This window comes from Kitasatospora sp. NPDC023176, from assembly GCF_055560495.1.
Map to the genome: position 1 here is coordinate 1 of NZ_JBVHIP010000027.1, position 54,092 is coordinate 54,092.

Annotated in this window: 56 protein-coding genes, 1 pseudogene and 1 riboswitch; of the genes and pseudogenes, 27 read left to right on the forward strand and 30 right to left on the reverse strand. The window is 73.9% G+C overall.

Annotated features, from left to right (window positions below; all coding sequences use genetic code 11):
* Positions 1-169 precede the first annotated feature (169 nt).
* The 5 genes from ACZ3YL_RS29790 to ACZ3YL_RS29810 all read left to right on the forward strand — a co-directional run bounded on the left by ACZ3YL_RS29790 (position 170) and on the right by ACZ3YL_RS29810 (position 3,622).
* Positions 170-679, forward strand: a complete 510-nt coding sequence (locus ACZ3YL_RS29790) for an SRPBCC family protein (RefSeq protein ID WP_188309042.1) — start codon at positions 170-172, stop codon at positions 677-679.
* A 98-nt stretch (positions 680-777) separates the two neighbouring features.
* Positions 778-1,437: a hypothetical protein gene (locus ACZ3YL_RS29795; RefSeq protein WP_465660440.1), complete on the forward strand. Its 660-nt coding sequence runs from the start codon at positions 778-780 to the stop codon at positions 1,435-1,437.
* A 128-nt stretch (positions 1,438-1,565) separates the two neighbouring features.
* On the forward strand, positions 1,566-2,360 hold the full coding sequence (locus ACZ3YL_RS29800; protein ID WP_188309044.1) for a DsbA family protein: 795 nt from the start codon (positions 1,566-1,568) through the stop codon (positions 2,358-2,360).
* Positions 2,357-2,974 (forward strand): vitamin K epoxide reductase family protein, encoded by a 618-nt coding sequence (locus tag ACZ3YL_RS29805; protein WP_465660441.1) that lies wholly within the window; start codon positions 2,357-2,359, stop codon positions 2,972-2,974. Before ACZ3YL_RS29800 ends, ACZ3YL_RS29805 begins: the two co-directional genes overlap by 4 nt.
* A gap of 90 nt (positions 2,975-3,064) precedes the next feature.
* Entirely contained in the window at positions 3,065-3,622 is a 558-nt protein-coding gene (locus tag ACZ3YL_RS29810; RefSeq protein ID WP_465660442.1) for a dihydrofolate reductase family protein, read from the forward strand.
* 17 nt (positions 3,623-3,639) lie between these two features.
* Here ACZ3YL_RS29810 and ACZ3YL_RS29815 read toward each other — a convergent pair whose 3' ends face one another.
* From ACZ3YL_RS29815 to ACZ3YL_RS29825, 3 genes are all read right to left on the reverse strand, one after another.
* Positions 3,640-4,638, reverse strand: coding sequence for an adenosine deaminase (locus tag ACZ3YL_RS29815; protein WP_188309046.1), 999 nt, complete (start codon positions 4,636-4,638; stop codon positions 3,640-3,642).
* A gap of 70 nt (positions 4,639-4,708) precedes the next feature.
* Complete coding sequence (locus ACZ3YL_RS29820) at positions 4,709-6,004, reverse strand: MFS transporter (RefSeq protein WP_465660443.1); 1,296 nt, start codon at positions 6,002-6,004, stop codon at positions 4,709-4,711.
* On the reverse strand, positions 6,001-6,594 hold the full coding sequence (locus ACZ3YL_RS29825) for an ArsR/SmtB family transcription factor (protein ID WP_188309048.1): 594 nt from the start codon (positions 6,592-6,594) through the stop codon (positions 6,001-6,003). The genes ACZ3YL_RS29820 and ACZ3YL_RS29825 overlap by 4 nt, the downstream gene beginning before the upstream one ends.
* Before the next feature lie 128 nt (positions 6,595-6,722).
* Here ACZ3YL_RS29825 and ACZ3YL_RS29830 point away from each other — a divergent pair, with 128 nt between their 5' ends.
* Both ACZ3YL_RS29830 and ACZ3YL_RS29835 read left to right on the forward strand, forming a co-directional pair.
* A complete protein-coding gene (locus ACZ3YL_RS29830; RefSeq protein WP_188309049.1) occupies positions 6,723-7,004 on the forward strand; it encodes a DUF6158 family protein in 282 nt (93 codons plus the stop codon).
* 121 nt (positions 7,005-7,125) lie between these two features.
* Positions 7,126-8,514, forward strand: a complete 1,389-nt coding sequence (locus ACZ3YL_RS29835; RefSeq protein WP_465660444.1) for an NADP-dependent succinic semialdehyde dehydrogenase — start codon at positions 7,126-7,128, stop codon at positions 8,512-8,514.
* 30 nt (positions 8,515-8,544) lie between these two features.
* Here the strand turns inward: ACZ3YL_RS29835 and ACZ3YL_RS29840 are convergent, their stop codons facing one another.
* Positions 8,545-8,829 (reverse strand): hypothetical protein, encoded by a 285-nt coding sequence (locus ACZ3YL_RS29840; protein WP_188309051.1) that lies wholly within the window; start codon positions 8,827-8,829, stop codon positions 8,545-8,547.
* Positions 8,830-8,878: 49 nt separating this feature from the next.
* Positions 8,879-9,820 (reverse strand): non-homologous end joining protein Ku, encoded by a 942-nt coding sequence (gene ku / locus ACZ3YL_RS29845; protein WP_465660445.1) that lies wholly within the window; start codon positions 9,818-9,820, stop codon positions 8,879-8,881.
* A gap of 330 nt (positions 9,821-10,150) precedes the next feature.
* Between ku and ACZ3YL_RS29850 the strand changes: the two genes are divergently transcribed.
* From ACZ3YL_RS29850 to ACZ3YL_RS29875, 6 genes are all read left to right on the forward strand, one after another.
* Positions 10,151-11,593, forward strand: coding sequence for an amino acid permease (locus ACZ3YL_RS29850; protein WP_188309053.1), 1,443 nt, complete (start codon positions 10,151-10,153; stop codon positions 11,591-11,593).
* A 670-nt stretch (positions 11,594-12,263) separates the two neighbouring features.
* Positions 12,264-12,944 carry an aggregation-promoting factor C-terminal-like domain-containing protein gene (locus tag ACZ3YL_RS29855; protein ID WP_465660446.1) on the forward strand — a complete coding sequence of 227 codons (681 nt, stop codon included), beginning with the start codon at positions 12,264-12,266 and terminating at the stop codon, positions 12,942-12,944.
* A 216-nt stretch (positions 12,945-13,160) separates the two neighbouring features.
* The gene (locus tag ACZ3YL_RS29860) at positions 13,161-14,165 is read left to right on the forward strand and encodes a glycosyltransferase family 2 protein (protein ID WP_188306265.1); all 1,005 of its coding nucleotides are present in this window, start codon (positions 13,161-13,163) and stop codon (positions 14,163-14,165) included.
* Between the two features lie 231 nt (positions 14,166-14,396).
* Entirely contained in the window at positions 14,397-17,312 is a 2,916-nt protein-coding gene (locus ACZ3YL_RS29865; protein ID WP_465660447.1) for an FAD-binding and (Fe-S)-binding domain-containing protein, read from the forward strand.
* A 94-nt stretch (positions 17,313-17,406) separates the two neighbouring features.
* Complete coding sequence (locus tag ACZ3YL_RS29870; RefSeq protein ID WP_465660448.1) at positions 17,407-17,736, forward strand: TetR family transcriptional regulator C-terminal domain-containing protein; 330 nt, start codon at positions 17,407-17,409, stop codon at positions 17,734-17,736.
* A gap of 32 nt (positions 17,737-17,768) precedes the next feature.
* A complete protein-coding gene (locus ACZ3YL_RS29875) occupies positions 17,769-18,179 on the forward strand; it encodes a PaaI family thioesterase (protein WP_188306262.1) in 411 nt (136 codons plus the stop codon).
* A 51-nt stretch (positions 18,180-18,230) separates the two neighbouring features.
* Here the strand turns inward: ACZ3YL_RS29875 and ACZ3YL_RS29880 are convergent, their stop codons facing one another.
* Complete coding sequence (locus tag ACZ3YL_RS29880) at positions 18,231-18,683, reverse strand: CBS domain-containing protein (protein WP_188306261.1); 453 nt, start codon at positions 18,681-18,683, stop codon at positions 18,231-18,233.
* Positions 18,684-18,817: 134 nt separating this feature from the next.
* The gene (locus tag ACZ3YL_RS29885) at positions 18,818-19,807 is read right to left on the reverse strand and encodes an SPFH domain-containing protein (protein WP_465660497.1); all 990 of its coding nucleotides are present in this window, start codon (positions 19,805-19,807) and stop codon (positions 18,818-18,820) included.
* Between the two features lie 147 nt (positions 19,808-19,954).
* Between ACZ3YL_RS29885 and ACZ3YL_RS29890 the strand changes: the two genes are divergently transcribed.
* Positions 19,955-20,728 carry a uracil-DNA glycosylase gene (locus tag ACZ3YL_RS29890; RefSeq protein WP_465660449.1) on the forward strand — a complete coding sequence of 258 codons (774 nt, stop codon included), beginning with the start codon at positions 19,955-19,957 and terminating at the stop codon, positions 20,726-20,728.
* 259 nt (positions 20,729-20,987) lie between these two features.
* Here ACZ3YL_RS29890 and ACZ3YL_RS29895 read toward each other — a convergent pair whose 3' ends face one another.
* Positions 20,988-21,866, reverse strand: coding sequence for a CHAD domain-containing protein (locus tag ACZ3YL_RS29895; RefSeq protein WP_465660450.1), 879 nt, complete (start codon positions 21,864-21,866; stop codon positions 20,988-20,990).
* A 161-nt stretch (positions 21,867-22,027) separates the two neighbouring features.
* Between ACZ3YL_RS29895 and ACZ3YL_RS29900 the strand changes: the two genes are divergently transcribed.
* From ACZ3YL_RS29900 to ACZ3YL_RS29910, 3 genes are all read left to right on the forward strand, one after another.
* Complete coding sequence (locus tag ACZ3YL_RS29900) at positions 22,028-22,699, forward strand: hypothetical protein (RefSeq protein WP_465660451.1); 672 nt, start codon at positions 22,028-22,030, stop codon at positions 22,697-22,699.
* Between the two features lie 134 nt (positions 22,700-22,833).
* Entirely contained in the window at positions 22,834-23,640 is an 807-nt protein-coding gene (locus tag ACZ3YL_RS29905) for a DsbA family protein (RefSeq protein WP_188305054.1), read from the forward strand.
* Between the two features lie 91 nt (positions 23,641-23,731).
* Positions 23,732-24,379 (forward strand): vitamin K epoxide reductase family protein, encoded by a 648-nt coding sequence (locus ACZ3YL_RS29910; protein ID WP_188305055.1) that lies wholly within the window; start codon positions 23,732-23,734, stop codon positions 24,377-24,379.
* A 15-nt stretch (positions 24,380-24,394) separates the two neighbouring features.
* Here the strand turns inward: ACZ3YL_RS29910 and ACZ3YL_RS29915 are convergent, their stop codons facing one another.
* The 4 genes from ACZ3YL_RS29915 to ACZ3YL_RS29930 form a co-directional block, all read right to left on the reverse strand.
* The gene (locus ACZ3YL_RS29915) at positions 24,395-24,895 is read right to left on the reverse strand and encodes an NUDIX domain-containing protein (RefSeq protein ID WP_188305056.1); all 501 of its coding nucleotides are present in this window, start codon (positions 24,893-24,895) and stop codon (positions 24,395-24,397) included.
* A gap of 104 nt (positions 24,896-24,999) precedes the next feature.
* Positions 25,000-26,073, reverse strand: coding sequence for a serine hydrolase domain-containing protein (locus ACZ3YL_RS29920; protein ID WP_465660452.1), 1,074 nt, complete (start codon positions 26,071-26,073; stop codon positions 25,000-25,002).
* A gap of 96 nt (positions 26,074-26,169) precedes the next feature.
* Positions 26,170-26,682, reverse strand: coding sequence for a GNAT family N-acetyltransferase (locus ACZ3YL_RS29925; protein ID WP_465660453.1), 513 nt, complete (start codon positions 26,680-26,682; stop codon positions 26,170-26,172).
* 24 nt (positions 26,683-26,706) lie between these two features.
* Positions 26,707-27,099: an ankyrin repeat domain-containing protein gene (locus ACZ3YL_RS29930; protein WP_188305059.1), complete on the reverse strand. Its 393-nt coding sequence runs from the start codon at positions 27,097-27,099 to the stop codon at positions 26,707-26,709.
* 420 nt (positions 27,100-27,519) lie between these two features.
* On the opposite strand from ACZ3YL_RS29930, the gene ACZ3YL_RS29935 reads away from it, so the two are divergent.
* The 3 genes from ACZ3YL_RS29935 (at position 27,520) to ACZ3YL_RS29945 (ending at position 30,087) form a co-directional block, all read left to right on the forward strand.
* On the forward strand, positions 27,520-27,714 hold the full coding sequence (locus ACZ3YL_RS29935) for a hypothetical protein (RefSeq protein ID WP_188305060.1): 195 nt from the start codon (positions 27,520-27,522) through the stop codon (positions 27,712-27,714).
* Positions 27,715-27,824: 110 nt separating this feature from the next.
* Positions 27,825-29,435, forward strand: a complete 1,611-nt coding sequence (locus ACZ3YL_RS29940; protein ID WP_188305061.1) for a hypothetical protein — start codon at positions 27,825-27,827, stop codon at positions 29,433-29,435.
* A 277-nt stretch (positions 29,436-29,712) separates the two neighbouring features.
* On the forward strand, positions 29,713-30,087 hold the full coding sequence (locus tag ACZ3YL_RS29945) for an RNA polymerase-binding protein RbpA (RefSeq protein WP_188305062.1): 375 nt from the start codon (positions 29,713-29,715) through the stop codon (positions 30,085-30,087).
* 208 nt (positions 30,088-30,295) lie between these two features.
* On the opposite strand, the gene fxsA is transcribed toward ACZ3YL_RS29945, so the two are convergent.
* From fxsA to ACZ3YL_RS29970, 5 genes are all read right to left on the reverse strand, one after another.
* Complete coding sequence (fxsA, locus tag ACZ3YL_RS29950) at positions 30,296-30,865, reverse strand: FxsA family membrane protein (RefSeq protein WP_465660454.1); 570 nt, start codon at positions 30,863-30,865, stop codon at positions 30,296-30,298.
* A gap of 55 nt (positions 30,866-30,920) precedes the next feature.
* Entirely contained in the window at positions 30,921-32,573 is a 1,653-nt protein-coding gene (lnt, locus tag ACZ3YL_RS29955; RefSeq protein WP_188305063.1) for an apolipoprotein N-acyltransferase, read from the reverse strand.
* A 152-nt stretch (positions 32,574-32,725) separates the two neighbouring features.
* A complete protein-coding gene (locus tag ACZ3YL_RS29960; protein WP_188305064.1) occupies positions 32,726-33,178 on the reverse strand; it encodes an N-acetyltransferase in 453 nt (150 codons plus the stop codon).
* A 41-nt stretch (positions 33,179-33,219) separates the two neighbouring features.
* A complete protein-coding gene (locus ACZ3YL_RS29965) occupies positions 33,220-34,827 on the reverse strand; it encodes an amidohydrolase (protein WP_465660455.1) in 1,608 nt (535 codons plus the stop codon).
* A gap of 50 nt (positions 34,828-34,877) precedes the next feature.
* On the reverse strand, positions 34,878-35,318 hold the full coding sequence (locus tag ACZ3YL_RS29970) for an Lrp/AsnC family transcriptional regulator (RefSeq protein ID WP_030058365.1): 441 nt from the start codon (positions 35,316-35,318) through the stop codon (positions 34,878-34,880).
* A gap of 230 nt (positions 35,319-35,548) precedes the next feature.
* On the opposite strand from ACZ3YL_RS29970, the gene ACZ3YL_RS29975 reads away from it, so the two are divergent.
* Positions 35,549-36,049, forward strand: a complete 501-nt coding sequence (locus ACZ3YL_RS29975) for a hypothetical protein (RefSeq protein ID WP_188305066.1) — start codon at positions 35,549-35,551, stop codon at positions 36,047-36,049.
* Between the two features lie 124 nt (positions 36,050-36,173).
* On the opposite strand, the gene ACZ3YL_RS29980 is transcribed toward ACZ3YL_RS29975, so the two are convergent.
* Complete coding sequence (locus ACZ3YL_RS29980; RefSeq protein ID WP_188305067.1) at positions 36,174-37,337, reverse strand: acyl-CoA dehydrogenase family protein; 1,164 nt, start codon at positions 37,335-37,337, stop codon at positions 36,174-36,176.
* A gap of 346 nt (positions 37,338-37,683) precedes the next feature.
* On the opposite strand from ACZ3YL_RS29980, the gene ACZ3YL_RS29985 reads away from it, so the two are divergent.
* Both ACZ3YL_RS29985 and ACZ3YL_RS29990 read left to right on the forward strand, forming a co-directional pair.
* The gene (locus ACZ3YL_RS29985; RefSeq protein WP_465660498.1) at positions 37,684-38,313 is read left to right on the forward strand and encodes a uridine kinase family protein; all 630 of its coding nucleotides are present in this window, start codon (positions 37,684-37,686) and stop codon (positions 38,311-38,313) included.
* 389 nt (positions 38,314-38,702) lie between these two features.
* Positions 38,703-40,742, forward strand: coding sequence for an AAA family ATPase (locus tag ACZ3YL_RS29990; protein WP_465660499.1), 2,040 nt, complete (start codon positions 38,703-38,705; stop codon positions 40,740-40,742).
* 66 nt (positions 40,743-40,808) lie between these two features.
* On the opposite strand, the gene ACZ3YL_RS29995 is transcribed toward ACZ3YL_RS29990, so the two are convergent.
* The 10 genes from ACZ3YL_RS29995 to ACZ3YL_RS30040 all read right to left on the reverse strand — a co-directional run bounded on the left by ACZ3YL_RS29995 (position 40,809) and on the right by ACZ3YL_RS30040 (position 49,813).
* Positions 40,809-41,795 carry a Rossmann-fold NAD(P)-binding domain-containing protein gene (locus ACZ3YL_RS29995; RefSeq protein WP_465660456.1) on the reverse strand — a complete coding sequence of 329 codons (987 nt, stop codon included), beginning with the start codon at positions 41,793-41,795 and terminating at the stop codon, positions 40,809-40,811.
* Positions 41,796-41,969: 174 nt separating this feature from the next.
* Positions 41,970-43,016: a hemolysin family protein gene (locus tag ACZ3YL_RS30000; protein WP_188302751.1), complete on the reverse strand. Its 1,047-nt coding sequence runs from the start codon at positions 43,014-43,016 to the stop codon at positions 41,970-41,972.
* Positions 43,013-44,356 (reverse strand): hemolysin family protein, encoded by a 1,344-nt coding sequence (locus tag ACZ3YL_RS30005; protein ID WP_465660457.1) that lies wholly within the window; start codon positions 44,354-44,356, stop codon positions 43,013-43,015. Before ACZ3YL_RS30005 ends, ACZ3YL_RS30000 begins: the two co-directional genes overlap by 4 nt.
* Positions 44,357-44,685: 329 nt before the next feature.
* A complete protein-coding gene (locus ACZ3YL_RS30010; protein WP_317620895.1) occupies positions 44,686-45,126 on the reverse strand; it encodes a PH domain-containing protein in 441 nt (146 codons plus the stop codon).
* A gap of 142 nt (positions 45,127-45,268) precedes the next feature.
* Positions 45,269-46,117, reverse strand: a complete 849-nt coding sequence (gene hisG, locus ACZ3YL_RS30015; protein ID WP_188302749.1) for an ATP phosphoribosyltransferase — start codon at positions 46,115-46,117, stop codon at positions 45,269-45,271.
* Between the two features lie 69 nt (positions 46,118-46,186).
* Complete coding sequence (locus ACZ3YL_RS30020) at positions 46,187-46,459, reverse strand: phosphoribosyl-ATP diphosphatase (RefSeq protein WP_188302748.1); 273 nt, start codon at positions 46,457-46,459, stop codon at positions 46,187-46,189.
* 102 nt (positions 46,460-46,561) lie between these two features.
* The gene (ribH, locus tag ACZ3YL_RS30025; protein ID WP_188302747.1) at positions 46,562-47,035 is read right to left on the reverse strand and encodes a 6,7-dimethyl-8-ribityllumazine synthase; all 474 of its coding nucleotides are present in this window, start codon (positions 47,033-47,035) and stop codon (positions 46,562-46,564) included.
* A 122-nt stretch (positions 47,036-47,157) separates the two neighbouring features.
* Complete coding sequence (locus ACZ3YL_RS30030) at positions 47,158-48,447, reverse strand: bifunctional 3,4-dihydroxy-2-butanone-4-phosphate synthase/GTP cyclohydrolase II (RefSeq protein ID WP_465660458.1); 1,290 nt, start codon at positions 48,445-48,447, stop codon at positions 47,158-47,160.
* On the reverse strand, positions 48,444-49,091 hold the full coding sequence (locus tag ACZ3YL_RS30035) for a nicotinamide mononucleotide transporter family protein (protein WP_317620894.1): 648 nt from the start codon (positions 49,089-49,091) through the stop codon (positions 48,444-48,446). Before ACZ3YL_RS30035 ends, ACZ3YL_RS30030 begins: the two co-directional genes overlap by 4 nt.
* Entirely contained in the window at positions 49,088-49,813 is a 726-nt protein-coding gene (locus ACZ3YL_RS30040) for a riboflavin synthase (RefSeq protein ID WP_188302755.1), read from the reverse strand. The genes ACZ3YL_RS30035 and ACZ3YL_RS30040 overlap by 4 nt, the downstream gene beginning before the upstream one ends.
* A 218-nt stretch (positions 49,814-50,031) precedes the next feature.
* Positions 50,032-50,159, reverse strand: a riboswitch (FMN riboswitch).
* A gap of 238 nt (positions 50,160-50,397) precedes the next feature.
* On the opposite strand from ACZ3YL_RS30040, the gene ACZ3YL_RS30045 reads away from it, so the two are divergent.
* Complete coding sequence (locus ACZ3YL_RS30045; RefSeq protein ID WP_188302744.1) at positions 50,398-50,643, forward strand: SCO4226 family nickel-binding protein; 246 nt, start codon at positions 50,398-50,400, stop codon at positions 50,641-50,643.
* 54 nt (positions 50,644-50,697) lie between these two features.
* On the opposite strand, the gene ACZ3YL_RS30050 is transcribed toward ACZ3YL_RS30045, so the two are convergent.
* Positions 50,698-51,012 carry an antibiotic biosynthesis monooxygenase family protein gene (locus ACZ3YL_RS30050; protein ID WP_188302743.1) on the reverse strand — a complete coding sequence of 105 codons (315 nt, stop codon included), beginning with the start codon at positions 51,010-51,012 and terminating at the stop codon, positions 50,698-50,700.
* A gap of 147 nt (positions 51,013-51,159) precedes the next feature.
* On the opposite strand from ACZ3YL_RS30050, the pseudogene ACZ3YL_RS30055 reads away from it, so the two are divergent.
* Positions 51,160-51,854, forward strand: a pseudogene (locus ACZ3YL_RS30055) (MSMEG_1061 family FMN-dependent PPOX-type flavoprotein).
* 100 nt (positions 51,855-51,954) lie between these two features.
* Here ACZ3YL_RS30055 and ACZ3YL_RS30060 read toward each other — a convergent pair.
* On the reverse strand, positions 51,955-52,143 hold the full coding sequence (locus tag ACZ3YL_RS30060; RefSeq protein WP_465660459.1) for a YegP family protein: 189 nt from the start codon (positions 52,141-52,143) through the stop codon (positions 51,955-51,957).
* Positions 52,144-52,321: 178 nt separating this feature from the next.
* Between ACZ3YL_RS30060 and ACZ3YL_RS30065 the strand changes: the two genes are divergently transcribed.
* Together ACZ3YL_RS30065 and ACZ3YL_RS30070 are read left to right on the forward strand one after the other, a co-directional pair.
* On the forward strand, positions 52,322-52,738 hold the full coding sequence (locus tag ACZ3YL_RS30065) for an HIT family protein (protein ID WP_465660460.1): 417 nt from the start codon (positions 52,322-52,324) through the stop codon (positions 52,736-52,738).
* A gap of 214 nt (positions 52,739-52,952) precedes the next feature.
* Positions 52,953-54,008, forward strand: coding sequence for a serine hydrolase domain-containing protein (locus ACZ3YL_RS30070; protein ID WP_188302739.1), 1,056 nt, complete (start codon positions 52,953-52,955; stop codon positions 54,006-54,008).
* The last annotated feature ends 84 nt before the right edge of the window (positions 54,009-54,092 follow it).

Below are 54,092 nucleotides of genomic sequence, written 5' to 3' on the forward strand. Positions count from 1 at the left end.
CCACCCCCCCCCCCCCCACCCCCCCCCCCCCCCCCACCCCCCCCCCCCCCCCCCCCCCCCCCCCCCCCCCCCCCCCGGCACCCACCCACCCTCCCGAGAGCCCACCGAAAACAGCACCCCCCTTTGCCCCCCACCCCCCAGAAGCGCAGGCTGGTCCGAAGGAGGCGCCATGACCACCCTTGAGGAACAGATCGACATCGCCGCCCCCGTCCTCGCCGCCTGGGAGCAACTGCACCGGGTGCACGAGTACCCGCAGTTCGTCGACGGAGTCCGCACCGCCCACCCCCACGGCCGCAACCTCGCCCACCTCGCACTGCAGGTCAGCGGGGCGGAGCGGTCGGTGGACACCGAGATCACCGACCGCGGCCGGGGCCGGGTGATGGCCTGGCGGACCCTGGACTCCGTCCACCTGAGCGGCGCGTTCGCCCTACTGCCGCTCGACCCCCGGCACACCCGGCTGCAGATCCGGGTGGAGTACGACCCGGAGGCGGTGCACCGGGAGTTCGGCGGGCCGCGCGGCTTCGCCCAGGCCGGGGCGATCGAGCGGGCGGTGCGCGGGGACCTGGAGCACTTCCGGGAGCTGGTGGAGGCCCGGGTGACCGCCGCCGACGACCACCCGACCACCCCTCCCGACCATCCAGTCGACAGCCACCCGACCACCCCTCCCGACCATCCATAAGAACCACATAAGCCCAGCTCAGCACAGGTGGTGAGGCTGTTCACAGCCCGCCACCGACCAGGCCGTTCCACTTTCAACCTGTGGCAGACTCGGATGCCATGGACATCGGCCCGGTCACCAGGACGCTCCGCGCGGCGGTCTTCGCCGCGCTGGTCGTGCTGCTCGCCGGCCTCGGCCAGGTGCTGGTCACCGGCCGGACGCTCCCGGTCGGGACGATGGGCCTGGCCGCACTCGGCGTCTTCGCGCTCGCCCTCGCCCTGGCCGGCCGCGAACGCGGCTACCTGGCGATCGCCGCGGCGTTCCTGCCGCTCCAGTTGGGCGTCAGCGCCCTGTTCGACCTGGCGCAGCGCTCCTGTCCGTCCCTGCCGCCCGAGGCCGGGCACGGTCTCCGGCCGCTGCTGTGCGGTGGCGGCTCGCTCGGCGGCTTCCTGCTCGGTCACGGTGTGTCCCAGCAGGCCGGCGTCCTGCTGCTCCTGCTGCTGCACACGGTGATCGCGCTGGCCGGGGCGTTCTGGCTGCGCCGCGCGGACGCCGCGCTGGCCGGTCTCGCCCGGGCGGTCCGGATGCTGGGCGAGTTCCTGCACCGGCACCTGCCGGCCGCCGCCCGCTGGCTGCGGCTGCTGGCCGCGCCCGTCCCGGCCCGCCCGGTGGTCCGGGTGCCGTTCCCCCGGGCCAGCCGCGCACTGGTCCCGGCCGAGGACGTGGTGGTGCGTCCGGCCGTCCGGCGTGGTCCGCCGGTGTTCGCCCTGGCCGTCTGAGCGACTCCAGGCAAGTCCCCCCTCAGTCGGCCCTCTCGCCCCTCACCGCGCCCCAGCGCCCCCGCCCCGGCGCCCCCGCGCCAGCGCCCGCGCGCCCCCGCACGCCAGAGAGCACAGGACGACACCCCATGAGCAACACCCGTAAGACGCACCAGAAGACCAACGCCACCGACCGCATGCGCGAGGCCCGCGCCCAGGCCGAGCGCTCCGACCGGATCCGCCGCCGGGTGGTGGTCGGCGCCGCCTCCGCCGCCGTACTCGCCCTCGCGGCGGGTGTCGCCTTCGCCGTCGGCGGCCCCTCCGGCTCCTCCTCGGACACGGCCGCGAACGGCCCGCTGGTCGTCCCCGCCAACGCGGGCGGCACCAACGGCACGGTGATCACCTACGGCAAGGCCGACGCGCCGCACACCCTGGAGATCTACGAGGACTTCCGCTGCCCGTTCTGCGAGCAGTTGGAGACCACCACCGGCACGACCATCCAGCAGCTCGCCGACAACGGCACGTACAAGATCGAGTACCACCTGGCGACGTTCCTGGACAAGAACCTGGGCGGCAAGGGCTCGCGCACCGCGCTGGCCGCCGCCGGGGCCGCGCTGAACGAGGGCGCGGACAAGTTCAAGGCCTTCCACGACGTGCTGTACGCCAACCAGCCGGACGAGCGCAGCGACGCCTTCGGCGACGTGAACCACCTGCTGGACCTGGCCGGCCAGGTGCCCGGTCTGAAGACGGACGCCTTCGTCAAGGCCGTCCAGGACGGCAGCTACGCGCCGTGGGCGGCCAAGGTGAACGAGGAGTTCAACAACAGCGACGTCACCGGCACCCCGACCGTCAAGCTCGACGGCAAGAAGCTGGACGTGCTGACCAACGGCAAGGCCGCCTCGCCCGAGCAGTTCACCGCGATGGTCAAGCAGGTGACCGGGTGACGGCGCCCGCCCCCGCCGCGCGGACCTTCGGCGCGAGCCGCCCGTTCGCCTGGCTGCTGCTGATCGGCGGCGCGGTCGGCCTGTTCGCCTCGACGGTCCTGACCCTGGACAAGATCCGGCTGCTGAAGGACCCGTCGTACGTCCCGAGCTGCAACATCAATCCGATCATCAGCTGCGGCTCGATCATGCGCAGCGAGCAGGCGGAGGCCTTCGGCTGCCCCAACTCGCTGATCGGCCTGGTCGGTTTCGGGGTGGTGATCGCGATCGGCGCCGGGCTGCTCGCCGGGGCGGCGTACCGGCGCTGGTTCTGGCTCGGGCTGCAGGCCGGGACGGTCTTCGGGGTCGGCTTCGTGACCTGGCTGATGTACCAGGCGCTGTACCGGATCGGCGCGCTGTGCCCGTACTGCATGGTGGTGTGGGCCGCGATGATCCCGCTGTTCTGGTACACCACCCTGCGCAATCTGCGCTCCGGCGTGATCCCGGTCGGGCCGCGCGCGCGGACGGTGGTGCGGGAGGCCGCGCGCTACCACTGGGTCGTCCCGGCGCTCTGGTACGCGGTGATCGCGCTGCTGGTGCTCAACCGGTTCTGGTACTACTGGAGCACCCTGCTCTGATCCCCGTCCGCCGCCCCCGCCGCGCCACGGCCGGGGCGGCGGACCCTCCCCTCCGTGAGGTCGCCGATGCGCCGCAGGATCGTCCTCTTCATGAACGTGTCCCTGGACGGCTACTTCGAGGGCCCGGGCCACGACCTCGGCTGGCAGCACGTCGACGACGAGCTGCACACCCATTTCAACCGGGTCCTCGCCCGCATGGGTGGTTTCGTGTCCGGCCGGCGCACCCACGAACTGATGGCCTCGGTCTGGCCCACCGCCGACCAGGACCCGGCCGTCGACGGCCCGATGAAGGAGTTCGCGGGCATCTGGCGCGCGATGCCGAAGACCGTCTTCTCCCGCACCCTCGACCACGCCGACTGGAACACCACCGTCGTCCGCGAGGTCACCCCCGAGACGGTCGCGGCCCTCGCCGCCCGCCCCGAGGGGGACCTCTGCCTCGGCGGCGCCGAGCTGGCCCAGGCCTTCCTGGCCCAGGACCTGATCGACGAGTTCCGGATCTACGTCCAGCCCGTCGTCCTCGGCCGGGGCACCCTGCTGTTCCGCCCCGCCGAGCACCCCCTCCCGCTCACCCTGCTGGAGACCCACCGCTTCACCAGCGGCGTCACCCTGCTGCACTACGCCCGCAGCGGGCCGTCACCGCTCGGCTAGCGGGCGGCGGCGGGCCGTCAGCCCTCGACCGGTTCGAAGGTGAACCGCTCGACCTCGGCCAGGAGTTCGGCCCGGCGCCGGTCGTCGATGAAGGAGGCCCGGAAGGAGTTGGCGGCCAGTCGGCGCAGGGTCTCCTGGTCGAGGGCCAGGGCCTGTCGGACGGCGCGGAAGTTGTCCTCGACGTAGCCGCCGAAGTAGGCCGGGTCGTCGGAGTTGACGGTGACCAGCAGGCCAGCGTCCAGCATCTCGCGCAGCGGGTGGTCGGCGAGGGTGTCGATGCAGCGCAGCCGGACGTTGGAGAGCGGGCAGAGGGTGAGCGGGATCTGCTCGCGGACCAGCCGGGCGACGAGTTCGCCGTCCTCCAGGCAGCGCAGCCCGTGGTCGATCCGCTCGACGCCGAGGACGTCCAGCGCCTCGGTGACGTACGAGGCGGGGCCCTCCTCGCCCGCGTGGGCGACCCGGCGCAGCCCGGCCTCGGCGGCGCGGCGGTAGACCTCGCGGAACTTCGCCGGCGGGTTGCCGACCTCGGCGGAGTCCAGGCCGATGCCGGCGATCCGGTCGAAGTACGGGCGGGCGGCCTCGAAGGTGTCCAGCGCGGACTCGGCGGACTCGTCGCGCAGGAAGCACATGATCAGCTGGGTGCTGATGCCGTACCGCTCCTCGCTGCGGGACAGCGCCCGGGTCAGCCCGTCCACCACCACGCCGAGCGGCACGCCGCGCGCGGTGTGCGCCTGGGGGTCGAAGAAGATCTCCGCGTGCCGCACGCCCTGTTCGGCGGCCCGGGCCAGGTAGGCGTCCGCGAGGTCGGCGAAGTCCTGCTCGGTGCGCAGCACGGCCATCAGCGCGTAGTAGAGGTCGAGGAAGGACTGCAGGTCGCTGAAGGAGTACGCCTTGCGCAGTGCCTCGGTGTCGGCGTACGGCAGCGCGACGGAGTTGCGGGCGGCGAGGGCGAAGGCGAGTTCGGGTTCGAGGGTGCCTTCGATGTGCAGGTGGAGTTCGGCCTTGGGAAGCGGCATGGGCGATCTGTCCGAGCTGTCGGGGGTGGACCGGGGGTGCACCGGGGCGGACCTCACAATGCGGAGAAATTCATCCTACGATCTCCCCGATCTGCGGGGGCGCCGTGGGCAGTTCCCGCAGGCGGCGCAGCGGCGAGAACAGCGGCAGCGTCCCGGCCGCCACCAGCAGAGCGGTCATCACCCACATGGTGGGCCGCAGTCCGATCGCCGCGCCCAGCGCGCCGCCGGTCAGGGCGCCGAGCGGGATGGTGGCGTGCACGGCGAACATCGAGCCGGCCGCGACCCGGGTGAGCAGCGCGGGCGGGGTGTAGGACTGCCGGAAGCTGCCGAGCACCACGTTGCAGAGCACCACCGCCGCGACGACACCGAGTGCGCCGAGCACGTACAGCGCCGTCCGGTAGCCCGGGGCGGCCAGCGGCATCAGCAGCCCGAGCGGTACCGCGGTGAGCAGGACGATCCGTACCGCGCGGGCCGTCCCCAGCCGGCGGCACAGCGGTCGGGCCGCGAGCGCGCCGAGCACGCCGCCGACCGCGGCGGCGGAGGCGAGGGCGCCGACCCAGCCGGGGGCGATCCGGGCCTCCCTGACCAGGAACAGCACCAGGATCGACTGGTAGCCCATGAGCGCGAAGTTCGCGGCCGCGCCGAAGCACAGGAAGGCCCGCAGGTAGGGGTCGCGCAGCAGGAAGGACAGCCCCTCGCGGACCTGTCCGAGCAGGCCCGCCCGCTCGGGGGCCACCGGCTCCGGCCGGGCGCGGATCCGCAGCAGGGCGGCGGCCGCGACCAGGAAGCTCACCGCGTCGATGAGCAGTCCGGCTGCCGCGCCCAGCAGTTGGACGGTCAGCCCGGCGAGCCCCCGCCCGGCGACCTCGGCCGCCGAGCCGCTGCCCTCCAGTTTGGCGTTGCCCTCGATCAGGTCCTCCGGCGCCACCAGTTCGGGCAGGTAGGCCTGTTCGGCGGCGCCGAAGAACACCGCCGAGACCCCGCTGAGGAAGGCCACGGCCAGCAGCTGCGCCAGGGTGAGCACGCCGAACCAGCCCGCCACCGGCACGCTCGCGAACAGCGCGGCGGAGCCGAGGTTGCAGCCGATCATCACGGCCCGCCGGGGCGCCCGGCCGACCCACACCCCGGCGGGCAGGCCGAACAGCAGCCACGGCAGCCAGACCGCGCTGGTCAGCAGGCCGGTGGCGAGCGGTCCGGCGTCCAGGGTGAGCACCGCGACCATGGGCAGCGCGACGGTGGTGACGCTGCTGCCCAGCCGGCTGACGGTCTGGCCGGCCCACAGCAGCCGAAAGTCGTGCTGGGCGAACAGGCCCCAGCGGGAGCGGAGTTCAGGTCCCGCGGGCGACGGCGCGAGGGTGGCGGTCACGGCCTGGCCGGGACGCTGTGGGCGAAGGCCAGGACGGTTTCGCGCTGCTGCCCGTCCTGGGGCACTGGGCGCTGCGCCCACTTCTGGATCACCTCGTGCAGGTCGGCCGCCAGTTCCCGGGCCTCTTCCGGGGTGAGCCGCAGCCAGGCCTGGGTGGCCACCGAGCAGCCGTCCCGCCAGTCGGGCCGATAGCCGCCGCGCCGCACCGCCCATTCGCGGACCAGCTCGGCCTGGCGTTCCAGCAGGATCGATCCGGCCGCGTCGGCGACCGCCTCGGCGACCGGGTCGCCGTCGAAGTCGGCCCTGGTCCAGCTGAGTTCGCGGTCGGCCAGCCGCCACCACCGCTCCCGCCGGTCCCGGGCGAACTCGGGCGCCTCCTCGATCAGTCCGCTCTCGGCCAGCACCTTCAGGTGGTGGCTGACGTTGCCGACCGCCTGCCCCGTGCGCTCGGCCAGCTTCCCGACGGTGGCCGGGCCGTCGACCTTGAGCAGGTCGATCAGCCGGCGGCGCAGCGGATGGGTGAGGGCGGCGAGCACCCGGGAGTCCTGGATCTCCCGGGCGCCGCGCGGTTGGTCCGTGGTGTCGTCCATGCCCGGAGAATACCTACGAGAGCTCTTGTACGACAGCTCTTTCACAACACCCCTTGTGCACTGCGAACGGGTGCGCCGGCGCCGGGCACCCGACACTGGAGGAGGGGCCCGCGCCGAGGAGGTACGAGATGCGGCACGCCAACGACCCGCACGTCCGGCCCGGGGGCGTCTCCCCGCACGCCCTGGGCAACGACGTCCTGCTGCACGAGCTGGAGCAGCTGCACCGCACCCGCCACGAGACCTTCCTGTACGGCTCGGAGGAGGCGCTGAATCGGCACACGCTGCGCACCGGGGAGCTGGAGGCCGAGTACCTGCACCGCTTCCCCCACCGGCAGGTGACCGCCGCCCGGACCAGGGCCGGCGCCCGGGCCCGGGAGGCGGCGGCCCGGGTGGAGTCGCTGCCGGAGTGAGGGCCGGCACCGTTGCCCGGCGGGACACGCCGGGCAGCGGTGGCGCGCCCGGGGGCGGGCCGTCGGGGAGGGTGTGAGGGCGCAGACGCACCGGACCCTCACCCGCCACTGGGAGCCCCTCATGCCCATCGCCAGCGTCAACCCCGCGACCGGCGAGATCATCCAGACCTTCGAACCGCTCGACGCGGCCGGCGTCGAGCGGCGGCTGGCCCGCGCCGAGGCCGCCTTCCACGGCTACCGCAGCACCCCCTTCGCCGCCCGCGCCGAACTGATGCACCGCGCCGCCGACCTGCTGGACCGGGACCAGGAGCCGCTGGCCCGCACCATGACCGCGGAGATGGGCAAGCCGCTCGCCGCCGCCCGGGCCGAGGCCGCCAAGTGCGCCAAGGCGATGCGCTGGTACGCCGACCACGCCGAGGCGCTGCTCGCCGACGAGCACCCGGCCCCGGCCGACGTGGCCGACAGCGGGGCCGCCCGCGCGTACGTCCGCTACCGCCCGCTCGGCCCGGTGCTCGCCGTGATGCCGTGGAACTTCCCGTTCTGGCAGGTGATCCGCTTCGCCGCCCCGGCCCTGATGGCGGGCAACGTGGGCCTGCTCAAGCACGCCTCCAACGTGCCGCGCACCGCGCTCGCGATCGAGGAGCTGTTCCGGCGGGCCGGCTTCCCCGAGGGCTGCTTCCAGACCCTGCTGATCGGCTCGGGCGCGGTCGAGGGCGTGGTCCGGGACCGCCGGGTCGCCGCCGTCACCCTCACCGGGAGCGAGCCGGCCGGGCGGGCGGTCGCGGCCGCCGCCGCGGACGAGGTGAAGAAGGCGGTGCTGGAACTGGGCGGCAGCGACCCGTACGTGGTGCTGCCGAGCGCCGACCTGGACGCCGCGGTGGGCACCGCCGTCCGGGCCCGGGTGCAGAACAACGGCCAGTCCTGCATCGCCGCCAAGCGCTTCATCGTGCACACCGACGTCTACGACCGCTTCACCGCCGCCTTCACCGAGGCGATGCGCGCGCTGCGGATCGGTGACCCGATGGACGAGGCCACCGACGTCGGCCCGCTGGCCAGCCGCCAGGGCCGGGACGACCTGGAGGAGCTGGTCGAGGACGCCCGCACCCACGGCGCCCGGGTCGAGTGCGGCGGCAACCGCCCGATGGGCTGGGACACCGGCTGGTTCTACGAGCCGACCGTCCTGACCGGCGTCACCCCGGCGATGCGGATCCACCAGGAGGAGACCTTCGGCCCGGTCGCCACCGTCTACCGGGTCGCCGACCTGGACGAGGCGGTGGCGCTCGCCAACGACACCCCGTTCGGGCTCAGCTCCAACGTCTGGACCACCGACCAGGACGAGCAGGAGCGCTTCGTCCGCGACATCCAGGCCGGCGGGGTGTTCTTCAACGGCATGACCGCCTCCCACCCGGCGCTGCCCTTCGGCGGGGTCAAGCGCTCGGGCTTCGGGCGGGAGCTGTCCGGGCACGGCATCCGGGAGTTCTGCAACGTCACCACGGTGTGGATCGGCTGAGCCCTCCCGGACGCCTGCCCCCCGGTCGGGTCAGGAGGCCGTTGTCCGGTGCCTGCCCCGGCCGGGCGTCGCCCAGCGGGCGACCACGCCGACCAGCGCGATGAAGGTCAGGAACCAGAAGAAGGCCATCAGCCCGATCATCGGATCCCACTCGGTCTGGACCTCGACCATGAGCAGACCGATCGAGAGCGCGACCATGAAGGTCACGACGGTGGGGCTGAGGCTGAGCAGCCAGTGCCAGGCCCGGTAGCCCAGGCTCGGGTTCCGCGGGGCGTCGGGGCCGGTGTCGAGTTCCTTGTAGGTGAGCAGGTCCATCGGGACCGCCTCCGGTGGTCGGGGGGAGGGGACTTCCCGGTCCGCGCGGTCAGGAGGCCTTGCGCGGAGCCGTGGACTTACGGGTGGAGGCCTTCTTCGCCGGGGCGGCCTTCTTCGCGGCCCCGGCCGTGGCCGTCGTGGTCTTCTTCGCCGCGGCGCGCTTGCGCGGTGCGGGCTTCTCGTCCTCCCGCGGCGCCTCGGCGGCCGGCGCGCGCCCGCCCTTGGCCTGCTTGAGGCTGCTGCGCAGCGCCTCCATCAGGTCGATCACGTTGTCCGGCGCCTCTCCGGGCTCCTCCTCGTGCGGCAGCTCGACGCCCTCCAGCCGGGCGGTGATCACCTGCTGGAGCGCCTGCTGGTAGTCGTCGTGCAACTGGGAGAGGTCGAAGTCCTCGGAGAGGGTGTCCATCAGCGAGCGCGCCATCTTGAGCTCCTGCGGCCGCACCGTGACGTCCTCCTCGGGCGCGATGCCGGCCGCCGGGCGGACCTCGTCGGGCCAGATGCAGGTCTGCAGGACGAGCGTCCCGGCGTGCACCCGCAGCACCGCGGGAGACTCCCGGGTGCGCAGCGCGATCTTGGTGACGGCGATCTGCCCGGACTCTGTCAGCGCGTCGCGCAGCAGGGCGTACGGCTTGGCGGCCGCCTTGTCGGCGACGCCCACGTAGTAGGCCTTGGAGAACATCAGCGGGTCGATCTCGGTCGCGTCCACGAAGGCCAGCACGTCGATGATCTTCTTGCTGGGCAGCGGCAGGTCGGCGAGGTCCTCGTCGCTGAGCGTGACCGTGCGGCCGTCGGGCGACTCGTAGCCCTTGGCGATCTCCGCGTACGGGACTTCCTTCTCCTCCTGCTCGCAGTACCGCTTCATCCGCACCCGGCCGCCGTCCTTGGCGTGCACCTGGTGCAGCGGGACGTCGTGCTCCTGGGTCGCGGAGTAGAGGTGGACGGGGATGCTGACCAGCCCGAAGCTGATCGTCCCCTTCCAGGTGGTCTGCATGGTTCCCACTGTGCGCGCGTTCCGCCGGATCGGCCACAGCGCGCTTCGCCGGGCCCGGGGTCGCCGGCTCCCAGCGGGGGATCCGGGCCGCCGCGGCGCCTGGCGGGTTCCCGCCAGGGTGACGATGAGTCAGATTTGAGGCTTTCCCGCCACTTTTCCACCCGCTCTGACCTGGCCTTTTGTGTTCGGTAAGCGAACAGTTATCAAACAGCTGTTCCGATACCCGGGCGTAGAAAGTAGGTTGCACCGCAATGCGCGGGTCTGTCCCCCACCCTCCGGCGCGACGAGCCGAGGGTCATGCCGCGCTGGAAAGAGCAGAGGACACCCTCCATGAGTGCGGACACCACCAAGCAGGCGGCGGACACCACCCAGGTCCCCCACCAGCTGGGCCCGGTCGGACACGGCGGCGACGGCCACCTGAAGGCCGGGCTCAAGAACCGGCACCTGTCGATGATCGCGATCGGCGGCGTGATCGGCGCCGGCCTGTTCGTCGGCTCCGGTGCGGGCATCGCCACCACCGGCCCCGGCATCCTGCTCTCCTACACCCTGGCCGGCGTGCTGGTGGTGCTGGTGATGCGGATGCTCGGCGAGATGGCGGCGGCCGACCCGCAGAGCGGCTCGTTCTCGGCGTACGCGGACCGCGCGCTGGGCCGCTGGGCCGGGTTCACCATCGGCTGGCTGTACTGGTTCTTCTGGGTCGTGGTGCTCGCGGTCGAGGCGACCGCCGGCGCCAAGATCCTCAACCAGTGGGTGCCGGGCGTGCCCCAGTGGGGCTGGGCACTGATCGTGATGGCCGTGCTGACCTCCACCAACCTGTTCTCGGTCGCCTCCTACGGCGAGTTCGAGTTCTGGTTCGCCGGGATCAAGGTGGTCGCGATCGCCGCGTTCCTGGTGATCGGCACGCTCGCCGCCTTCGGCGTGCTGCCGGGCACCCACGCGGTCGGCACCAGCAACCTGACCGGCCACGGCGGCTTCCTGCCGCACGGTGTGGGTGCGGTGTTCACCGGCATGCTCACCGTCGTCTTCGCCTTCATGGGCAGCGAGATCGTCACCCTGGCGGCCGGCGAGTCGGAGGACCCGGAGAAGGCGGTCAGCAAGGCCACCAACAGCGTGATCTGGCGCATCGGGATCTTCTACCTGGGCTCGATCCTGCTCGTGGTGACCCTGCTGCCCTGGGACTCCGCCGCGATCAAGGACAGCCCGTACGTGGCGGTGCTGGACCACGTGGGCATCTCGCACGCGGGCCAGGTGATGGACGTGATCGTGCTGACGGCGGTGCTCTCCTGCCTCAACTCCGGGATGTACACCGCCTCCCGGATGGCCTTCTCGCTCGGCCAGCGCGGCGACGCCCCGAAGGCCTTCGCGACCGTGAACAAGCGCGGCGTGCCGATGGTGGCCATCCTCTCCTCGGTGGTCTTCGGCTTCATCGCGGTCTTCTTCAACTACACCTCGCCGAAGACCGTGTTCTCCTTCCTGCTGAACTCCTCGGGAGCGATCGCGCTGTTCGTCTGGCTGGTCATCTGCGCCACCCAGCTGCGGATGCGGAAGATCATCGAGCGCGAGATGCCCGAGCGGCACACCGTCCGGATGTGGCTGTACCCGTACCTGACCTGGGTCGCCATCGGCATGATCAGCTTCGTGATGGTCTACATGTTCACCGACGCCGACGGCCGCAAGCAGATGTACCTGTCGCTGGTCGCCGCGGCGATCGTGCTCGGCGCCTCGGCCGTGGTGGGCCGACGGCGGCGGGCCGCGGTGGCGGCGGGCTCCTGACCCGTCCGCGCCGCGCTTGAACGCCGGGCCCGGGAGCCGTTGCGGAGGCTCCCGGGCCCGGTGCCGTTCGCACCCGGCCCCGGCCCGGCATCCGGGCCGGGGCCGGGCCGGCTCCCGAGCCGCCGTCGGGCCGCCATCAGCCGGTCACACTGCGTCGATGTCGGTGCCACCCCCGTGTGAGCCCGCCCACAGGGGGTTTCGCATCTACGGCCCTGGATAGTTGTCACGGTCGGCGCGCCCGGCATCGAGCACCGCCCGCGGCCCGCCGGACGCCCACCCCGCCGCCCGGGCCGGCCTGAAGAACCCAGGCCATCGAGCCTCCCGGCCTCCGCTTCCGTCGGCGCAGCCCGCCCGCGACCCTCGGGCGCCAAAACCGGACAAACCTCCCCAAAGCCATCGGCGTGTCCGGCCGCGCCCGCCCCTCGGCCACTACCCGGCGTAGTAGCGAGCGCCTTTGCCACCCGTCCCCGGCCCTGCCAAGAATGGCCCGTCGCCAGGCAGCGCCGGCCGGCCCCGTCCGCCGCGCGCAGCCCGCCCGCCCCGCCGTTCTCCGCCGGGGCGCCACGGCCGTCCCGGACGGCCGCGCGGGCCCCGCTCACCCGGAGCCCGTGCGATGCCCCGCGCCCGGCGCCCCCGGCACGGCCCCCGACGGAAAAGGATCGACCGCTCCATGCAGCTCAGCCATGCCCGCCGCAACTCCCTGATCACCGGCATCGCCACCCTCGTGGTCGCGAGCGCCGCCACCGCCGCGCTCGCCCTCCCGCAGGCCGGGACCTCCACCGAGGCCGCCGCCCCCACGGCCGCCGTCACGGTGGACGGCAAGCCGGTGGCCGACCAGGTGCAGGCCGACACCGCTGCCGCTGCCCAGAAGGCCGCCCAGGACGCCCAGGACGCCCAGGCGGCCCAGGCGAAGGCCGAGGCGGACGCCTCCGCGCAGGCCCAGGCCCAGGCCGCCGCCCAGGCGCAGGCCGAGGCCGACGCGAAGGCCCAGGCGGACGCCAAGGCCCAGGCCGACGCCGCCGCCTCCCGCTCCCAGCAGCGCCAGGCCCTCCCCGCCGCCCCCTCCGGCACCCCGCAGCAGATCGCCGCGCAGATCGTGCCGGCCGGCCAGCTGCAGTGCTTCAGCAACATCGTGTCCCGCGAGAGCACGTGGAACCCGCTGGCCGTCAACGCCTCCTCCGGCGCCTACGGCCTGGTCCAGGCGCTGCCGGGCTCCAAGATGGCCTCCGCCGGTTCGGACTGGAAGACCAACCCGGCCACCCAGATCAAGTGGGGCCTGGACTACATGAACTCCCGCTACGGCAGCCCCTGCGCCGCCTGGGCGTTCTGGCAGACCCACCACTGGTACTAAGGGCGCCGGCCCCGGCCCGGCCGTCCCTGCGCATACGCCCCAGGCCCGCGACGCACTCCGCGTCGCGGGCCTGGGGCGTCGCCGTCTGGCGTGGACGCGTCCGGAAGGCGGCGTGAAGATATGGCGTACGCTCATACGGTTTGGCAGTGATTGTTCGTAATTACGCACCGTCAGCCCTTTGCCACCGTTCGCGCCGCCCTCTTACGCTCCGGCGTCATGCCCTCACCCCTGATCAGCGTCGTGCTCCCCGCCTACGACCAGCACGGACAGCTCGCCGACTGCCTGGACTCGCTGCTCGCCCAGACCCTGGCGAACGTCGAGGTGATCGTGGTCGCCGACCGCTCCCCCGAGACCGCGGGCGAGCTCGCCGACGCGTACGCGGCCCGACACCCGCGGGTGTCGGCCCTGCACCTGAACGCGGCCGTCGGGGTCGGGGTGAGCCGCAACGCGGGCGCGGCGCGGGCCACCGGCGAGCACCTGCTGTTCCTGGACGCCGACCACCTGCTCCCCCGGGACGCCCTCCAGACCCTCGCCGACCGGCTCCAGCAGACCGGCCCGGTCGACGTCCTGCTGTTCGGCCACTCCCGCCGCCACAACGACCGCGACTGGCCGGGCGGCGCCGAGGCCCTGCTCGCCGAGGCCGGCCCCGAGCCCTTCGCCCCCTTCGACCGGCCCGAACTGTTCGGCGCGCCGCCGCTGATCTGGGACCGGCTGATCCGCCGCGGCCACTGGGAGGAGCTCGGGCTCGCCTTCCCCGACGGCCGCTACGAGGAGATCCCGGTCGCGCACGCGGCCCTGCTCGGCGCCCGAAAGGCCGCCGTCCTGCCGCGCGAGTGCGTCCAGCTGCGCCGCCGGGAGACCGTCCACCCGGCCGGCGGCCCCGGCAGCAGCGTCTTCGACCTCTTCGACCAGTACGAGCGCAGCTTCGCCCTGCTGGAGGACCAGCCCCACCTCTACGCAGTGCGCGACGCCCTGTTCGTCCGGATGGTCCGGCACTACCTGTTCGTCTTCGACCTCGCCGGCTGCGTCACCCGCGCCGAGCGCCCCCAGTTCTTCCACCGCGCCGCCGAGCACCACCGCCGCTTCCTGCCCCCGGGCCACCGCAAGCCCACCGGTCGCGAGGGCATCAAGTTCTCCCTCCTGGCCGGCGGCGCCTACCCGGCCTTCGAGGTCGCCAAGCTCTCCCACATCGCCCGCGGCACCCTCACCGGCCGCAAGTAGCTCAGCGGGCGTGCGCGGTGCCGCCCTCGGCGGCCGGCGCGGCGCCAGCACCTCCATCCACAGCGGCAGGGTGGACCCGCGGAGCCGCATCACGCGGAGCGGTCGATCACGGCTGCCGGGCGTCCCGCATGACACCCCGTCGGCGGAACCCTCGTCGTGCCCGGCTTCCGGACGACGCCCCGGCTGCGATCATCGGCGGAGCCGTTGCCGCAGCCGTTCGGGAGGTCCCCGGTGAGCCGTCCGTCCGCCGTTCCCGGGGCCGCACTGGCCCGCGAGCTGGCCGCCGTGCTGCGCGGGGAGGTGCGGTTCGGCGCCGCCGAGCGCACGGTGTACAGCCACGACGCCTCCAACTACCGGCAGTTGCCGCTCGGCGTGGTCAAACCCGCCGACCCGGACGACGTGCGCACCGCGCTGGCGCTGTGCCGGCAGTACGGCGTGCCGGTGGTGGCGCGCGGGGCCGGGACGAGCATCGGCGGGCAGGCGATCGGGCCGGGCGCGGTGGTGCTGGACTTCCGCCGCCACCTCGGCGCGGTGCCGGCCGTCGACCCCGAGGCCCGCACCGCGCGCGTCCAGCCCGGCACCGTGCTGGACGACCTCCAGCGCGCCGCCGCGCCGTACGGGCTGCGCTTCGGCCCCGACCCGTCCACCCACAGCCGCTGCACCCTCGGCGGAATGATCGGCAACGACTCCTGCGGCTCCCACTCGCTCGCCTGGGGGCGCACCTCCGACAACGTGGAGCGGCTGGAGCTGCTGCTCGCCGACGGCACCGAGCTCACCGTCGGCGGGCCGCTCGACCCCCAGGGGCGCGCGGCGCTGCGCGCACAACCCGGGCGGATCGGCCGACTCCACACCCAGCTCCAGGAGTTCACCGACCGCAACCTCGCCACCATCCGGCAGGGCATGCCGCGACTGCCCCGCCGCACCTCCGGCTACCCGCTGGACGCCCTGCTGCCCGAACGCGGCCACGACCTCGCCCGGGCCCTGACCGGCTCCGAGGGCACCTGCGCGCTGCTGCTGGGCGCCACCGTCCGCCTGGTCGAGGCCCCCGCGGCCCACGCCCTGGTGGTGGCCGGCTACCCCGACGAGGGCGCCGCCGCCGACGCCGTCCCGGCGCTGCTGCCGTACGGTCCGCTGACCGCCGAGGGCATGGCCGCCGACCTGGTCGCCGCGCTGCTCGCCGCCGGTCCGCGCCCGCCCGCCCTGAACCGGCTGCCCGCGGGCGAGTGCTGGCTGTTCCTGGAGACCGGCGGCGCCACCGCGCTGGAGGCCTACCAGTCCGCCCGTCGGCTCGCCGACGCGGTGCGCCGCGAGCGCTCGGCCACCGTCGCCCTGGTCACCGACCCGGCCGAGCAGCGCCAGCTGTGGGCCGTCCGGGAGGCGGGCGCCGGGATCGTCACCCGGCTGCCCGGGGGTGGCGAGGCCTGGCCCGGCTGGGAGGACTCCGCCGTCCCGCCCGAGCGGCTCGGCGACTACCTGCGCGGGCTGCGCGCCCTGCTGCGCCGACACGGCCTGCACGGCGTCCCGTACGGGCACTTCGGCGACGGCTGCGTGCACCTGCGGATCGACTTCCCGCTGGACGACCCCCGACGGCGCCCGCTCTTCCGGGCGTTCCTGGAGCAGGCGGCCGATCTGGCGGTCTCGTACGGCGGTTCGCTCTCCGGCGAGCACGGCGACGGGCAGGCCCGCGGCGAACTGCTGCCGCGCATGTACCCACCCGAAGTCCTCGCCCTGTTCGGCGAGTTCAAGCGGATCTGGGATCCGGAGCAGCTGCTCAACCCGGGCGTGCTGGTCGACCCGCGCCCGCTCGACGCCGACCTGCGCTTCGTCACCGCCCCGCGCCGCCCGCTGCCACTGGCCCTGCCGTACGAGCAGGACGGCGGCAGCCTCGCCAAGGCGGTGCACCGCTGCGTGGGCGTCGCCAAGTGCGTGGACCCGACCACCGGGGTGATGTGCCCGAGCTACATGGCCACCGGCGAGGAACGGCACTCCACCCGGGGCCGGGCCCGGCTGCTCGCCGAGATGCTGCGCGGCATGGAGGCACCTCCCGGCCGCCCGGCTGGGGGAGCGATCCCGGACGGCTGGCGCTCGGCCGAGGTACGGGAGGCGCTCGACCTCTGCCTGAGCTGCAAGGGCTGCGCGAGCGACTGCCCGGTGCACGTCGACATGGCGACCTACAAGACCGAGTTCCTGTACCAGCACTACCGGCACCGGCCGCGCCCGCTCGCCCACTACTCGATGGGCTGGCTGCCGCTGTGGCTGCGGGCGGTCGCGCTGGCGCCCGCGGCGGCCAACACCCTGATCCGCTCGCCGGCCGGCCCCCTGCTCAAGCGGCTCGGCGGGATCGACCGGCGGCGGGTGCTGCCGGTCTTCCCGCCCGAGACCTTCACCCGCTGGTACCAGCGCCGCCGGGCCACGCACCCGGCCCCGGCGGGCGCCCGGCCGGTGCTGCTGTGGCCGGACACCTTCTCGAACCACCTCCAGCCGAACGTGCCGCGCTCGGCCGTCGAGGTGCTGGAACACCTCGGCTTCGACGTCCGACTGCCGGAGGGCCCGGTGTGCTGCGGCCTCACCTGGTACTCCACCGGCCAACTCGACACGGCACGACGGGTGTTGCGACGCAGCGTGGGCGCACTGGCGGCCGCCGGGCTCCAGGCCGACACCCCCGTGGTCGGCCTGGACCCCAGCTGCACCGCCACCCTGCGCGAGGACCTCCCCCGACTGCTCGGCGAGGACGGCCGCCCGCTCTCCGAACGGACCCGCACCTTCGCCGAGTTCATCGACCAGTACGCCCCGGACGCCCCGCTCCCCCGCGTCCGGCTGGACGCCGTCACCCAGACCCACTGCCACCAGCACGCGGTACTCGGCAGCGCCGCCGACCGCCGGATCGAGGCCCGGCTCGGCCTGCACAACCGGGTGCTGGACTCCGGCTGCTGCGGACTCGCGGGCAACTTCGGCTTCGAGCAGGGCCACTTCGAGGTGTCCGAGGCGATCGCCGAGCGGGTGCTGCTCCCCGAGGTCCGGGCGGCCGGCCCCGACACCGTGGTGCTGGCGGACGGCTTCAGCTGCCGCACCCAGATCGCCCAACTCGCGGACGGGCGAAGGGCCCTGCACCTGGCGGAGCTGATCGCCCGGGAACTGCGCGGCTGACGCCTGTCTTTCGGATCCTGCCGGAAGGGCCGGGACGTGCGCCGCGAGGAAGGCCCCGGCATACCCCGCGGCCTCCTCCCGGCCCGGGTGGCCGGTGGCCGCCTCCCCCGGCGGTGCCGTCGGCACCGACCGGCGCGAACGGACCGTCCGGCTGCTCGCCGAGACCCTCCCGCTGGACGCCGAGCGCCGGCAGGAGCGCGCACTCTGGCTCAGCTTCGTCACCGCCGCCCGCACCCGCCCCGAACTACGTCCCCGCGCCGCCGAGTTGCAGACCGGCCTGGACGCGCCGGTCCGACGCGTCCTGGTCGAGATGGAGCGCTCCGGCGCCCTCACGCCCGGCCTCGACCTCGACCTCGACCTGGTCGGACCGGACGAAATGCGCACGGTGCCCAGCCGCCACCTCGACACCCTGGCAACCGCCTGACAACGCGCCAACGCGCCCGCCACAATGGCGCGATGACCCTCACCCCCGCCGAGGCGGACAAGATCCTGGCCGAGAACTTCGCCCCCTGGGTGCAGGACCTCGGGCTCACCACGACCGAGACCGGCGAGCGCCACGCCGTGCTGCGGCTGCCCTGGTCCGACCGGCTCGCCCGCGAGGGCGGCGGACTGTCCGGCCAGGCGCTGCTGGCCGCCGCCGACACCGCCTGCGTGATCGCCCTCTCGGCGGCCCGGGGCGGCTTCGCGCCGATGACCACCGTCCAGCAGTCCAGCAGCTTCCAGCGCGCCGTGGCCGGTCAGGACGTCCTGGTCCACGCCCGGGTGACCAAGCTCGGGCGCCGGATCGCCTTCCTCGACGTCACGCTCACGGCCGAGGGCGCGGAGGAGCCCGCCGCCCAGGCCGCCTCGGTGTACGCCCTCGGGTGACCCCTGGCCGGGCCGCTCGCGTGCGGCCCGGCCCGGCCCGGCTCGGCCCGGTCAGCCCTGCAGGGCCTCCTTCTTCGGTGCCTCCTCCGCGCAGACCGCCGACACGAACTCCGCGAGCCGGGCCTGCGGCAGCCCGCGCGCGATGTCGGCCTCGCTGATCATGCCGACCAGCTTGTGCTCCGGGTGGTTGATCACCGGCAGCCGGCGCACCTGGTACTGCTCCATCACCCGCAGCACCTGCTCGCAGTCCTCGTCCGCCTCCACCGTCATCGGCCGCCCCTGGGCCAGTTCGCCCGCCGTCACCGCGGCCGGGTCGCGCCCCTCCGCGACGCAGCGCAGCACGATGTCGCGGTCGGTCACGATGCCCAGCAGCCGGTCGTTCTCTCCGCAGATGGGCAGCGCGCCCACGTGTCGTTCCCGCATGATCCGGGCGGCGGCGGCGAGCGTCTCGTGCTCGCGGATGCACTCCGCCCCCGGGTGCATGATGTCGCTGGCGATGGTCATGGTCCGCCTCCTGACCTGGCTTCCAGCCCCCCGTCCATCCTGGTCCGACCGGGTGACGCACGCCACCGGGCACCGCCGCCGGCACCACTCCCGGCACCACTACCGGCACCGCCCGGCACCGGGTCGCGCCCCGCTCAGGCCGTCGTCTTCGGCTCACTGCGCTCCCCGCTCTGCTGCTGCCCGTCCGGCTCCGCCCCCTCCAACGGCGAGCTGGTCAACACCTCGTCCAGTGACGGGAGTTCGTGCTTGGGCAGCTCGCGGCCGACCTCGGGCTCCGGCACCTCGCCGCTCGCCACCGCCCGCTCCGCCGCCTTCCCGGCGGCGGCCACGGCGGCGGCCGCCAGCAGGTCCCGCTGCTGGGACTCCGTCGCGCTGTCCAGGAACCGCAGCAGCTCCACCGGGAACGGCAGCACCAGTGTCGAGTTCTTCTCCGCCGCGACCTCCACCACGGTCTGCAGCAACCGCAGTTGGAGCGCCGCCGGGGTCGCGCTCATCACCGCCGCCGCCTCCGACAGCCGCTCCGAGGCCTGGCACTCACCGTCCGCCGTGATGATCCGCGCCCGCCGCTCCCGCTCGGCCTCCGCCTGGCGCGCGATCGAGCGCTTCATCGACTCCGGCAGGGCGACGTCCTTGATCTCCACCCGGTCGATCTGGATGCCCCAGCCCAGCGCCGGACTGTCGATCATCAACTCCAGCCCCTGGTTGATCGGTTCGCGGTTGGCCAGCAGGTCGTCCAGCTCGCTCTTGCCGATGATCGACCGCAGTGAGGTCTGCGCGACCTGGGAGATCGCGAAGTTGTAGTCCTGCACGTTGACGGTCGCCTTCACCGGGTCCTGGACCTGGAAGTAGACCACCGCGTCGACCCGTACGGTCACGTTGTCCCGGGTGATGCCCTCCTGCGCCGGGATCGGCATCGTCACGATCTGCACGTTCACCCGGCGCAGCCGGTCCGCGATCGGCATCAGCGCGACCAGCCCCGGCTGACGGATCTCCTCACGCACCCGGCCGAAGCGGAACACCACGCCCTTCTGGAACTGCTGGACCACCCGGATGCTCAGCCCCGCCCAGACCGCCCCCAGCCCGACCAGCCCCCCGAGGGCACCCAGCACCGCATCGACGATCATCGCGGCCTCCTCGCGGCCTCCGCACACACCGGCGCGTCCGGCCACCGCCGACCCGGCCGGGCCGAGGGCCACCGGAGCAACTCCTTCCACGCTACGCCTGCCCGGACACCGCCGGAGCGATCGCCCGGGGCCCCTAGGATCAGGGCCATGCAACCGGCCCCCGCCGATGACCCGAACCACCCCCGCCACCCCGCCGAGGCCGCCGCCCGTGCCACCGGGCTCACCGGCCTCGACCGGGTCGTCACCCACTGCCGGGCCTGCCCCCGGCTGGTCGCCTGGCGCGAGGAGACCGCCCGCACCAAGCGCCGCGCCTACCAGGACTGGGACTACTGGGCCCGCCCCATCCCCGGCTTCGGCCCACCCGACGCCCCGCTCGTCCTGGTCGGCCTCGCCCCCGCCGCCCACGGCGCCAACCGCACCGGCCGGATCTTCACCGGCGACCCCTCCGGCGACCTCCTCTACGCCGCCCTCCACGACCTCGGGCTCACCAACCGCCCCGAATCCGTCCGCCACGGCGACGGCCTGGAGCTGTACGGCGTCCGGATCACCGACCCGGTCCGCTGCGCCCCGCCCGACAACAAGCCCAGCACCGCCGAACGCGATACCTGCCGCCCCTGGATCACCCGTGAACTCCAGTTGCTGCGCCCCACCGTACGGACGGTCGTCGCCCTCGGCGGCTTCGCCTGGCAGGCGATGCTGCCGGTGATCGCCGACGCCGGCTGGATCGTCCCGCGCCCCCGCCCCACCTTCGGCCACGCCGCCCGGGTCACCCTGCCCGCCCGCGACGGCGGCCCCGACCTGCGGCTCTACGGCTGCTACCACGTGAGCCCGCGCAACACGAACACCGGCCGGCTGACCACCACGATGCTCCGCGACCTGCTGCGCGAGGCGGCCACCTCGGCGGGGCTCAGCCCCCGGTAGGGCCGTGCTCCCCCTCCCCGAGGAGGGCCGGCACGTCTTCGCCTTCCCCGCCCCACCGGACAGCCCCACCGGACAGCCCCACCCGCCGCGCCTTCGCGGCCGCCGCCCACACGGAAACCCGGCTCCGCGCCGGCTCCGACGCGCCCCCGGGCACCCCGCGCGGTCGCACCGACGGATCGCCCGGGTACGGACCGCTACCAGGAGGAGCTGTCGGCACGCTCGGCCGCGGGCTGATCCGACGGGCCCCGAAGGAGCGCCGCTAACCGAACCGGGCCAGCTTCCGCCCCGAGGCCGCCGCCCACACCTCCGGCAGCCGCCCCCGTGCCCGTGCCGCCTCCGCCAGCTGGCCCGCGTACAGCACGCCGTAGGCGAAGGGCTCACCGTCCGCGGCCGCCTGGCCGACCAGGGCCGCCGCGGCGACCACCGCGTCCTGGTGCTCCCCCAGCACCTCCTGGACGGCCTTCATCCGCTCGGCGAACCGCTCCGCCGCCGCGCCGACCGCGGGGGCCGCCGTCTCGCCGGCGTAGCGGGCGCGCTTGGCGGCCTTGCGGGCCTCGTGCAGGGCGCCGTCGCGCTCCGCAGGGCCGGCGGCGAGGGCGGTGTGCACCCGGGCGGCCGTGCGGCGCTGTTCGCGGGCCGCGATCCGGGACAGTTCGGGGGCGGCGGCGCGGGCGGCGCGCGGGCGCAGCGGCGGGTCGGCGAGCAGGAGGGTCAGGGCGTCGCCGATGGCCCGGCGGCGCGGGCTGTCGAGGGCGGCGACCACTTCGGGCCACACCCGGCGGTACTCGGCGGCGCCGGACTGCTCCAGCACGCCCGCGACCCGTTCCGGCCCACAGGCGGCGGGCAGCTCCCGGGCCCGGGCGGTCAGGCGTTCGGCGAGCACCTCGCGGTCCCTGGCCCGGCCCAGCGCGGCGCCCAGCCAGCGCAGGTCGGCGGCCAGGGCGTCGGTGGCGCCGGGCTCGAGGAGCCGCCGGAAGGTCCGCAGGGCGCTGCGCAGCCGCCGGCAGGCGACCCGCATCCGGTGGACCGCGTCGGGTTCGTCCGCCCGGACGGCGTCCTCCAGCCCGGCCAGTACCACCGCCTGGGCCTCGATGCGGTCGAGCAGTGCCCGTCCCGCCGTGGTTTCGGGCTTGGCCATCTACGTGCACCCCCTCGTCGGGGCCACCGGGAACGTCTTCCAGGCTAGTCGCGGCGCGGCGGCTGTCGACTCCGCGACCGGCTGAGGGGGCGTCACCCGGAGGGAGTACCCGTACGCGCCCTCGTGCCCGGTGTAAGGGCCATGGCATACTCCGGAGCGTGATGACGTCCACCCATGCGACCAGGGCCCTGCGGGCCGCGGTGTTCACCGCGCTCGCCGTGCCGATGGCCGCGTTGGGCCAGGTGGTCATCACCGGTCGCCCGCTGCCGTTGTCGCTGGTGGCCACGGCGAGCAGCATCGTCTTCCTGGTCGCGGCCGTGCTGGCCGGCGGGGAGCGGCGGATGCTGCACATCTCCGCCGTGATGGTGCCGGTCGAGCTGCTGCTGAACACCACCTTCAACCTGGGCCAGACCGGCTGTGGGCCGGTGCTGTCCGAGCACGTGTCCGCGCGCGGGGTGAACCTGCTGGTCTGCGGCGGCGGTTCGATGGACGGCTCGCTGCTGAGCGGCCCGCTGGGCCATGCCGGGCAGTTGGCGCCCGCCGCGACCCAGCTGCTGCTCCTGACGGTGCACCTGGCGATCGCCCTGGCGGCCTCGGCCTGGCTGCGGCTGGGCGACGCGGCGCTGTCGGGCCTGGCCCGGGCGCTGCGCGCGCTGCGCCAGTCGCCGGCCCGCGCGCTGCGGGCGCTGCTCCTCCTGCTGCTCCCCGCTCCGGTGCGCCCGGTGCTGCGGGTGCCGCTGCCGGTGGCGGACCACGAGCGGCCGCGCCGCGAGGACGTGGTGCTGAGCCCGGCTCCCCGGCGGGGTCCGCCGGTCTTCGCGCCTGCCTGCTGAGCGCGTACCCCGCTTCGTCAAGCACGGTTCCGTACGCCCCAGGCAGTGCGCACGACTCCCGCGTCACTTGCCCCGCCGCACCCGGTGCGGCCACTCGCGCGCACCCGCGCGCCGCGTACAGGAGTTGACTCCCCATGGCTCAGGACAAGAACAAGAAGCGCATCAGCGCCCGCGAGCGCATCCAGGAGGCGCAGCGCCGCGAGCAGCAGACCGCCAAGCGCCGTCAGCGGATCGTCGTGGCGGTGTCCGCCGTCGTCGTGCTCGCCCTGGCGGGCGGTGTGGCGCTCGCGGTGAACACGGGCTCGAAGAACGACGACAAGGGGTCCGCGGCCGCGTCCTCGGCCCCGCTGGTCGTCCCGGCCAACGCGACCGGCCCGGACGGCACGGTGATCACCTACGGCAAGGCCGACGCCCCGCACACCATGGAGGTCTACGAGGACTTCCGCTGCCCGGTCTGCAAGCACTTCGAGACGGCGAACGGCCAGACCGTCAAGGAGCTGACCCAGGACGGCCGGATCAAGGTGGAGTTCCACCTGGCCGCCTTCCTGGACAAGAACCTGGGCGGCAAGGGCTCGCGCACCGCGCTGGCCGCGGCCGGGGCCGCGCTGAACGAGGGCGTGGACAAGTTCAAGGCCTTCCATGACGTGCTGTACGCCAACCAGCCGGACGAGCGCAGCGACGCCTTCGGTGACGTCAACCACCTGCTGGACCTGGCCGGCCAGGTGCCCGGTCTGAAGACGGACGCCTTCGTGAAGGCCGTCACCGACAAGACCTACGCGCCGTGGGCGGCGAAGGTGGCCGACGCGTTCAACGACAGCGGGGTGACCGGCACCCCGACGGTCAAGGTGGACGGCAAGACGATCAACCTGTTCGCGGGCAACTCCACCGCGACGCCCGAGCAGTTCACCGCCCAGGTCAAGCAGGCCGCCGGCCTGCAGTAGGCCGCACCCCACCGCACCGCACGGCACCACCGGCCCGGCCGAACTCCCGGCCGGGCCGGCTCCTCCCAGCCAGCCACCGGAGTGTGCTGTCATGACCGCGACCACCGTGCACCTCTCCCCTCCCACCCCCGACGCCGCCGGCCGGGCCCCGATCGGCGCGAGCCGGGCCCTCGCCCTGCTGCTGCTCCTCGGCGGACTGGTCGGGCTGGCCGCCTCGGCCGTCCTGACCTTCGACAAGCTCCGCATCCTGGAGAACCCGTCGTACGTCCCCAGCTGCAACATCAATCCGGTGATCAGCTGCGGCTCGGTGATGCGCACCGAGCAGGCGGAGGTCCTCGGCTTCCCCAACCCGCTGCTCGGACTGGCCGCCTTCGGCGCACTGGCGGCGATCGGGGCGGGGCTGCTGGCCGGGGCCGCCTACCGGCGCTGGTTCTGGCTGGGCCTGCACGCCGGGACGGCCCTGGGCGTGGTGTTCGTGCACTGGCTGGTCGACCAGGCGCTGTACGACATCGGCGCGCTCTGCCCCTACTGCATGGTGGTGTGGGCGACGGTGGTGGTGCTGTTCTGGTACACCACCCTGCACAACCTGCGCACGGGCGTGATCCCGGTCGGGCCCAGGATGCGGACGGTCGCCCGGGAGGCGGCGCGCTACCACTGGGCACTGCCGGTGCTGTGGGCGGCGGTGATCGCGCTGCTGGTGCTCAACCGGTTCTGGTACTACTGGAGCACCCTGCTCTGACCAGCCGGAACGGGCTCACCCCAGGTACCCCGCCGAGTGCAGCAGCGTCACGGCGCCGGTCCGCCGGGCCTCCAGGGCCCCGGTGAGCCGGCGCGCCGCGCAGGGGTGCAGCAGGGCGGCCGCCCGGGCGGGGCTGAAGTAGCCGTGGCCGGCGATCTCCTCGGCCTGCAGCCGGACCACCGTGCCCGGTTCGACCGCGCCGCCGTCGAACATGAAGTGCACGGCGGGGTGGGCGTGTTCGCCCTGGTCGGGGATCGCCTCGCGCCACTCCACCACCAGCAGCCGCAGTTCGCCCGCCAACAGCCCGGTCTCCTCGCGCAGTTCGCGGGCCGCGCACTCGGCGGGCCCCTCCCCCGGGTCCATTCCGCCGCCGGGGAACTGCCACTGGTCGCGGTAACTCGCCTTCAGCAGTAGGACCTTGCCGTCCTCGCCGGTGAGCAGCACGCTGCACCCGACGTAGGCGCGCACTATCCCGGCAAGCCACTCCTGCTCCGAGAGTGCCCAGGTCTCCGTCATCGCGCCTCCTTCGCCGGCCGCTCCCCGTCGCGGCCACTCTGCCGCAATCACCGCCGCATGAAAGGTGGTTCGTACCTAATCCACCCGATCGGGTGCCGGACCTGTCAGCCGAAGACCGCCCGCCGGAAGGCGTTGCGCAGGTCGGTGAGCGACTGGGTGACCCTGCTGTGGTGCACCTGATTGGTGAGCAGCAGGGCCCAGCGGCCGAGCCGGCGGGAGACCCAGATGCCGGTGCCGGTGAAGCCGTAGTGGACGAAGGTGCCCTCGGCCGGCTCGGTGCCGGCGGCGTACAGCCAGGAGAGGCCGCGGGCGGGGGCCAGGCCGCCGGTCTGCTCGCGCAGCGACTCGCCGATCCACGGTTCGCCCCACGGGAGTCGGGGCGGCGGGGCGAGCAGGGCGGTGAGGAAGCGGGCGAGGTCGCGGGCGGTGGAGAAGGCGCCGGCATTGCCGGAGACGCCGCCGAGCAGCCGGGCGGAGGGGTCGTGCACGACGCCGCGCAGGTGGGCGCCGGTCGGCTCGTGGTACTCGGTGGGCGCCGTCCGGGCCGCCTCCGCGGCGCCGAGCGGCCCGTACCGGGTGTCGGTCATGCCGAGCGGCCGCCAGGCCCAGCGGGCGGCGAGTTCGTCCAGCGGCGCGCCGCCGAGGTCCTCGACGAGGTAGGTGAGCAGCACGGCGGCGCGGTCGGTGTACTCGACGGCGACCCCCGGCGCCCGGTGCAGCGGGGCGGCGAGCACCCCGGCCCGGATCGCGGCCGGCTCCCGTCCGTAGAGCTGCTCGAAGCGGGTGTACGGGAGCATCCCGGCGGTGTGGGCGAGGAGTTGACGGACCGTCACGACACCGACCGGATGCCCGTCGGCGGGCTGCCAGCAGCGGCCGAGCGGTTCGTCCAGCGGCAGCCGGCCGGACTGCCAGAGCACCCCGGCACAGGGCCAGAGCGCCACGATCTTGGTGAGGCTGGCGAGGTCGTACCGGGTGTCCGGCCCCGGCGTCAGCCGCGCGTACGGGCCCTGCCCGAGCGTGCCGTGGCTGCCGCCGCCGAGCGTGCCCCCGGCGTCGCCGACGGCCCAGACGGCGCCCGCGCCGACGGTGCGCGCGCCCTCCCGGACCAGCCGGTCCAGCTCCCCGCCCGGCGCGGCCAGGGCGGGGAGGCGTTCGGCTCCGGGCGGTTGGTGGCTCATCGGTCGCTCCCCTCGGTCCGGCGCGGGGAACCTACCCGGCGCGACGGCCGCTCAGACCGGCGCGACGCAAGCCGGCGCCGCTCAGACCGGCACCGCTCAGACCGCCGCGACCTCCTTGCCGAGGCAGATGCTCTGCGGGTGGTCCTTGTACATGCCGTACTTGCGGATCGCGACGTAGCCCTCGGAGCCGTACAGCGCGACGGCCTCGGGCTGCTCGGTGCCGGTCTCCAGGATGAGGCGGGTGCGGCCGGCCTCGACGGCGGCCTCCTCCAGCCGGTGCAGCACCGCCCGGGCCAGGCCCCGGCCGCGGGCGTCGGGGATGACGAACATCCGCTTCAGCTCGGCGTCGCCGTCACGCAGCCCGTCCAGGCCGCCCTGCTTGGCCCGCCAGCCGCCGCAGGCGACCGGGCGGCCGTCCAGGTAGGCGATCAGGAACAGACCGGACGGCGCCTCGAAGTCCTCGGCGCGCATCACCGTGTCGTCCGGGCCGCCGTAGCGGCGGACGTACTCCTGCTGCACCTCCGCCGACAGGGCCTGTGCGTCGGGGTGGGCGTACCCGGTGATGCGGAACTCGACGGTGCCGGTGGCCTCGGTGGTGGTGCTCTCCATGGAGGAAGAGCCTACGGCGTCGGCTCAGCGACCCTCGAACCGGGCGAGCAGCTCGGTCTTGCCGAACATCGCGGCGGCGTCGACGGCGGACGGGACCCCGGCCCGGGGGTCGGCTCCGCCGGCGAGCAGGGCGTCGACGACGTCCGCGCCGCCCTTGAAGACGGCTCCGGCCAGCGGGGTCTGGCCCTTGTCGTTGGCGCGGTTCGGGTCGGCGCCGCGCTGGAGCAGGGCTTCGACGGTGCCGGCGTGGCCGTGGTAGGCGGCCAGCATCACGAGGGTGTCACCGCTGCCGTTGGTGAGGTCCGCGGAGACGCCCGCGTCCAGGGCGGCGGCCAGGGTGGCGGTGTCTCCGGCGCGGGCGGCGTCGAAGAGCTTCCCGGCGAGCGCGATCACCTCGGCGTCGGGGGCATCGGTCATGGCAGGGGTGCCTTTCCTGTGGGCCGCTCCGGTGGGCCGGCGGGGGCCGGTGCGTACCGCACCGTAGCGGCCGGCGCCGGCCCGGGCCAGCGGGCGTCCGGATTCCGGACGGCGGCCACGCCGGTACGGGCGCGGTACGACGTGCGGCCGCGCGGGTCGCGAAGCCATTCGAGCGAACTTCCCGGACCCCCCGGAAACTTCCCACCCACCCCCCGGGAATGCCTCGCGGCACCGATTCCACGCGGCGGCCACCCGGCCCGGGGCCCCACCCCGCCCGGTTCGCATACCGCCGTCCGGCCGCCGGCGCGGCATCGGGCGACAGAACCACCCATTTGCGGCGTTCCGTCATCTATTACTTTTTGTCACGATTAGGGCACTTTAAGTAACACTGTCCCCCGTCCCCCTCCCCGAGGAGCAGAAGTGATCCTCTCGATTTCCGGCATCGTCCTGTTCGGCACCATCGCCTTTCTGTTCTTCCGCAGGGACGGACTGAAGGTTTCCCACGCCATCGTCTGCGCCCTCTTCGGCTTCTACGTCGCCGGCTCCTCGATCGCCCCGAGCATCACCGCCGGCGGCGCCAGCCTGGCGAGCCTGCTCGGCGGCCTCCGCTTCTAGGCGGCGCCTCTCCCCCACCGGCCCGGGCGCGGATCCCACCGCCCCGGGCCCCGTCGTACCACGAGCAGTCCCCTCACCCCACCCGTCCCACTCGCCCGGGGAGTCACGCAATGCCGCTCCACCGCCATCTCAGCAAGGGCCGCGAGATCGCCCGAACCGCCGGGGACCACGCCACCGACATGTTCGCCCCGCTCAGCGTGATCGGCCGCGGGCTGCGCCACCACGCCGGCTGGGCCAGGGACCGCTGGCAGGCCACCCCGAAGGAGCGCCGCGGCCCGACGCTGTTCCTGTCCGCCGCCATGCTGATCGGCATCTACCTGCTGCCGCACGGCCTGCTGTTCGCGCTGGTCGCCCTGATGGCCAGCTCCGCCTGGGCCGGCCGGGCCCCCAAGGCGGCGCCCGCCGCGCCCGCGCCCGACGTCGCCGACATCAAGCTCGGCGCCCTCTACTCGGCACTCACGCCGTACCTGTGCGGGCCCGAGGACGCCAACCCGCTGTACCACTTCGAGGGCGAGTACAAGAACGCCTTCAGCGCCTGGGAGTTCGACGGCGATGGCCGGCTGTCCCGGCTGGAGCTGACCTACCCCGCGTACTTCACCGACACCGAGCCCGCCGCCCGGGCCCGGATCGAGCAGGTCGTCCAGGGCAAGGCCGGGCGGGCCCGGGAGTACCGCTTCGACTGGGACGAGGAGTCCAACCGGCTGCGGATCACCGCACTGGCCCCGCTGCCCACCGACATCGCCGCCCAGCGCTTCGTCGCCGCCCCGGGCGAGATCGTGCTCGGCTTCACCGACGAGGACGGCACCGCCCGCACCATCCCGGTCACCCAGGGCGGCGCCACCGCCCAGCAGCCCCCGGTGATCTGGCGCACCGGCCCGCGCTCCTCCGAACCGCACCTGCTGGCCCTCGGCGTCACCGGCTACGGCACCTCCAGCCTGATCCGCTCGATCGCGCTCCAGGCGCTCCCGTACGGCGACCTGGTGGTGATCGACGGCGCCGGCACGGGCGAGCACGCCTGCCTGGTCAACCGGCCCGGCGTGCACACCGTGGAGACCAGCCTGCACGGCGCGCTGGCCGCGCTGGAGTGGGCCGTCCAGGAGACCGAGCGCCGGCTCGCCGCGCTGAACGCCGCCCGGCACACCGGCAGCGCCCTGCCCGAGGACCTCACCCGGCCGCTGTGGCTGCTGCTGGACCACCCGACCGAGCTGGGCGAACTCGCCCACGCCGAGGGCCGCCCCGACCCCCAGGAACTGCTGGAGCTGCCGCTGCGGCACGGCCGGGCCGCCCGGGTCACCGTGGTGATCGCCGACGACGTCGAGGCCCGGGACCGGATCACCCCGACCGTCCGGGCCACCACCCGGGCCCGGGTGCTGCTCGGCCCCGCCGGGCCCGAGGAGGGCCACGCCGCGCTCGGCGCGCCGCTGGACATCGTGCCCGCCGCGCTCGCCCCGGTCGGCCGCGGCTACGCCCGGATCGGCAACGGCACCCCGCTCCGGCTCCAGGTGCCCGCCACCGTCGACCCGCTGGACGAGGACGCCCCGGCCCAGCTCCGGGACGCGGTGATCGCCCTGCTCCCGCACCGGGACACCCGCACCGAACCGGCCTCCGAGGCCCCGCCGCGCCCGGACCGCCCGCCGGTCGCCCCGGCGGACGCCCCGCCCGCCCGACCGGTCGACCTCGGCAAGACCGAGCCGATGATCCGTTCCCGACCGATCTCCTGACCGCCCGGAAACCGGGGGCGGCGGGCGCCGCGGAATCCCGTCCCGGTACGCTCGTCACAGAAAGCCCCCACGATCACCGGATGTGAAATAGGTGACACCCGGGGTGATATCACCGGCCAGATGTGACAAATCGGGCGGCGGTGGGTACAAACAGGGACGGCACTACAGACGACGCATGTCCCGGGACGGGAATCTTCGTCGGAAGCCGAGCGTTGACCGAACGACGAAGAACAGCGACCACTAGTCCTGTGGGCCATAAGCCCGGGAGGCACGATTCATGAGCGAGCGAGCTCTCCGCGGCACGCGACTCGGGGCCACTAGCTACGAGACCGACCGTGGTATCGATCTGGCTCCCCGCCAGACCGTCGAGTACGCATGTCAGAACGGACACCGATTCGAGGTTCCTTTCTCGGTCGAGGCGGAGATCCCCCAGGCCTGGGAATGCCGCTTCTGCGGCCAGGAGGCGGTACTCCTCGACGGTGAAGAGCCGGAGGAGAAGAAGACCAAGCCCACCCGCACCCATTGGGACATGCTGATGGAGCGCCGGACGCGCGAGGAGCTGGAGGAGGTGCTGGCCGAACGGCTGGCCGTGCTCCGCTCCGGCGGGATGAACCTCGCGGTGCACCCGCGGGACACCCGTAAGAGCGCCTGACACATCTCGCTCCCGCCGTGCGCGGGAGGACGCGAAAAGGGGCCCTGGTCACCAGGGCCCCTTTCGCGTTGTCCGCTCGGCGTCGTTGTGCGCTCGGCGTGCCGTGCGCGCACCTGGGGGCCGTACGCACACCCGTGGGCCGCACGTACGGCTGTGGGCCGCCCGGTCGCCGGGCGGCCCACAGGTGTGTTCGCGGTTCCGTTCGCGGTCAGCCGTCGATCGGCGGGCGGTAGCCGGTGTCCGGGCCCTGCGGGCCGGTCTCCGGGTCCACCACCTTGCCCTGGATGACCTTGCCGTCCGGGCGGTGGATGCGCAGCTGCTCCTGCAGCCGCATCGCGTCCGCGAACGCGTCGGTGCCAGCCGTGGAGGTGCTGCGCATCGCCTTGTCCGCGACCCGGCGGCCGGCCGCCCGCCACAGCGCCCTGGTGGGCGGGAACAGCAGGGTCAGGGCGACCAGGTCGGACAGGAAACCGGGGATGATCAGCAGCAGCCCGGCCAGTACGGTCAGGCTGGTGCCGGTCTCCGGCTGCTGGGACTGCGGGTTCTTGCTCTGCTCGATCGCCGCCGACAGCGCCTTCAGCCCGGCCCGCTTGATCAGCGACCCGCCGATCACACCGCCGGCGATGAGCAGCAGCAGGACGACGAAGCCGCCCAGCCACGAGCCCACCAGGACCAGCAGCCAGATCTCCAGCACCAGCCAGGCGGTGATCAGCAGCGGCAGCACCCGGCGGAGCCTGCTACGCGGGACCGGACGGGCGGGGGTAGCTTGCTGGGTCACGGTACGAATCCACTCCAAGCGGTGCTCTGCGCGCCGCACGGGAGATCCGGGCCGGCTACGGCACCACCTGGTCCAACGATTCCCCGGCGGCCGGTGTTCCGTCCACGGCCCTGTCCACGGCCTTCTTGCGGCGGCCGAGCAGCACGGCGGCGGCGCAGGCCAGCAGGCCTCCGACGGCCAGCGTCCACTCCGGGGCCGCGCCGACCCGGTCGGCGACGGTGGTGCCGTCGCGCAGCGGGACGGTGGCGGACAGCTCGGCCGGGGTCAGCTCCGCGGTGCGCTGCTCCACGGTGCCGTCCGGGGCGATCACCGCGCTGATGCCGCTGGTGGCGGCGATCAGGACGGACCGGCCGTGCTCCACCGCGCGCAGCCGGCTCATCGCGAGCTGCTGCTCCGGCTGGCCGGTCTTGGCGTAGGTCGCGTTGTTGGTCTGGACCACCAGGACGCGGGCGCCGCTGTCCACGGTGTCCCGGACGATCTCGTCGTAGGCCACCTCGAAGCAGATCACGTCGCCGATCCGCGCCGGGCCGAGCTGCATCACACCGTTGTGGTCGCCGGGGTAGAAGTCCCGGGCGACCCGCTGGAGGCGGGTGACCACCTTCATCAACTGGGCGCGGAACGGCACGTACTCGCCGAACGGGACGGGGTGCTGCTTGGTGTACGAGGCGCCGGGGCCGGTGACCGGGTCCCAGACGATGCCCTCGTTCTGGACGTGCTGGGCGTCCGGGCCGTCCACCAGGGTGCCGACCAGGGTGGGCACACCGACGGCCTGGACCGCCTCGTCGATGCGCTGGCGGGCCAGCGGGTCGCTGAACGGGTCGAGGTCGGAGGAGTTCTCCGGCCAGATCACCACGTCGGGCCGCGGCACCTTGCCGGCCCGGACGTCGGCGGCGAGCCGCTCGGTGGCCGAGGCGTGGTTGTTGAGCACCATCATCGGGCGGCCGAGGAAGTCCATGCCCGGGTTGGGCACGTTGCCCTGGACGATGGCGACCTTCACGGTGTCGGCCGCAGCGGTGGGCACCGGGACGAGGTAGCCGGCCAGCAGCGCGGCCACCGCGCCCAGCGCCGCCAGCGCGGCCGCCTTCGGGGCCCGGCCCGGCCCGCGCACGCGCAGCGCGGCCCAGGCGAGCAGGGTGCCGGAGAGCGCGACGGCGAAGGTCACCAGCGGAGCGCCGCCGAGCGCGGCCAGCGGGGTGTACGGGGTGGCGGTGTTGGCGAAGGCGAGCCGGCCCCAGGGGAAGCCGCCGAGCGGCAGCCGGTCGCGCGCCCACTCCTGGGTGACCCACAGCGCGGCCGCCCAGAACGCCCAGCCGGGCAGCCGGGAGGTGAGCGCCAGCGCCCCGCCGAGCAGGGCCAGGAACAGCGCCTCGATCACGGACAGGCCGACGGTGGCGTCCCAGCCGACCACCCGCAGCCAGCTGAGCAGCATCAGGAAGAACGGCAGCCCGAAGGCGAAGCCCGTCCAGGCGCCCTGGCGGAAGGTGCGGCCGCGGGTGAGCAGCGAGAGCGCGGCGACGCCGAGCAGGGACAGCGGCCACAGGTCGTACGGCGGGAAGGCGAACGCCAGCAGCAGGCCGGACAGCGCGGCGAGACCGGTACGCGGCAGCCCGGCCCGGACCTTGGCGAGCGCGCGGGCGCCGCGGCCCGGGGTGGGGGCCGGGTCCTGTGGCTCGGCAGCGGTCCCGGACCGCTCCTGGGTGACGGGCATGGCCACCGGCGCACCATCTTCCTGGGGCTTGCTGTTCGGACGCTGTGCGAAGAAGGTACCCCGGAACGTCGAGGCCGCGTGAGGTCAGGGTGGTAGGCCCCACCCCTGGCTCCTCCCCCCTGGCCCCCGGCCTCCGCCCGGCCCCCGCCCGCTCAGCGCTCGGAGTAGTGGAGCCGCCCCAGCGGCCAGTGTCCGGTGAGCCAGGCGGAGACCGCGCGGTACAGCGGGGCGTCCAGGGCGGCGCGGTCGGCGCGGACCCAGGAGCTGACCGAGACCACGGACGGGTCCTCGCGGTCCGGGTAGATGTACACGCAGCCGATCACCTCGTCGCGGTCCGGCTCCAGGACGGTGTAGGTGAAGCCCCGGCGGGCCTCGAAGTCGGCGGCGTGGCGCCGCAGGTCGGCGAGGTTGTCCTCCAGGGGCATGCCGTCGGCGGGCGGCCAGCCGCGGCCGGCCCAGCCGGGGGTGGCGCGGATGTGCTCGACGCTGCCCGTCCAGGCGGCGTGGTCGGAGGCGTTGTGCCGCTCGCCCAGGGGCTCCAGGCGGAACTCCGGGGCGAGCAGCTCGCGGGGGACGGTGAAGTCGGCGGGTACCAGTGTGGTCATGGCGGGCACCCTACGAGCCGGCCGCCCGCCGATCATCCGGTTTACCGCTCGTACACGGTCCGGCCGCGGACCACCGTGCGCAGGCAGACGGGCAGTTCGTGGCCGGGGGTGAGGTCGGGCAGGCCGGGGGTGCCGGAGCGCGGGTCGGTCGACCAGCCGGCCACCCGGGAATCGGGGGCCTGGACGACCAGCTCGTCGGCCGCCCAGACCGCGTAGCTGGCGACCGCGCCGGGCACCAGCACGCCGTCGTGGTCGCGGCCGATCGCGCGCCAGCCGCCGCGGGTGTGGGCGGTGAAGGCGGCGCGGACCGAGATCCGGTGATCGAGGGTCCGGTGGAAGGCCGCGGCACGGACCGTGCCCCAGGGGTCGAGCGGGGTGACCGGGGCGTCCGAGCCGAAGGCCAGCGGGACCCCGGCCCGCAGCAGCGCGGCGTACGGATTGAGGACGGCGGCCCGCTCGGCGCCCAGGCGCTGCACGTACATGCCGTCCGGGCCGCCCCAGGCGGCGTCGAAGGCGGGCTGGACGGAGGCGGTGAGGCCGAGCTCGGCGAAGGCCGCGATGGCCTTGTCGTCCAGGGCCTCGGCGTGCTCGACGCGGTGGCGCAGCGCCTTGACCCGGTCGGCGCCGACCCGCTCGCCGGCCGCGCGCACGCCCTCGATCACGGCGGCCAGGGCCGCGTCGCCGATGGCGTGGAAGCCGGCCTGCAGCCCGGCCTCGGTGCAGGCGGCGACGTGGTCGGCGACCTGCTCGGCGGTCAGATAGGCGGTGCCGGTGTGCTCGGCGTCGGCGTACGGGGTGTGCAGGCAGGCGGTGTGCGAGCCGAGCGCGCCGTCCACGAAGAGGTCACCGCCGGCGCCCACCGCGCCGAGCCGCCGGGCGGTCTCGATGCCGCCCAACTCGCCCCAGTAGCCGTACACTTCGGGGCCCTCGCCATCGGCGGCCAGGGCCAGCAGGGCGGCCAGGTCGGCCTCCGAGGAGATCTCCGGGCCGGCGCACTCGTGCAGGGCGCCGATGCCGAGTTCGGCCGCGCGGGCCAGGGTGGCGCGCTGGGCGCGGCCGCGCTGCGCGGGGGTGAGGCGGGCGAGCGCGGTCCGCCGGACGGCGTGGTGGGCGTCCTTGGTGAGCGGGCCGTCGGCGTCGTGGCCGGGCCGCCCGGCGAGGCCCTCCGTGAGGGTGCGCAGCGCGGTGGTGGCGAGCGCGGAGTGGACGTCGGTGCGGGAGAGGTAGAGCGCGGCGCCGCGGGCGGCCTCGTCGAGTTCGGCGAGCGTGGGCGGGCGGCCCTCGGGCCAGCCGGTCTCGTCCCAGCCGTGGCCGATCAGCACCCCGCCGTCCTCCGGCCGGGCCTCGACGAAGGCGGTGACGGCGGCCAGGGTGGCGGCCAGCGAGGGGCTGCCGGTGAGGTCGAGGCCGGTGAGCGCCAGTCCGGCGGCGGTGGCGTGCACATGGGCGTCGACGAAGGCGGGGGTGACCAGGGCGCCGTCCAGCTCGACGATCTCGTCGGCGGTCGCGGCGTACGCCTCGGCGGCGCCGTCGCTGCCGACCCAGGCGATGTGCCCGCCCTCCACGAGCATCGCGGTGGCGAAGGGATCGGCGGGGCTGTAGACGGCGCCGCCGCGCAGCAGGACGGTCCGGGAGGTGCGTTCGGTCATGCGGCTAAGTCTGCACCGTGCTTTTCGCTCCGCGGAGTCCGGTCCGGCCTTCAGAGTTTCGGAGGCCGGGCCTCGTACGGGGTGGACAGCACGACGGTGGTGCGGGTGGAGACTCCGGCGGCGCTGCGGATGCGGGCGAGCAGGTCCTCCAGGTCGCCGGGGGCGCCGACCCGCACCTTGAGGATGTAGTTCTCGTCGCCGGCGACGCTGTGACAGGCCTCGATCTCGGGCAGGCCGGCCAGCCGGTCCGGGGTGTCGTCGGGGGCGCTGGGATCGAAGGGTTTGACCGAGATGAACGCGGTCAGCGCCAGGTCTACGGCGTCGGGGTCGATGATCGCGGTGTAGCCGCGGATCACCCCCCGCTGCTCGAGGCGGCGCACCCGCTGGTGCACCGCCGAGGTGGACAGGCCGGTGGCCTTGCCCAGGTCCGTGTAGCTCATCCGGCCGTCCTCTAGGAGCAGCTGGACGATGCGTTGGTCGAGATCCTCCACAGTGCGCAAACCTACCGGGTCGGGGGCACGGGGGGCGCACGACGGTTGCACGGGGTGGGACCGCAGGTGTCAGACGGGCATGTGCCGGGTGAATGTGGCGGCCGGTGTGGCCAAGGACACACCCGGTGCATCACGGTGCGCAACTCCGCAGGATTATGAGCCCGAGTCGGAGGGAAGTGCTGGTTGTGGCCCTGAGCGACCACGCCGGGCCCGATCCTAGGGGGATCCCCATGCCTGCTACTGACCAGCGCGTGCTGGCCACCGACGAGACCGACGAGCTGACCGGCCGCGACGACCTCGCGGTCGACCACATGCCGGGCAACGACCCCGGCGAGGCCGAGACCTGGGACATCTTCCGGGTCCACTGCCCCGAGTGCCGTCGCCCCATCGCCCTGGTGACGGACGAGGAGCAGCTGCCGCAGCACGCGCTGCTGCCCACGGCCTGGAACCCCTTCGCCCCCGCGATCTGCCCCGGCTCGGGCACCCCCACCGACGACCTGGCCGAGGTGGAGAGCCCGGAGGACGACGAACCGGCCGGGTTCGACGCGCTGTTCAAGCTCCCGAGCGGGCTCGACTGGCGCACCCAGCCGTTCTCCCACGCGCTGGTGCACCGCCCGGCACGCGGCTCGGCGACCGGCGGCGCCGCCCCGGTCAAGGCCGTCCGGCCGATCGCCGCGACCGTCCCGCTCGCCACCATCCCGGATCAGCGCCGGCGGCTCGTCCGCCGCTGACTCTCCCTGCCCGCAAGCGCGTTGACGCCCTGTCAGCACATCGCCTCCGGCCGTCACCCCGCACCCTGGAGTGACGGCCGGAGGCCGTATCGGGGAGGGCCGCGGCCCTCCGTCCAGCCCTGGCTCAGCCCTTGGTGAGGTGGCGGCCGATCACCAGGCGCTGGATCTGGTTGGTGCCCTCGACGATCTGCAGCACCTTCGCCTCGCGCATGTAGCGCTCGGCCGGGAAGTCCTGGGTGTAGCCGTAACCGCCGAGCACCTGGACGGCGTCGGTGGTCACCCGCATCACCGTGTCGGTGCAGAACAGCTTGGCCATCGCCGCCTCCTTGGAGAACGGGCGGCCCGCGTCCTTCAGCCGCGCGGCGGCGAGGTACAGCGCGCGCCCGGCCTCGATCTGGGTGGCCATGTCGGCGAGCATGAAGGACAGGCCCTGGAAATCGGCGATCGGGCGGCCGAACTGGCGCCGGGTGCGCGCGTAGTCGACCGCGAGGTCGAGCGCGGCCTGGGCGACGCCGATCGCGCAGGCCGCTATGCCGAGGCGGCCGGAGTCCAGCGCGGCGAGCGCGATCTGGAAGCCCTGGCCGTCCTCGCCGATCAACCGCTCGCGGGCCACCCGGGCGCCGTCGAAGTGCAGCTGGGCGGTCGGCGAGGAGCGCATGCCCATCTTGTGCTCCGGCGGCGCGGCCGACAGGCCCTGCTGGGTGCCGGGGACGAGCAGGCAGCTGATGCCCTTGGGGCCGTCGGCGCCGGTGCGCACCAGTGCGCTGTAGAAGTCGGCCTGCCCGCCGTGGGTGATCCACGCCTTGGTGCCGTTGACGACGTACTCGTCGCCGTCGAGGTCGGCGCGGGTGCGCAGGGCCGCCGCGTCCGATCCGGACTGCGGCTCGGAGAGGCAGTAGGCGCCGAGCTGCTCGCCGGAGAGCATGCCGGGCAGCCACTTCTCGCGCTGCTCCTCGCTGCCGAAGGTGGCCAGCGCGTGGCAGGACAGCGTGTGCACGCTGACGCCGAGGCCGACGGCCAGCCAGCCGGCCGCCAGCTCCTCCAGCACCTGCAGGTACACCTCGTAGGGCTGCTCGCCGCCGCCGTACTCCTCGCCGTACGGGAGGGACAGCAGGCCGGCCTCGCCGAGGGTGCGGAAGACCTCCCGGGGGAAGCGGCCGGCCGCCTCGTCCTCCGCCGCGCGCGGCTGCAGCTCGCGCTGGACCAGGTCCCGGGTGAGGCTCAGCAGCTCGCGGGCCTCCTCGCTGGGCAGCTGGCGCTCCACGGCTTTCACGGGGGAGGGGGTCATGGCGAGGGTCGCCTCCTCGATCGGGTGCCGGCCCGGGATGGCGGGTGGTCCGGCGCGGGTGTGGCAGGTCGGCCCGACCGGCACCGGGTTGCGGTGAACGGCCGTTCACAGGCGTGGCGAAGGCGAGTATGCCCGAAACCCGCGCTGCCGTCACGACCTGCACGGATCAACTGTCCGCAGTGGTGGGCTACGGCACCGTAGGGTTGACGTTGTGGCTGCTTCCGGAACCGCTCGCTCCCTTCGACCGCCCGTTCCCGTCGACGCGCCGACCGGGCGCGGGGCGACCGACGACGTCGCGGCGGCCGGTGCCGACGTCACGGCGGCGGGTGTCGACGCGCTCGGCGCGGTGGACACGGACGGCCCGGCCGAGGCGCTCGCCGCGCTGGCCGGCGAGCTGCGCGCGCTGCCGCCCTCCTGCGGGCCGGTGAGGCTGGTCGCGGTGGACGGACACGCCGGCTCCGGCAAGACCACCTTCACCGGCCGGCTGGCGGCGGCGCTCGGCGGGGCTCCGGTGGTCCACCTCGACGACCTGGCCACCCACACCGAGCTCTTCGGCTGGACCGGGCGGCTGCGCGAGCAGGTCCTGGAGCCGCTGGCGGCCGGCCGGGACGCCGAGCACCGGGTGTACGACTGGACGCTGCGCCGCTTCGCGGGCACCGCCCGGGTGCCGGCCGCGCCGGTGGTGCTGGTGGAGGGGGTCGGGGCCGGGCGCCGGGAGGTGCGGCCGTGGCTGGCCCGGGTGATCTGGATGGAGTTGGACGCCGCCGCGGCCCGGCGGCGGGGCGAGCAGCGGGACGGGCCGGAACTCGCCGGGTTCTGGGCCGCGTGGGCCCGCGCGGAGGCGGCGCACTTCGCCGCCGACCCGAGCCGTCCGCACGCCGCGACGCGGGTCGACGGGGTGACCGGACGGATCGCGCCGAGCACCGTCGGTGAACCTTCAACTAGGCCCTTGACCTGCGACATCACCAGGACCTAGGTTCTCCTCAGCCGCCGGAACCCACCGTTCCGGCCGCTTCGGACCCGGCGTCCCCGGCTTGTTCCCCCGTGAGCCGGGGGCGCCGTCCGGTCCCCTCCCCCGACCCGCCCGGCCAGCGGTGTTTCGGCCATCCGGCGGCTCAACCACCGTGCGCGCGATCGCATTTGACCCTGTGCGGCACCCTTCCGGATCAGCCCCGCGCCGGTACGATTCCCGGTAGGCGCGTATGCGCCCCGGGGGCTCGACGACCACCGGCCCGGCCGCGCACAGGCGATCCGCCGGCCGAGCCCCGGGCCACACCGCGGGGGGCGTGAGTGACGACGGTCGACAGTTCCGACAGCACGGCGGGCGGCCCGGACCGGCTCGCCGACCGGGCCTGGCAGCGGGCCATGGACGCCTACACGGCGGGCGCCTACGCCCGGGCCGAGGAGGAGTTCCGGGCGGCCGTCCGGCTGGACCCGGGGATGGCCGACGCCTGGCTCGGCCTGCACGCGCTGCGCAGCGACACCTCGGCGGCACTGCTGGCCATGTACCGCAACCAGAACCGCTTCGGCGAGCAGCGGCGGCTGCACCGGCGCCCGCTCAGTTCCTGGTACTGGCTGGGCTGGTGGGTGCAGCCGGTGCTGGAGGACGCCCGCGACCTCGCGCTGGCGCACGCCTCGCACTGGCTGGACGGCCGCCACCTGGCCGAGCTGGACCGGGCGTTGGAGCAGTGCCCGGCGCCCAGCGAGGACCCGTCCGCGCAGTTCCTGTACGCCTGCCGGTCCTACCTGCTCAAGGACTGGGAGCAGCTGATCCGGGACACCGACCGGTTACTCGACGACCCCCTGCTCGGCATCGAGGCCGGACTGTTCGCGGGCATGGCCCGGGTGCGGCTGGACATGTGCGCCCAGGCGCAGGCCCCGCTGGCCGCCTCGCTGGCCCGCTGCCGCTCCGAGCAGCCGCAGCGCAAGGAACTGCGCTACTGGCTGGCCCGGGCGTACGAGGGGGCCGGGCGCAGCGCGGCGGCGCTGCCGCTGTACCGGGCGGTGCACCGGGCGGATCCGGCGTTCATGGACACCTCGGCCCGGCTGACGGCGATCTCGGCGGAGGACGCGCTCGCGGACGGGCTGCTCGCGGACGGGCGCTCGGGCGGGCTCGACGGCGCCAGACTGGAGGGTGCCGGGCTCGACGGCGCCGGGATCGACGGCGCCGGGCTGGACGGCGCGGGGATGGACGGCGCGGGGCTGGACGCGGGGCTCGACGCGGGCCTGGACGGTGCCGGACCGGGCAGCGGACCGGCCTTCCAGGACGACCCCGGGTACGCCGAAGGACCGCTCTACGACGCCGAGTTCGGCACCGGCACCGCACCGATCGGCGGCGGTCCCTCGGTGGACGCCACCCTGGTGGACGGCCCGCTCGCCGCGCCCGAACCGGACACCGCCCCCGCGGGCGGCGCCTCGCAGGCGACCGGTGAGCGCACCGGCGGCGGTGCGGGCGCCCCGGCCGGCCCCGCCGTCCCCGTACCGCTGCCGGCACGCGGCGAGGCGCAGCCCCGCACCGCTCCCCCGCCGGCTCCCCGACCGACGGGCGACGAACGGGAGTTGGACGCGGCGCTGGCCGAACTCTCGCTGATGGTCGGCCTGGAACCGGTCAAACGCCAAGTGCGGGCGCTTTCGGCCCAGTTGAGGATGTCCCGACTGCGGGCCGAGCAGGGGCTGCCGGTCCAGCCGCCGAAGCGGCACTTCGTCTTCTCCGGCCCCTCCGGCACCGGCAAGACCACCGTGGCGCGGATCCTGGGCAGGGTCTTCCACGCCCTCGGCCTGCTCTCCGGCGACCACCTGGTCGAGGCCCAACGCGCCGACCTGGTCGGCGAGTTCCTCGGCCAGACCGCGGTCAAGGCGAACGACCTGATCGACTCGGCGCTGGACGGCGTGCTGTTCATCGACGAGGCCTACAGCCTCTCCAACTCCGGCTACACCAAGGGCGATGCCTACGGCGACGAGGCGCTCCAGGTGCTGCTGAAGCGGGCCGAGGACAACCGGGACCGGCTGGTGGTGATCCTGGCCGGCTACCCCGAGGGGATGAACCGGCTGCTCGCCACCAATCCCGGCCTCAACTCCCGCTTCACCACCAGGGTCGACTTCCCCAGCTACCGCCCGAACGAGCTGACCGCGATCGGCGCGGCGCTGGCCGGCCGGGACGGCGACGGCTGGGACGAGGACGCCGCCGAGGAGCTGGCCAGCATCTGCACCCACGTGGTGCGCGAGGGCTGGATCGACGAGCTGGGCAACGGCCGGTTCATCCGCACCCTGTACGAGAAGTCCTGCGCCTACCGGGACTTGCGGCTGTCGCTGCTGCGCGAGCCGCCGGGCCGGGAGGACCTGGCGACGCTGCGGCTGCCGGACCTGGTGCAGGCCTACGGGGAGCTGATCGACGGCCGGGGCTGACGACCGACTCCCCCGCAGGGCCTCAGCCATCGAGCTACCGGGCCAGAGCCGTCGGGCGACCGGGCCTCAGCCGTCGAGCAACCGGGCCTCGCGCTCGGGATCGAGCCCGACGTTCGGCCGGTCGGCGCGCTGCGGGGCCTCGCCGCCGATCGACCGCAGCCAGGCCCAGGTGTCCTGGACCGTCTCGGCGACCGGGCGGCAGCGCAGCCCGGCGTCGACGGCGCGGGCCACCGAGGCGCCGTGCAGGAAGTCGTAGAGCTCGCCGGGCGCCAGCCAGATCGGCAGCTCCGTCCACGGCTGCACCCCGGCCGCCACGATCCGCTCCGGGTCGGTCCAGCGCAGTTCGGCGTCCGAGCCGGTGGTCCGGACGCAGGCCTCCAGCAGCCCGCCCATGGTGGTGTGGCCGGCCGGGCTGACCACGTTGTACGGGCCGCTCAGCCGGGCCGCCGTCGCGTCCAGGATCCAGGTGGCGAGGTCGCGGCCGTCGATGTACTGCAGCGGCAGGTCGCGCGGGCCGGGGGCGAGCACCGGGCCGCCGCGGGCGATCCGGTTCAGCCACCAGGGCAGCCGGCCGATGTTCTCGTGCGGGCCGAGGATCAGCCCGGCGCGGACCAGCAGGGCTCGCCCGCCGAACTCCGCCTCCAGGGCCAGCTCGGCGCCGCGCTTGGCCTCGGCGTAGCCGACCTCGCCGGTGAGGTCCGGGGAGGCGGGCACCACCGGCGCCGTCTCGTCCGCCCCGGCGCGCAGCGGGTAGTCGTACACCGAGCGGCTGGAGACGTACGCGTAGTGGCCGACCCGGCCGTTCAGCCGCCGGGCGCTGTCGCGCACCGAGGCCGGGGCCCAGGACCAGGTGTCCACCACCGCGTCCCACTCCCCGGTGCCGAGCGCCGCGAGGCCGTCCTCGGCCGTGCGGTCCCCGTGCAGCACCCGTACGCCCTCGGGCGCGGGCTGCGTACCGCGGTTGAGCGCCGTCACCTCCCATCCCCTGGCCAACGCCTCCTCGGCCACGACCCGTCCGACGAACTTCGTTCCACCCAGCAGCAGGAGTCTCATGCCGACCACCCTGCGGGCAGGGTGGTCGGCCTGGGAACCGTTGAACGCTCTGGGCGGAATCGCCGGGAGCGGACACGCCGTGAGCGAACGCGGGTGTCAGCCGACGGAACGCGGGAGAGCGGCGGGGCGGCGGCGGGCGGCGGGCCCGCGGGGCGGCGGCGGGCGGCGGTGCGGTCAGACGCTGGTGCGGTGGTCCGGGTCGTGCATCTCGCCGACCAGTTCCTCCAGCACGTCCTCCAGCATGACCACGCCGGCCGTGCGGCCGTCCTGGTCCAGCACGGCGGCCAGGTGGCAGGTGGCCCGGCGCATCGCGCCGAGGGCGTCGTCCAGCGGGAGGCTGCCGCGCAGCACCGTGATCGGCCGCCACAGCCGGGCCGGGACGGGCGCCGACGGGTCCTCCACGTCGAGGATGTCCTTGAGGTGGAGGTAGCCCAGGTAGCCGTGGCCGGCCGGGTCGCCGTCGGAGACCGGGAAGCGCGAGAAGCCGGTGCGCAGGGCGAGTTCCTCGACCTCGGCGGCGGTCGCCTTCGGGTCCACGGTGACCAGTTGCTCGGCCGGCAGCAGCACGTCGGTGACCGGGCGGCGGCCCAGCTCCAGGGCGTCCTCCAAGCGCTCCTGGCGGTCCTCGTCGAGCAGGCCGGCGTCCCGGGAGTCGACCAGCAGGTACATCAGCTGCTCGGTGGTGAAGACCGACTCGACCTCGTCCTTGGCCTCGACCCGGAACAGCCGCAGCACGCCGTTGGCGAGCGCGTTGAACATCCGGATCACCGGGGCGAGCCAGCGGGCCAGCCGGTCCAGCGGCGGGCCGAGCCAGAGCGCGGCCCGCTCCGGGCCGGCCATGGCCATGTTCTTCGGCACCATCTCGCCAAAGACCATGTGGAGGAAGACCACCACGGCGAGCGAGATCCCGTAGGAGAGCGGGTGCATCAGGCCGGACGGGACACCGATCGCGTGGAACGGGCCCTCCAGGAGGGAGGCGATGGTCGGCTCGGCGAGCGCGCCGAGACCCAACGAGCAGACGGTGATGCCGAGTTGGGCGGCGGCCAGCATCGCGGAGACATTGGACAGCGCGTGCAGCACGGTGCGGGCACGCTTGTGCCCGGCCTCGGCGAGCGGCTCGATCTGGCTGCGGCGCACCGAGACGACGGCGAACTCGGCGCCGACGAAGAAGGCGTTGCCGAGCAGCAGCAGCACGGCGACGGCGAGTTGGAGCACGGTCATCGGACGCCCTCCCCGCCCTCGCCGAACAGCCCGGGCGCGCTGGTGCGCTCCACCCGGACCTGGCTGGTGCGGTGCCGGTCGACGCCGGTCACGGTGAGCCGCCAGCCGGGCAGTTCGGCCTGCTCACCGACCTCGGGGAGCTTGCCGAGCAGGTCGGAGACCAGGCCGGCCAGGGTCTCGTACGGGCCGTCCGGGGCGTGCAGGCCGATCGCTCCCAGCTGGTCGAGCCGGGCACGGCCGTCGGCCTCCCAGACGGGCCGGCCGTCGACGGCCGGCAGCGGGAGCAGGTCGGGGTGGTCGGCCGGGTCGTGCTCGTCCTGCACCTCGCCGACGATCTCCTCGACGATGTCCTCGACGGTGACGACGCCGGCGGTGCCGCCGTACTCGTCGACCACGATGGCCATCGGCTGGAGGCGGCGCAGCTGGTCGAGCAGCCGCTCGGCGGGCAGGGTCTCGGGCACCAGCAGCGGCGGCGAGGCCAGCTCGGCGACCCGGACCAGGCCGCGCCGGGCGGCCGGGACGGCGAGGGCGTCCTTGAGCGTCACGATGCCGGTGATCTCGTCCACGGTGTCGGTGTAGACCGGGAAGCGGGACAGGCCGGTGGCCCGGGTCAGGTTGATGACGTCCGAGGCGGTGGCGTCGCGCTGGAGGGCGGCGACGTCGATCCGCGGGGTCATCACCGACTCGGCGGTGAGGTCGCCCAGGCCGAGGGTGCGCACGAACAGGGTCGCCGACTCCTCGTCTATCGCGCCGGCCTTGGCCGAGTGCCGGGCCAGCGAGACCAGCTCGGCCGGGGTGCGGGCGTGCTCCAGCTCCTCCTGCGGCTCGATGCCGAAGGCCCGGACCGTACGGTCGGCGGCGCCGTTCAGGAAGCTGATCAGCGGGCGGCAGACGAAGGAGAAGGCCATGTGCGGGGCTGCGACGGCGCGGGCCACCTGGAGCGGGCGGGAGATCGCCCAGTTCTTCGGGACCAGCTCGCCGATCACCATCTGGACGACGGTGGCCAGCACCATGCCGACCACCACGGCGACGCCGCGGGTGGCCGAGTCGGGCACCCCGATGCCCGACATCACGGGCTGGAGCAGGGTCGACAGGGCCGGCTCGGCGAGCATGCCGACCACCAGCGAGGTGACGGTGATGCCCAGCTGGGCTCCGGAGAGCTCGAAGGAGAGGTGCCGCAGGGCCCGGGAGACCCGGCGGGACTTGGCGTCGCCGGCCTCGGCGGAACGCTGCACCGCGCCCCGGTCGGCGGTCACGAAGGCGAACTCGGCGGCCACGAAGAGGCCGTTGGCGAGGATCAGGAGCAGGGCTGCGAACAACAGCAGCCAGGCGGTGATCACAGTGCCGCCTGCCTTCCGGGGATCGGAAGCGAGGCGGCGCAGGTACTACCGGACGGATCGTCCATCGAGGGGGAGTGTCACTCCTCAGGTCGTTTCGGTGCAGGTCGTTCTGGGCGGGGCCGAAGTTTTGCCCCGCTTTTACCAGCGTAGACCATACCGGCGCGCCGCCAGGAAGCGTGTTCGGGCCCCCGGCGGGCCCCGGCGCATCCCCCAGCGAGCCCGGGAACCACGGCGGAACCGCAGGGGAAACTGCGGCGGAACCACGGCGGAACCGCAGGCCGGGGCGCCCGTGCTGTCAGGCCGGGCGTCCGTGCCGTCCGGTGCCGCCCTCAGACCTGGGCGTGGTGCTCGACCAGGTCGCGCAGCGCGCGGGCGTCGGCGATCGCCTGGGCCTTACCCACCCCGGACTGGATGCCGACCGCGGCGAGCGAGGTGCCGTCGGCGAGGTCGAGGGTGGCCCACGGGTCGCCCTGGCGGAAGTTGACCCGGACGATCTCGGCCCAGGACAGCCGGCGGCTGCGGACGAAGTTGACCACCGTCACGCCCTGCGCGTCCGCGCTCACCCGGGGACGGGCCAGCATCAGGCCCACGCCGGCGAACAGCACGCCGCTGGCGATCATCGCGATCCGGTCGTTGAGCTGCCAGTTCGCCGGCAGCAGCATGGCCAGCACCACGAACAGCACCACGAGCATGGCGCAGACCGGCAGCAGCACCGCGCGGGTGCGGCGGGGCGCCCAGGTGACGGGGAACTCGACGGGCGGCGTGGTCACGTGGGGTCTCCGGTGGTTCTGGGTTGCGACAGCACGAGGGCGGGGACGCCGACCGGCGTCCCCGCCCTATTGAACCGTTCTTTACTCTCGGACGTGCGAGCAGGTCGCGCAGGTACGGACAGGGCGCGGACGTCCGAGCAGGTCAGAGGCGGCAGGCGTGGATGTTGGTGACCAGGATCGCCCGGGCGCCGATGCCCCACAGGTCGTCCATGATCTGCTGGGCCTCCTTGCGGAGCACCATCGACCGGACGGCCACCCAGCCCTCGGTGTGCAGCGGGGAGACGGTCGGCGACTCCAGGCCGGGGGTGAGCGCCACGGCGGCGCCGACCTTCTCGGCGCGGATGTCGTAGTCCATCAGCACGTAGCGACGGGCCACCAGTACGCCCTGCAGGCGGCGCAGGAACTGCTCGACCCGGGTGTCCTCGCCCGCGCCCTTGGGGCGGATCACCACGGAGTCCGAGACCAGGATCGGCTCGCCGAAGACCTCCAGGCCCGCGTTGCGCAGGCTGGTGCCGGTCTCCACCACGTCGGCGATCACGTCGGCGACGCCGAGCTGCACCGCGGTCTCGACCGCGCCGTCCAGCTTGGTGACCGTCGCCGTCACGCCGTGGTCGGCCAGGTGCTGCTCGACCAGGCCGGTGTAGGAGGTCGCGATCCGCAGACCCTCCAGGCCCTGGACGTCCTTGACGTCAAGGCCCTCCGGGCGGGCGAAGCGGAAGGTCGACCCGGCGAAGCCGAGGGCCAGCACCTCCTCCGCGTTGGAGTGCGAGTCCAGCAGCAGGTCGCGGCCGGTGATGCCGACGTCGAGGCGGCCGGAGCCGACGTAGACGGCGATGTCGCGCGGGCGGAGGAAGAAGAACTCGACCTCGTTGTTGGGGTCGACGAGCACGAGCTCCTTGGGGTCCTTGCGCTGGCGGTAGCCGGCCTCATGGAGCATCTCCGCCGCGGGACCCGAGAGCGAACCCTTGTTGGGGACGGCGATGCGCAGCATGGGAGGTTGCTTCCTTACCTGTCGGACCTGCGGGAGCGGGGTGACGTGCCCCTGGTGGAGCACGGGTTTCTAGAGGTACTTGTAGACGTCGTCGAGCGTCAGCCCACGGGCGATCATCATCACCTGAACGTGGTAGAGGAGCTGCGAGATCTCCTCCGCGGTCTGATCGTCGGACTGGAACTCGGCGGCCATCCAGACCTCGGCGGCCTCCTCGACGACCTTCTTGCCGATCGCATGGACGCCCTGCTGGACGAGCTGCGCGGTACGGGAGGACGAGGGGTCGCCGGTGGCGGCCTTCTGCTGGAGCTCGGCGAAGAGCTCCTCGAATGTCTTCGAAGCCATGATGGGACTCACCATACGGCGTGCGGGCGGACGGACGGTAAACGGTCCCGGACCGTGGACGGTCGGGTGGACGTCCACGGTCCGGGACCGTACGGCTTCTCGTCAGAGCGCGGCGCGCAGCGTCACCGCGGTGGCCACGGCGGCGGTGACGGCCTCGTGGCCCTTGTCCTCGGCCGAGCCCGGCAGTCCGGCCCGGTCCAGCGCCTGCTGCTCGTTGTCGCAGGTCAGCACGCCAAAGCCGACCGGGACGCCGGTGTCCACGCTGACCTGGGTGAGGCCGGCGGTGGCCGCCTGGCAGACGTAGTCGAAGTGCGGGGTGCCGCCGCGGATCACCACGCCGAGGGCGACGACGGCGTCGTAGCCGCGCTCGGCGAGACGCTTGGCGGCGACCGGCAGCTCGAAGGTGCCGGGGACGCGCAGGACGGTCGGCTCGGCGACGCCCAGTTCCTTGAGCGCGCGGTGGGCGCCGTCCAGCAGGCCGTTCATGACCTGGTCGTGCCACTGGGCGGCGATGACCGCGACCTTGAGGTCGGCGGCACCGTCGATGGTCAGCTCGGGGGCTCCGTGGCCGCTCATGTCTCTACTTCCTGTCCTTGCTCGGTGCGGGTTCGGGTGCTCGGCCCGGTGCGGGTCCGGGTGCTCGGTGCGGCGCGGGTTCGGGTGCTCGGCCCGGTGCGGGTCCGGGTGCTTGTGTCGCGTCAGGAGCCGAGGCCGGGCAGGTCGTGGCCCATCCGGTCGCGCTTGGTGCGCAGGTAGCGCAGGTTGTGCTCGCCGGGCACGATCTCGACCGCCTCGCGCCCCTTGACCTTGAGGCCGTGGTCGGTGAGCGCGGTCAGCTTCTGCGGGTTGTTGGTCAGCAGGGTGAGCGAGCGGACCCCGAGGTCCACCAGCATCTGCGCCGCGATGCTGTAGTCGCGGGCGTCGGCGGGCAGGCCGAGGTCCAGGTTGGCGTCGACGGTGTCGCGGCCCTGCTCCTGCAGCTCGTACGCGCGCAGCTTGTGGGCCAGACCGATCCCCCGGCCCTCGTGGCCGCGCAGGTAGAGCACCACGCCGCGGCCGGCCTCGGCGACCCGCTTCAGCGAGGCCTCCAACTGCGGGCCGCAGTCGCAGCGCAGCGAACCGAGGACGTCGCCGGTCAGGCACTCGGAGTGGACCCGCACCAGCACGTCCTCGCCGTCCGGCAGCCGTCCGTCCGTGCCGAGGCCGCCGGCCACCAGCGCGATGTGCTCGATGCCGTCGATGGTGCCCTGGTAGCCGACCGCGGTGAACTCGCCGTGCACGGTGGGCAGGGCGGTGGTGGCGGCCCGGTCCACGTGCAGCTCGGTCCGGCGGCGGTAGGCGATCAGGTCCTCGATGGAGATGATCGCCAGGCCGTGCTCACGGGCGAAGGCCATCAGCTCGGGCAGCCGGGCCATGGTGCCGTCGTCGTTGACCACCTCGGCGATCGCGCCGGCCGGCGTCAGCCCGGCGAGCCGGGCCAGGTCGACGGCGGCCTCGGTGTGCCCGGGGCGGACCAGCACGCCGCCCTCGACGGCGCGCAGCGGGAAGACGTGCCCGGGGCGGGTGAGGTCGCCGGGCTCGGTGCCGGTGGAGGAGAGCAGCCGGACCGTCCGGGCGCGGTCGGCGGCGGAGATGCCGGTGTCCACCCCCTCGCGGGCGTCCACCGAGACGGTGTACGCGGTGCCCTTGCGGTCCTCGTTGACCTGGGTCATCGGCGGGAGCTTGAGGCGGTCCAGCTCCTCGCCGGTCATCGGAGCGCAGATCACGCCGGAGCTGTAGCGGATGGTGAAGGCCATCAGCTCGGGCGTCGCGGCGGAGGCGGCGAAGACGAGGTCGCCCTCGTTCTCGCGGTCCTCGTCGTCGACCACGATCACCGCGCGGCCGACCGCGATGTCGGCGATCGCCCGCTCGACCGGGTCGAGGACGAACTCGCCGTCGGCGCCGGCGTCGTGGGCGGTGCCGCTGTCCGGGGTCTGGTTCTCGGTCATGCCGTGGCTCCCTGCGGGACGTTGGAGGACGTGACTCGCGGCTCACGGGTGCTCAGCCACCAGGAACGCAGGCCGAGCAGCACCAGGACGAAGTAGACGGAGTAGGTGAGACCGGAGAAGGTGTAGCCGCTGTTGAACGCGAGCGGGACGCCGACCGCGTCGACCGCGATCCAGGCGAACCAGAACTCCAGCCAGCCGCGCGCCTGGGCGACCATCGCGGCGAGCGTGCCGACGAAGATGTAGGCGTCCGACCACGGGCTCCAGGACAGGCTGGGGTAGGCGGTGAACAGCAGCGCCAGCGCGACGGTGCCGACGGCCGTACCGGCCACCAGCGCGGCCCGCTCGGGCCAACTCGCGAACCGCACCGCGATCGTGCCGGTGTCCCGGCGCCCGCGCCGCCACTGAGCCCAGCCCCAGGCGGCGGTGACGATGACGATCAGCTGCTTGCCGATCAGGCCGGGGACGTGACCCCCGAGGTAGGCGGCGATCAGCACGACGCCGGACAGGAGTTGGACCGGCCAGCTCCACACCGAGCGGCGCCAGCCGAGCGCCAGGCCGCCGAAGCCGAACAGGTTGCCGATCATGTCGGCCCACTTCACGTGTTCACCGAGGACGGTGAACGCCTCTCCACTGAGCCAGCTCACTTGTTCTCCCCCGTGGTGTGATCGGCGGCCGGGGCTGACGGCTCGGTCGCCGGGTTGAGCAGGTCGGTCGCCGGGTTGGGCAGGGTGGGCAGGGTGCGCGATTCGAGCAGCCGCTCCACGTACTTGGCGAGGACGTCCACCTCCAGGTTGACGCTGCCGCCGATGGCCTTGGCGCCGAGCGTGGTCAGCGCGAGGGTGGCCGGGATGAGGCTGACGGTGAAGCTGTCGCGGGCGGCCTCCACCACGGTGAGGCTGACGCCGTCGACCGTGATCGAGCCCTTCTCCACCAGGTAGCGGGAGATGGACTCCGGCAGCGAGAAGCGCAGCACCTCCCAGCGCAGGTTGCCGTCCGCGTCGCGCTCGCCGGGCTCACGGCTCAACAGCCGCCCGGTGGCATCGACATGGCCCTGGACCAGGTGACCGCCGAGCCGAGCGCCGAGCGCCATCGCGCGCTCCAGGTTGACCGGGGAGCCGGGCTCCAACTCGCCCAGGCTGGACCGGTGCAGCGTCTCCGCCATCACGTCGGCACTGAACTCACCGGGCTCGGCGGCCAGGCGCTCGGCACTGTCGACGACCGTCAGACAGACACCGTTGACCGCGATGGAGTCCCCGTGGCGCGCACCGTCCCGAACCACCGGACCGCGCAGGCGGATTCGCGAGGAGTCGCCGATCTCCTCGATCGACACGACCTCGCCGAGCTCTTCGATGATGCCGGTGAACACCCGGGTCTCCTCGCGCTTGGGGCGCGGACTCCGGGGCGGCATGAGGGAGATGACACGGACGGGCAACGGTGCGCGGAGCCGTCGACACGACCCGTCGCCGGGGTGCCGGAGCCGCCGGGAGATCGCTCGCCCGACCCGGGAGCCACTGCTCCCGCCGTTCACCTGACCGTGGTCCGGTCCGGTTTGTGATGGACCACGGGTACTGCTCTTCGTCCGCCCGCGCACGCCTCCCATCCGGACTTTAACCGTCGGTCCAGGAATTTCACCTGGTCAACCGGCCGCTGGCTGCGGACGGGTCGCGGACTGTAACCGCCGGTTCGGATTTTCACCGACCCCGGAGTGCGCTGAACGTCACTGCTGTTGACGTCATTGTGCCACGCGGGACGCAAGCCCAGGGAGGGTGTTCCGCTGTGGCCTGTTTCACGGCCTCGTGGGGAATGCGCGACGGGGTGGTGCCGACGGCGGTGGCGGTGCCGTGCGCGGAGGGTGAGGCTGGGGGTAGGGCCGAAAGGGCCCGCGGGATCGGGAGTCCGTACGGTTCGAACTCCTTACGGTTCGATCCGTACGGTTCGGAGGCGACGACGATGAAGTTCATGGACGTCCATCACGGGATGATCGGGATCACGGCGGAGCAGCTCAAGGCGGCCCACTCGGCCGACCTGGCGGTCGAGGGCGAGGAGGGCGTGCACTTCGAGCAGGCCTGGGCGGACCCGGAGTCGGGCACGGTGTACTGCCTGTCCGAAGCGCCGTCCAGGGAAGCGGTGCAGCGCGTCCACGACCGGACCGGGCACCCGGCGGACGAGATCCACTCGGTGCCGTTGGCGATCTGACGGCCGCCGGCGAAGGGCTCTGGGCCCGGCCGGCCCGGTAGGTGGCGGCCGGGCTCAGAGGACGGCGGGTGCGGCGATCGATGTGAAGTGGGTGACCTCCGGGGGGTGCATCAGGTAGCGCAGCTCGCCCTCCGACCAGACCGGCCGGATCCGCCACATCGGCCCGGCGTACCCGCGCAGGGCCTCCTCGTCGCGCCAGCGGCTCAGCACGAGTACCCGGTGCCCGCCCTCGGTCACCGGGCGCAACAGTTCACCGCCGAGGCAGCCGTCCGTCCGCCCCAGCTGCGGGAGCACCTGGCTGAGCAGGTGCTCGCAGAACTCCTCGATGCGATCGGCCGTAACCTGCCCGGCCCAGATTCTGACGATCACGGCCACCACCGCCTCCGGCTGACTTGGACCCCTTGGCCCCATTATGAGCGGAAAACCCCTGGTGGGGACGGGTGCGGCGACTTTTCACAGAGAGTTGGGGAAACCGGTACGGCTGGGGCGACGAGGGGCCTCCGCTAGATTCCCGGCATGACCCTCATACCGGAAGCCACCGCACCGTCAACCCCCGCTCCGGACGCCCCGAACAGCCTGTTCGCCGCCCTCAGCGCGACGGCCCTCACCGACGCGGCCCACCTGCGCGAGGTCTACGAGCAGCCCGGTGACCACGCGCGCCGCAAGCAGGTCGACCACCTGCACGAGGTCGCCCAGCGGCTGATCGCCTGCGCCTCGCTGGTGTTCGTCGCCAGCTCCGACGCCGCCGGCCGCTGCGACGTCTCCCGCGCGGCGGGCCGCCCGGGCTGGTCTCGGTGCTGGACGAGTACACCTTGGCCATTCCGGACGCCACCGGCAACAAGCGACTGGACACCCTGCACAACGTCCTGGAGAACGGCCGGGTCGGGCTGCTCTTCGTCGTCCCGGGCCGGGACACCACGCTGCGGGTCAACGGGCGGGCCTGCGTCTCCACCGACCCGGAGCTGCTGCGGCAGCTGACGGCCGTCGGCAAGCCGCCGCGCAGCGCGATCGTGGTGGCCGTGGAGGAGGTGTACGCACACTGCCCGAAGGCGCTCCTGCGCGGCTCGGCCTGGAAGCCGGAGAACTGGCTGGCCAAGGACGCCCAGCCGACGTCGGCGGAGGTCACGCTGTCGCACCTGCGGGACGACTCGCTGACCGTCGAGATGATCGAGCAGACGGAGCGGGAGGCGCTGCTGTACCGGTACGAGTAGGCGCGGGGCGGGCCCGCGTTGGCGGCTGGTGCTGCGGCCGGTGCGCCCCGCCGTCGGTCCGGGTGGGCCGGCGGCGGGGCGGCGGCGCGTCCCGGCCGGGTCAGGCGGCTTTCGGGACGTCCACCACGGGTGCGCCGTCGGCCGCCCGGTGGACGGCCTCGACGCCCTTGTGGGCGGCGTCCTTGCTGACGTAGCCCTGGCCGGTGGCGACGATCTCGCCGTTGCCCGCCTTGAGCCGGAACCGGTACTTGCCGCCGGCGTCCTGGTAGACCTCGGACCTGCCCGGCATCCGGGCCACCTCCTCGTGCGGCGCGGGTGCGCCGCGTCGGGCCGTCCCCCTGCCCCCTCGCAGCACCGTGCGCCCGGTGCGGGGGCGGGCGCCTCCGGTCGGCCGCCGGACGGGTGAAGCCCGGCGGGGCCGGGTCGGCGGGGGTGCCGAGGACGCCGCCGGTGGTTTGAATGGACGGATGGACTGCGTGTTCTGTGCAGTGGTGGCGGGCGAGGAGCCCGCACACCGGGTGCTCGACGACGGGACGGCGGTGGCCTTCCTGGACCGCCGACCACTGTTCCCCGGCCACGTGCTGGTCGTACCGCGCGCCCACCACCGGACCCTGGCGGACCTGCCGGCCGAGGAGGTCGGGCCGTTCTTCCTGCGGGTGCAGCGGGTGGCGGCGGCGGTCGAGCGGGGACTGGGCGCGGCGGGCAGCTTCGTGGCGGCGAACAACCGGATCAGCCAGTCGGTGCCGCACCTGCACGTCCACGTGGTGCCGCGGAATCCGAAGGACGGGCTGCGCGGGTTCTTCTGGCCGCGGGGGAAGTACCCGGACGAGGCGGGGGCGGTGGAGGTCGCGGCGCGGCTGCGGGCGGCGCTCGCGGAGCTGTAGCGGGGCTACGGGGCTGTAGCGGCGCGGGGGTGGTGGGGCGGTGGGGCTGTAGCGGCGCGGGGGCGGTGGGGTAGTGGGGGTGGTGGGGTGGTGGGGGTGGTGGGGCAACGCAGCCGGACGAATCGGGGCGTACACCCCGGGGAGCATCCGGGGCGGTCGACATCATTTTCCAGGCGGACGACTTCGCAGGTCGCGGGCGCCTAGGCTCACGCTCATGAACGAACTCGCCCGCCTCGTGGAACAGACCGCCGGCCGGCTCGCGGGCCGGCACGTCGGTGCGGTGGTCGCCGGGCTGGCCGGTGGCGCCGTGGAGATCCACGGCGCCGGGCGGACGGGGCCGGGCGGCGGGGTGCCCGGAGCGCACACGCTGTTCGACATCGGCTCCGTCAGCAAGGTGTTCACCTCGCTGGTGCTCGCGCGGCTGACGCTCGACGAGGCGGTGAGCCTCGACGAGCCGCTCGCGGAGGTGCTCCCCGAGCCGGCGACCATCCCCGCCCGGGGCGGGGAGGTGATCACGCTGCGACACCTCGCCACCCACACGTCAGGGCTCCCCCGGCTGCCCCGGGGCATGATGCTGCGGGCCCTGCTCCGGCCCAACAGGCCGGATCCGTACGCGCATTGCACCTCCGCACGAATACTCTCCGGGCTCACCCGCACGCGGCTGCACTCCGTCCCCGGGCGCAGCTTCCGCTACTCCAACCTCGGCGCCGGGCTGCTCGGACTGGCGCTCGCCCACCGGGCCGGCACCGGATACGAGGAGCTGGTGGCGCGCGAGGTCTGCACCCCGCTCGGGCTGGCGGACACCTGCCTGCGGCCGGACGCCGAGCAGTCCGAACGGCTGGCGTGCGGCCACGCAGTGAGCGGGCGTCCGGTGCCGTCCTGGGACTTCGCGGCGCTCCCGGGCATGGGCGGGCTGCGCTCCACGGCGGCCGACCTCGCGACCTTTCTGCAGGCGCAGTTGGCCGCCGACCGGGAGCCGGACGCGCCGCTGACGCCCGCGATCCTGCTCACCCGGGAGACCCGGCACCGGGTCAACCCGTTCGCGTGGACGCACCTCGGCTGGCTCGGCCACCGACTGCACGCCCAGCAGGGCAGGCACCTGCAGCTGTGGCACAACGGGGGGACGGGCGGGTTCAGCTCCTTCGTCGCGTTCGACCCGGAGCAGCAGGTGGGGGTGGTGGTGTTGGCCAACACCCGGCGGTCGGTGGATCCGGCGGGCACGGCGCTGCTGCGGCGGCTGCAGATCGGGTTCGGCGCGGCGGGACGCTGACGGGCGGGTGCGCCGGGTCTCCCCCTGCTCGTCGACTCTTTCTTGTGGGCTGCCGGCCGTCTGCCGTCGGCCGTCTGCTGCTGA

What these genes read in the sequence shown, in the direction of transcription:
- ACZ3YL_RS29790 (WP_188309042.1), top strand. Translation starts at nt 170, where the DNA reads ATGACCACCCTTGAGGAACAGATCGACATCGCCGCCCCCGTCCTCGCC.
- ACZ3YL_RS29795 (WP_465660440.1), top strand. Translation starts at nt 778, where the DNA reads ATGGACATCGGCCCGGTCACCAGGACGCTCCGCGCGGCGGTCTTCGCC.
- ACZ3YL_RS29800 (WP_188309044.1), top strand. Translation starts at nt 1,566, where the DNA reads ATGAGCAACACCCGTAAGACGCACCAGAAGACCAACGCCACCGACCGC.
- ACZ3YL_RS29810 (WP_465660442.1), top strand. Translation starts at nt 3,065, where the DNA reads ATGAACGTGTCCCTGGACGGCTACTTCGAGGGCCCGGGCCACGACCTC.
- ACZ3YL_RS29815 (WP_188309046.1), bottom strand. Translation starts at nt 4,638, where the DNA reads ATGCCGCTTCCCAAGGCCGAACTCCACCTGCACATCGAAGGCACCCTC.
- ACZ3YL_RS29825 (WP_188309048.1), bottom strand. Translation starts at nt 6,594, where the DNA reads ATGGACGACACCACGGACCAACCGCGCGGCGCCCGGGAGATCCAGGAC.
- ACZ3YL_RS29830 (WP_188309049.1), top strand. Translation starts at nt 6,723, where the DNA reads ATGCGGCACGCCAACGACCCGCACGTCCGGCCCGGGGGCGTCTCCCCG.
- ACZ3YL_RS29835 (WP_465660444.1), top strand. Translation starts at nt 7,126, where the DNA reads ATGCCCATCGCCAGCGTCAACCCCGCGACCGGCGAGATCATCCAGACC.
- ACZ3YL_RS29840 (WP_188309051.1), bottom strand. Translation starts at nt 8,829, where the DNA reads ATGGACCTGCTCACCTACAAGGAACTCGACACCGGCCCCGACGCCCCG.
- ku (WP_465660445.1), bottom strand. Translation starts at nt 9,820, where the DNA reads ATGCAGACCACCTGGAAGGGGACGATCAGCTTCGGGCTGGTCAGCATC.
- ACZ3YL_RS29850 (WP_188309053.1), top strand. Translation starts at nt 10,151, where the DNA reads ATGAGTGCGGACACCACCAAGCAGGCGGCGGACACCACCCAGGTCCCC.
- ACZ3YL_RS29855 (WP_465660446.1), top strand. Translation starts at nt 12,264, where the DNA reads ATGCAGCTCAGCCATGCCCGCCGCAACTCCCTGATCACCGGCATCGCC.
- ACZ3YL_RS29860 (WP_188306265.1), top strand. Translation starts at nt 13,161, where the DNA reads ATGCCCTCACCCCTGATCAGCGTCGTGCTCCCCGCCTACGACCAGCAC.
- ACZ3YL_RS29875 (WP_188306262.1), top strand. Translation starts at nt 17,769, where the DNA reads ATGACCCTCACCCCCGCCGAGGCGGACAAGATCCTGGCCGAGAACTTC.
- ACZ3YL_RS29880 (WP_188306261.1), bottom strand. Translation starts at nt 18,683, where the DNA reads ATGACCATCGCCAGCGACATCATGCACCCGGGGGCGGAGTGCATCCGC.
- ACZ3YL_RS29885 (WP_465660497.1), bottom strand. Translation starts at nt 19,807, where the DNA reads ATGATCGTCGATGCGGTGCTGGGTGCCCTCGGGGGGCTGGTCGGGCTG.
- ACZ3YL_RS29890 (WP_465660449.1), top strand. Translation starts at nt 19,955, where the DNA reads ATGCAACCGGCCCCCGCCGATGACCCGAACCACCCCCGCCACCCCGCC.
- ACZ3YL_RS29895 (WP_465660450.1), bottom strand. Translation starts at nt 21,866, where the DNA reads ATGGCCAAGCCCGAAACCACGGCGGGACGGGCACTGCTCGACCGCATC.
- ACZ3YL_RS29900 (WP_465660451.1), top strand. Translation starts at nt 22,028, where the DNA reads ATGACGTCCACCCATGCGACCAGGGCCCTGCGGGCCGCGGTGTTCACC.
- ACZ3YL_RS29905 (WP_188305054.1), top strand. Translation starts at nt 22,834, where the DNA reads ATGGCTCAGGACAAGAACAAGAAGCGCATCAGCGCCCGCGAGCGCATC.
- ACZ3YL_RS29910 (WP_188305055.1), top strand. Translation starts at nt 23,732, where the DNA reads ATGACCGCGACCACCGTGCACCTCTCCCCTCCCACCCCCGACGCCGCC.
- ACZ3YL_RS29915 (WP_188305056.1), bottom strand. Translation starts at nt 24,895, where the DNA reads ATGACGGAGACCTGGGCACTCTCGGAGCAGGAGTGGCTTGCCGGGATA.
- ACZ3YL_RS29920 (WP_465660452.1), bottom strand. Translation starts at nt 26,073, where the DNA reads ATGAGCCACCAACCGCCCGGAGCCGAACGCCTCCCCGCCCTGGCCGCG.
- ACZ3YL_RS29925 (WP_465660453.1), bottom strand. Translation starts at nt 26,682, where the DNA reads ATGGAGAGCACCACCACCGAGGCCACCGGCACCGTCGAGTTCCGCATC.
- ACZ3YL_RS29930 (WP_188305059.1), bottom strand. Translation starts at nt 27,099, where the DNA reads ATGACCGATGCCCCCGACGCCGAGGTGATCGCGCTCGCCGGGAAGCTC.
- ACZ3YL_RS29940 (WP_188305061.1), top strand. Translation starts at nt 27,825, where the DNA reads ATGCCGCTCCACCGCCATCTCAGCAAGGGCCGCGAGATCGCCCGAACC.
- ACZ3YL_RS29945 (WP_188305062.1), top strand. Translation starts at nt 29,713, where the DNA reads ATGAGCGAGCGAGCTCTCCGCGGCACGCGACTCGGGGCCACTAGCTAC.
- lnt (WP_188305063.1), bottom strand. Translation starts at nt 32,573, where the DNA reads ATGCCCGTCACCCAGGAGCGGTCCGGGACCGCTGCCGAGCCACAGGAC.
- ACZ3YL_RS29960 (WP_188305064.1), bottom strand. Translation starts at nt 33,178, where the DNA reads ATGACCACACTGGTACCCGCCGACTTCACCGTCCCCCGCGAGCTGCTC.
- ACZ3YL_RS29965 (WP_465660455.1), bottom strand. Translation starts at nt 34,827, where the DNA reads ATGACCGAACGCACCTCCCGGACCGTCCTGCTGCGCGGCGGCGCCGTC.
- ACZ3YL_RS29975 (WP_188305066.1), top strand. Translation starts at nt 35,549, where the DNA reads ATGCCTGCTACTGACCAGCGCGTGCTGGCCACCGACGAGACCGACGAG.
- ACZ3YL_RS29980 (WP_188305067.1), bottom strand. Translation starts at nt 37,337, where the DNA reads ATGACCCCCTCCCCCGTGAAAGCCGTGGAGCGCCAGCTGCCCAGCGAG.
- ACZ3YL_RS29990 (WP_465660499.1), top strand. Translation starts at nt 38,703, where the DNA reads ATGGACGCCTACACGGCGGGCGCCTACGCCCGGGCCGAGGAGGAGTTC.
- ACZ3YL_RS29995 (WP_465660456.1), bottom strand. Translation starts at nt 41,795, where the DNA reads ATGAGACTCCTGCTGCTGGGTGGAACGAAGTTCGTCGGACGGGTCGTG.
- ACZ3YL_RS30000 (WP_188302751.1), bottom strand. Translation starts at nt 43,016, where the DNA reads ATGACCGTGCTCCAACTCGCCGTCGCCGTGCTGCTGCTGCTCGGCAAC.
- hisG (WP_188302749.1), bottom strand. Translation starts at nt 46,117, where the DNA reads ATGCTGCGCATCGCCGTCCCCAACAAGGGTTCGCTCTCGGGTCCCGCG.
- ACZ3YL_RS30020 (WP_188302748.1), bottom strand. Translation starts at nt 46,459, where the DNA reads ATGGCTTCGAAGACATTCGAGGAGCTCTTCGCCGAGCTCCAGCAGAAG.
- ribH (WP_188302747.1), bottom strand. Translation starts at nt 47,035, where the DNA reads ATGAGCGGCCACGGAGCCCCCGAGCTGACCATCGACGGTGCCGCCGAC.
- ACZ3YL_RS30030 (WP_465660458.1), bottom strand. Translation starts at nt 48,447, where the DNA reads ATGACCGAGAACCAGACCCCGGACAGCGGCACCGCCCACGACGCCGGC.
- ACZ3YL_RS30045 (WP_188302744.1), top strand. Translation starts at nt 50,398, where the DNA reads ATGAAGTTCATGGACGTCCATCACGGGATGATCGGGATCACGGCGGAG.
- ACZ3YL_RS30060 (WP_465660459.1), bottom strand. Translation starts at nt 52,143, where the DNA reads ATGCCGGGCAGGTCCGAGGTCTACCAGGACGCCGGCGGCAAGTACCGG.
- ACZ3YL_RS30065 (WP_465660460.1), top strand. Translation starts at nt 52,322, where the DNA reads ATGGACTGCGTGTTCTGTGCAGTGGTGGCGGGCGAGGAGCCCGCACAC.
- ACZ3YL_RS30070 (WP_188302739.1), top strand. Translation starts at nt 52,953, where the DNA reads ATGAACGAACTCGCCCGCCTCGTGGAACAGACCGCCGGCCGGCTCGCG.